The sequence below is a fragment of the Gordonia effusa NBRC 100432 genome, assembly GCF_000241305.1.
Classification (GTDB): Bacteria; Actinomycetota; Actinomycetes; order Mycobacteriales; family Mycobacteriaceae; genus Gordonia; species Gordonia effusa.
In genome coordinates this window covers 1-57,671 of sequence record NZ_BAEH01000018.1, presented here as the reverse complement: position 1 = coordinate 57,671, position 57,671 = coordinate 1, and the positions used below count along the sequence as shown (strand labels likewise).

46 protein-coding genes and 1 pseudogene (1 of these 47 running past the window's edge) are annotated in these 57,671 nt (G+C 62.9%); 24 read left to right on the top strand and 23 right to left on the bottom strand.

The annotated features are described in order from the left end of the window. Positions 1-648, bottom strand: partial view of a hypothetical protein gene (locus GOEFS_RS22725; protein WP_007316353.1) — the 5' portion only. Its footprint begins 111 nt before the window's first position; only the first 648 of its 759 coding nucleotides appear in the window; it begins with the start codon at positions 646-648; its stop codon lies beyond the left edge, outside the window. Between the two features lie 155 nt (positions 649-803). Here GOEFS_RS22725 and GOEFS_RS02765 point away from each other — a divergent pair, with 155 nt between their 5' ends. Then, positions 804-1,331 (top strand): DUF6636 domain-containing protein, encoded by a 528-nt coding sequence (locus GOEFS_RS02765; protein ID WP_040524352.1) that lies wholly within the window; start codon positions 804-806, stop codon positions 1,329-1,331. Between the two features lie 90 nt (positions 1,332-1,421). On the opposite strand, the gene GOEFS_RS02760 is transcribed toward GOEFS_RS02765, so the two are convergent. The 6 genes from GOEFS_RS02760 to GOEFS_RS22290 all read right to left on the bottom strand — a co-directional run bounded on the left by GOEFS_RS02760 (position 1,422) and on the right by GOEFS_RS22290 (position 9,568). Beyond that, a complete protein-coding gene (locus tag GOEFS_RS02760; RefSeq protein WP_007316350.1) occupies positions 1,422-3,980 on the bottom strand; it encodes an ABC transporter permease in 2,559 nt (852 codons plus the stop codon). Continuing rightward, positions 3,973-4,845, bottom strand: coding sequence for an ABC transporter ATP-binding protein (locus GOEFS_RS02755; protein ID WP_007316349.1), 873 nt, complete (start codon positions 4,843-4,845; stop codon positions 3,973-3,975). The genes GOEFS_RS02760 and GOEFS_RS02755 overlap by 8 nt, the downstream gene beginning before the upstream one ends. A 148-nt stretch (positions 4,846-4,993) precedes the next feature. Next, on the bottom strand, positions 4,994-6,820 hold the full coding sequence (locus tag GOEFS_RS02750; protein WP_007316348.1) for a phosphoenolpyruvate carboxykinase (GTP): 1,827 nt from the start codon (positions 6,818-6,820) through the stop codon (positions 4,994-4,996). A 157-nt stretch (positions 6,821-6,977) separates the two neighbouring features. Beyond that, on the bottom strand, positions 6,978-7,304 hold the full coding sequence (locus GOEFS_RS02745; protein ID WP_007316347.1) for a DUF6802 family protein: 327 nt from the start codon (positions 7,302-7,304) through the stop codon (positions 6,978-6,980). A gap of 12 nt (positions 7,305-7,316) precedes the next feature. Beyond that, positions 7,317-8,780, bottom strand: a complete 1,464-nt coding sequence (locus GOEFS_RS02740) for a hypothetical protein (protein ID WP_007316346.1) — start codon at positions 8,778-8,780, stop codon at positions 7,317-7,319. Then, positions 8,777-9,568, bottom strand: a complete 792-nt coding sequence (locus GOEFS_RS22290) for a hypothetical protein (RefSeq protein WP_007316345.1) — start codon at positions 9,566-9,568, stop codon at positions 8,777-8,779. The genes GOEFS_RS02740 and GOEFS_RS22290 overlap by 4 nt, the downstream gene beginning before the upstream one ends. Positions 9,569-9,599: 31 nt before the next feature. Between GOEFS_RS22290 and trmB the strand changes: the two genes are divergently transcribed. From trmB to GOEFS_RS02720, 3 genes are all read left to right on the top strand, one after another. Next, positions 9,600-10,388: a tRNA (guanosine(46)-N7)-methyltransferase TrmB gene (gene trmB / locus GOEFS_RS02730; protein ID WP_007316344.1), complete on the top strand. Its 789-nt coding sequence runs from the start codon at positions 9,600-9,602 to the stop codon at positions 10,386-10,388. Then, positions 10,385-11,038 carry an NYN domain-containing protein gene (locus GOEFS_RS02725; protein ID WP_007316343.1) on the top strand — a complete coding sequence of 218 codons (654 nt, stop codon included), beginning with the start codon at positions 10,385-10,387 and terminating at the stop codon, positions 11,036-11,038. Before trmB ends, GOEFS_RS02725 begins: the two co-directional genes overlap by 4 nt. A 152-nt stretch (positions 11,039-11,190) precedes the next feature. Then, positions 11,191-14,268 (top strand): MMPL family transporter, encoded by a 3,078-nt coding sequence (locus GOEFS_RS02720; protein WP_007316342.1) that lies wholly within the window; start codon positions 11,191-11,193, stop codon positions 14,266-14,268. 86 nt (positions 14,269-14,354) lie between these two features. Here GOEFS_RS02720 and GOEFS_RS02715 read toward each other — a convergent pair whose 3' ends face one another. The 4 genes from GOEFS_RS02715 to GOEFS_RS02700 all read right to left on the bottom strand — a co-directional run bounded on the left by GOEFS_RS02715 (position 14,355) and on the right by GOEFS_RS02700 (position 19,564). Then, on the bottom strand, positions 14,355-16,319 hold the full coding sequence (locus tag GOEFS_RS02715) for a DUF2339 domain-containing protein (RefSeq protein ID WP_007316341.1): 1,965 nt from the start codon (positions 16,317-16,319) through the stop codon (positions 14,355-14,357). 88 nt (positions 16,320-16,407) lie between these two features. Next, entirely contained in the window at positions 16,408-17,040 is a 633-nt protein-coding gene (locus GOEFS_RS02710) for a response regulator (RefSeq protein WP_083837215.1), read from the bottom strand. 32 nt (positions 17,041-17,072) lie between these two features. Beyond that, positions 17,073-18,281, bottom strand: coding sequence for a MacS family sensor histidine kinase (macS, locus tag GOEFS_RS02705; protein WP_007316339.1), 1,209 nt, complete (start codon positions 18,279-18,281; stop codon positions 17,073-17,075). Further along, positions 18,278-19,564: an AI-2E family transporter gene (locus tag GOEFS_RS02700; protein ID WP_245549753.1), complete on the bottom strand. Its 1,287-nt coding sequence runs from the start codon at positions 19,562-19,564 to the stop codon at positions 18,278-18,280. The genes macS and GOEFS_RS02700 overlap by 4 nt, the downstream gene beginning before the upstream one ends. A 107-nt stretch (positions 19,565-19,671) precedes the next feature. Here GOEFS_RS02700 and GOEFS_RS02695 point away from each other — a divergent pair, with 107 nt between their 5' ends. Together GOEFS_RS02695 and GOEFS_RS02690 are read left to right on the top strand one after the other, a co-directional pair. After that, positions 19,672-20,796 (top strand): lysylphosphatidylglycerol synthase transmembrane domain-containing protein, encoded by a 1,125-nt coding sequence (locus GOEFS_RS02695; RefSeq protein WP_245549752.1) that lies wholly within the window; start codon positions 19,672-19,674, stop codon positions 20,794-20,796. Between the two features lie 188 nt (positions 20,797-20,984). Beyond that, entirely contained in the window at positions 20,985-21,437 is a 453-nt protein-coding gene (locus GOEFS_RS02690) for a DUF3054 domain-containing protein (protein WP_007316336.1), read from the top strand. Here the strand turns inward: GOEFS_RS02690 and GOEFS_RS02685 are convergent. Then, positions 21,430-23,058 (bottom strand): NTF2-like N-terminal transpeptidase domain-containing protein, encoded by a 1,629-nt coding sequence (locus tag GOEFS_RS02685; RefSeq protein ID WP_040524370.1) that lies wholly within the window; start codon positions 23,056-23,058, stop codon positions 21,430-21,432. The genes GOEFS_RS02690 and GOEFS_RS02685 overlap by 8 nt on opposite strands. Positions 23,059-23,250: 192 nt before the next feature. On the opposite strand from GOEFS_RS02685, the gene GOEFS_RS02680 reads away from it, so the two are divergent. The 4 genes from GOEFS_RS02680 to GOEFS_RS02665 all read left to right on the top strand — a co-directional run bounded on the left by GOEFS_RS02680 (position 23,251) and on the right by GOEFS_RS02665 (position 27,630). Next, positions 23,251-23,991: a pirin family protein gene (locus tag GOEFS_RS02680; protein WP_007316334.1), complete on the top strand. Its 741-nt coding sequence runs from the start codon at positions 23,251-23,253 to the stop codon at positions 23,989-23,991. Positions 23,992-24,046: 55 nt separating this feature from the next. Continuing rightward, positions 24,047-26,044, top strand: a complete 1,998-nt coding sequence (locus tag GOEFS_RS02675; protein WP_007316333.1) for a M13 family metallopeptidase — start codon at positions 24,047-24,049, stop codon at positions 26,042-26,044. Beyond that, positions 26,041-26,568, top strand: a complete 528-nt coding sequence (locus GOEFS_RS02670) for a potassium channel family protein (protein ID WP_007316332.1) — start codon at positions 26,041-26,043, stop codon at positions 26,566-26,568. Before GOEFS_RS02675 ends, GOEFS_RS02670 begins: the two co-directional genes overlap by 4 nt. A 96-nt stretch (positions 26,569-26,664) precedes the next feature. Next, complete coding sequence (locus tag GOEFS_RS02665; protein ID WP_007316331.1) at positions 26,665-27,630, top strand: R2-like ligand-binding oxidase; 966 nt, start codon at positions 26,665-26,667, stop codon at positions 27,628-27,630. On the opposite strand, the gene GOEFS_RS02660 is transcribed toward GOEFS_RS02665, so the two are convergent. After that, positions 27,631-28,128, bottom strand: a complete 498-nt coding sequence (locus GOEFS_RS02660; protein ID WP_007316330.1) for a YfbM family protein — start codon at positions 28,126-28,128, stop codon at positions 27,631-27,633. Between the two features lie 106 nt (positions 28,129-28,234). Between GOEFS_RS02660 and GOEFS_RS02655 the strand changes: the two genes are divergently transcribed. The 3 genes from GOEFS_RS02655 to car all read left to right on the top strand — a co-directional run bounded on the left by GOEFS_RS02655 (position 28,235) and on the right by car (position 33,288). Beyond that, entirely contained in the window at positions 28,235-29,092 is an 858-nt protein-coding gene (locus GOEFS_RS02655) for an alpha/beta fold hydrolase (RefSeq protein WP_007316329.1), read from the top strand. A gap of 66 nt (positions 29,093-29,158) precedes the next feature. Further along, the gene (locus GOEFS_RS02650) at positions 29,159-29,704 is read left to right on the top strand and encodes a hypothetical protein (RefSeq protein ID WP_138917856.1); all 546 of its coding nucleotides are present in this window, start codon (positions 29,159-29,161) and stop codon (positions 29,702-29,704) included. Between the two features lie 197 nt (positions 29,705-29,901). Next, positions 29,902-33,288 carry a carboxylic acid reductase gene (gene car / locus GOEFS_RS02645; protein ID WP_007316327.1) on the top strand — a complete coding sequence of 1,129 codons (3,387 nt, stop codon included), beginning with the start codon at positions 29,902-29,904 and terminating at the stop codon, positions 33,286-33,288. 7 nt (positions 33,289-33,295) lie between these two features. Here the strand turns inward: car and GOEFS_RS02640 are convergent, their stop codons facing one another. The 4 genes from GOEFS_RS02640 to GOEFS_RS02625 are packed head-to-tail and all read right to left on the bottom strand — an operon-like array spanning position 33,296 to position 37,389. Next, entirely contained in the window at positions 33,296-34,516 is a 1,221-nt protein-coding gene (locus tag GOEFS_RS02640; protein WP_007316326.1) for an NADH:flavin oxidoreductase/NADH oxidase family protein, read from the bottom strand. A 1-nt stretch (position 34,517) separates the two neighbouring features. Then, the gene (locus GOEFS_RS02635) at positions 34,518-35,270 is read right to left on the bottom strand and encodes an acetoacetate decarboxylase family protein (protein WP_007316325.1); all 753 of its coding nucleotides are present in this window, start codon (positions 35,268-35,270) and stop codon (positions 34,518-34,520) included. Then, positions 35,267-36,067, bottom strand: coding sequence for an SDR family NAD(P)-dependent oxidoreductase (locus tag GOEFS_RS02630; protein ID WP_007316324.1), 801 nt, complete (start codon positions 36,065-36,067; stop codon positions 35,267-35,269). Before GOEFS_RS02630 ends, GOEFS_RS02635 begins: the two co-directional genes overlap by 4 nt. After that, a complete protein-coding gene (locus GOEFS_RS02625) occupies positions 36,064-37,389 on the bottom strand; it encodes a flavin-containing monooxygenase (RefSeq protein WP_040524347.1) in 1,326 nt (441 codons plus the stop codon). The genes GOEFS_RS02630 and GOEFS_RS02625 overlap by 4 nt, the downstream gene beginning before the upstream one ends. Before the next feature lie 93 nt (positions 37,390-37,482). Between GOEFS_RS02625 and GOEFS_RS02620 the strand changes: the two genes are divergently transcribed. After that, a complete protein-coding gene (locus GOEFS_RS02620) occupies positions 37,483-38,133 on the top strand; it encodes a TetR/AcrR family transcriptional regulator (protein WP_211600638.1) in 651 nt (216 codons plus the stop codon). Positions 38,134-38,309: 176 nt separating this feature from the next. Here GOEFS_RS02620 and GOEFS_RS02615 read toward each other — a convergent pair whose 3' ends face one another. The 3 genes from GOEFS_RS02615 to GOEFS_RS02605 form a co-directional block, all read right to left on the bottom strand. After that, positions 38,310-40,481 carry a glutamine synthetase III family protein gene (locus tag GOEFS_RS02615; protein WP_007316321.1) on the bottom strand — a complete coding sequence of 724 codons (2,172 nt, stop codon included), beginning with the start codon at positions 40,479-40,481 and terminating at the stop codon, positions 38,310-38,312. Between the two features lie 255 nt (positions 40,482-40,736). Next, positions 40,737-42,929, bottom strand: a complete 2,193-nt coding sequence (locus tag GOEFS_RS02610; protein WP_007316320.1) for a 3-hydroxyacyl-CoA dehydrogenase NAD-binding domain-containing protein — start codon at positions 42,927-42,929, stop codon at positions 40,737-40,739. Between the two features lie 30 nt (positions 42,930-42,959). Beyond that, positions 42,960-44,171 carry an acetyl-CoA C-acetyltransferase gene (locus GOEFS_RS02605; RefSeq protein ID WP_007316319.1) on the bottom strand — a complete coding sequence of 404 codons (1,212 nt, stop codon included), beginning with the start codon at positions 44,169-44,171 and terminating at the stop codon, positions 42,960-42,962. A 108-nt stretch (positions 44,172-44,279) separates the two neighbouring features. Between GOEFS_RS02605 and GOEFS_RS02600 the strand changes: the two genes are divergently transcribed. The 6 genes from GOEFS_RS02600 to GOEFS_RS02575 all read left to right on the top strand — a co-directional run bounded on the left by GOEFS_RS02600 (position 44,280) and on the right by GOEFS_RS02575 (position 50,134). Further along, on the top strand, positions 44,280-45,473 hold the full coding sequence (locus tag GOEFS_RS02600) for a TetR/AcrR family transcriptional regulator (RefSeq protein WP_007316318.1): 1,194 nt from the start codon (positions 44,280-44,282) through the stop codon (positions 45,471-45,473). A 66-nt stretch (positions 45,474-45,539) separates the two neighbouring features. Further along, positions 45,540-46,022: a cation:proton antiporter regulatory subunit gene (locus tag GOEFS_RS02595; RefSeq protein ID WP_040524346.1), complete on the top strand. Its 483-nt coding sequence runs from the start codon at positions 45,540-45,542 to the stop codon at positions 46,020-46,022. 4 nt (positions 46,023-46,026) lie between these two features. Beyond that, positions 46,027-47,196, top strand: coding sequence for a cation:proton antiporter (locus GOEFS_RS02590; RefSeq protein WP_007316316.1), 1,170 nt, complete (start codon positions 46,027-46,029; stop codon positions 47,194-47,196). A gap of 39 nt (positions 47,197-47,235) precedes the next feature. Next, complete coding sequence (locus GOEFS_RS02585) at positions 47,236-48,174, top strand: adenylate/guanylate cyclase domain-containing protein (RefSeq protein WP_007316315.1); 939 nt, start codon at positions 47,236-47,238, stop codon at positions 48,172-48,174. A gap of 83 nt (positions 48,175-48,257) precedes the next feature. Next, a complete protein-coding gene (locus GOEFS_RS02580) occupies positions 48,258-49,301 on the top strand; it encodes an ATP-binding cassette domain-containing protein (RefSeq protein ID WP_007316314.1) in 1,044 nt (347 codons plus the stop codon). Then, positions 49,298-50,134, top strand: coding sequence for an ABC transporter permease (locus GOEFS_RS02575; protein WP_007316313.1), 837 nt, complete (start codon positions 49,298-49,300; stop codon positions 50,132-50,134). Before GOEFS_RS02580 ends, GOEFS_RS02575 begins: the two co-directional genes overlap by 4 nt. Positions 50,135-50,239: 105 nt before the next feature. Here GOEFS_RS02575 and GOEFS_RS02570 read toward each other — a convergent pair whose 3' ends face one another. Then, positions 50,240-51,601, bottom strand: coding sequence for an ROK family protein (locus tag GOEFS_RS02570; RefSeq protein WP_007316312.1), 1,362 nt, complete (start codon positions 51,599-51,601; stop codon positions 50,240-50,242). Between the two features lie 470 nt (positions 51,602-52,071). On the opposite strand from GOEFS_RS02570, the gene GOEFS_RS02565 reads away from it, so the two are divergent. The 3 genes from GOEFS_RS02565 (at position 52,072) to GOEFS_RS02555 (ending at position 55,859) form a co-directional block, all read left to right on the top strand. After that, positions 52,072-53,268, top strand: a complete 1,197-nt coding sequence (locus GOEFS_RS02565; RefSeq protein ID WP_007316311.1) for an LLM class flavin-dependent oxidoreductase — start codon at positions 52,072-52,074, stop codon at positions 53,266-53,268. An 80-nt stretch (positions 53,269-53,348) separates the two neighbouring features. Then, positions 53,349-54,755, top strand: coding sequence for an L-serine ammonia-lyase (locus GOEFS_RS02560; RefSeq protein ID WP_007316310.1), 1,407 nt, complete (start codon positions 53,349-53,351; stop codon positions 54,753-54,755). A gap of 75 nt (positions 54,756-54,830) precedes the next feature. Continuing rightward, a complete protein-coding gene (locus GOEFS_RS02555) occupies positions 54,831-55,859 on the top strand; it encodes a sigma-70 family RNA polymerase sigma factor (protein WP_040524345.1) in 1,029 nt (342 codons plus the stop codon). Between the two features lie 242 nt (positions 55,860-56,101). On the opposite strand, the gene GOEFS_RS02550 is transcribed toward GOEFS_RS02555, so the two are convergent. Beyond that, positions 56,102-56,515, bottom strand: coding sequence for a VOC family protein (locus tag GOEFS_RS02550; RefSeq protein WP_007316308.1), 414 nt, complete (start codon positions 56,513-56,515; stop codon positions 56,102-56,104). A 60-nt stretch (positions 56,516-56,575) separates the two neighbouring features. On the opposite strand from GOEFS_RS02550, the gene GOEFS_RS02545 reads away from it, so the two are divergent. After that, positions 56,576-57,259, top strand: coding sequence for a histidine phosphatase family protein (locus GOEFS_RS02545; protein ID WP_007316307.1), 684 nt, complete (start codon positions 56,576-56,578; stop codon positions 57,257-57,259). Positions 57,260-57,330: 71 nt separating this feature from the next. Here the strand turns inward: GOEFS_RS02545 and GOEFS_RS02540 are convergent. Then, a pseudogene (locus GOEFS_RS02540) lies at positions 57,331-57,671 on the bottom strand (phosphotransferase family protein); the annotation flags it as partial.

The following is a 57,671-nucleotide window of genomic DNA, read 5'->3' as shown; positions in this document are numbered from 1 at the left end:
CACGACGGCGTTCAATTCGGCGCGCCCCTTGGCGACGTTCGTGGTCTGCTGCCACGGCACGCCGACACCTGCGACAAGCTGGTTGCGATCCCCGGAACGGTAACTCAATCCAATAAGATCGCCGTCCCCGGTGATCTGATAGGTGACCTGCCCGGCTGGGATCGGATCGGTAGAGGTGGGCGCCTCCGACGTCGACTCGGTGGTCGACTCCGTTGTGGATTCTGTCGTTTCCGACGGTGTCTGACTCGTCGCGGTCGACGATGACGGGATAGCGGCGGTATCTGCTGAGTCGCCGGTGCCTTCGACAATGCGATACCCGACGAATCCGATGACGATAAGCGCCAGCACGATGGCCAGCGATAGGCCGATCGTCCGGCCGGTGTTCTTCTTCTGTGGCGGCTGGGCCGGTGGCTGCCCCTCGGCATACGACTGACCCTGCGTATACGGCTGACCCTGGGTATACGGTTGGTCGTAATAGTGGCCCTGTGTCGGCGGCTGCTGATACTGCGTCGCCGCTGGCTGCTCGTATGGCTGCGCGGGGTCGGAGTACGCGTGTGTCGGCGATTGGTCGTGCGCACCCGCTCCGTCGAGCGGGTCCAGGCGACGAGTCGGTTCGTGGTCGTCAGGCCCCTGCGGTGGTCGCGTCATTACGTCATCCTCTCATCTTGGACTTAGAGGACGGTGTGACCCCGATATGCCAGCGGTGCCCGTTCAGTCAGACGATCATCGTTCAACTGACCGACATTTGTCCCTACCTGCGCTAATCCGGTAACTACTCGCCGGACCGCGGCGACTTCACCAGTATGAAACATAAAGTGATCGCAGTCATAGTTATGGCCTTCGCAATTCTGGCCGGCGGTGCGCTATCCCCGCCGGGGCAAGCCAACGCGGCGGGTTTCGGACCGGACTCCAACGGCGCGTATTTCTTCCACTCACCGTCGGGCAGATACTCCTGCGGGATCTTTCCCGCTGGCAACCGGTGGCTGTCGGGTTACCAAGCCGGATGTCAGGGCCGGACGAGTACGCAATCGCCGGCCGAGACCCAATGCCTGCGCAAGTGGGGTCCAGGCGGTATGGCGATGGTGCTCAAACGCGATGGGGCGCGTCCGGCCTCAGGGCGCTTCGAATGCCAAAGCCAAGGACTGTTCGTCGGCGGCACGACGGCAAACGGTTCCGGAACCGGACGCGTCGTAAAACCGGTTCTGCCCTACGGCCGCTCGTTGACGGCCGGTGGCGTGACCTGCACGATGCGCACCTCGGGAATCACCTGCCGGAACAACAGAACAGGCCACGGCTTCTTCATATCGTTGCAGTCGCACCGCGGCTTCTGACCGCTAACAACCGACCGGTCCCCGTGGCCCGGACAGATGCTCATCGGCGATCTGCTCCAGCCACGGGGACCTTCTAGTTGTTCGCGTGGGTTAGACGTCCGCGATCGCCTCCAGCGGCTTGGTCTGTGCCGCCCGCACCGCCGGCCACAGCGCGGCAATCACTCCGACAACCGCCGCACCAATCAGAGTCGTCACGATCAGACTCCACGGCAGTACCGGATCACCAGCGCCCCACTCGCGCAACGTCTTTGCCAGCGTCCAACCGATACCGCAGCCCAACAGCACGCCGAGAACCGCTCCATAGATCGCGATAAGTACCGACTCGACATAGATCGTCCGGCGCACTTGCCCGCGCACCATGCCGATCGCCCGCAGCATGCCGATCTCACGTTTGCGCTCGACGACCGACAGCGCCAGCGTATTGATGATGCCGAGCACCGCGATCACCAAAGCCAATCCCAGCATCAAATACAAGATGGTGAGCATCTGGTCGATCGTCGACGAGATCGAGCTCTTGAACTCTTCTTTCGTCTGGATCTGTGCGGTCAGGTACCCCGACGTCGCCCGCTCGAGATTGGTGCGCAAGGTATCGAGATTGGTGCCGGGTTTCGCGGTCAGGAACACGCCGACGATCGTCCGGCCAGCCTCGGGCATGACCTTCTCATACGCGCCTTGACCCAGTACCCAGCCCCCGACGGTCTCGTTATCGTCGTAAACAGCGGCGACTTTCACCGGGACCTGCTTGCCATCGAAGGTGGTGAACGTGACGGTGGTACCGGGGTTCCATCCCTTCTTCTGCGCGGTCGACTGACTGACAATCATCTCGTTCGATGGAACCGTGGACGAGGCGCCGTCACGCATGTTCAGCTTCACCACATCGGCCATCTGATCGCCGATGGTGCCGGCGCCGTTGACTGTCTCATCCCCGACCTTGGCCACCACCACACCCGACGCCGTCGCCTTGTTCACGCCGTCCACCTTGCGTACGGCAGTCAGCACCGACGGCGACAGCGTCGCGTTATTCGCTCCGGTGACGATGTAGTCCGCGGTTACCGTGCTATCCACCGCGTCATCGACTGTGCCCTTGAACGTGGAGCCGAGCGTGCCGATGATCGCGACCAGCATCAGTCCTAACGTCAAAGCGAAAGCCGTTGCGGCAGTACGCCTTGGATTGCGAATGGCATTGATCCGCGCCAGCTTGCCGACCTTGCCGAACGGCGCCGCGAGCACCCGGCCCAGCCCGCCGACCACCGGCCGCGCCAACGCCGGCGCGCCAAGGACCACCGCCACGATCAATACCGCCGCACCGCCACCAACCAGCAGCACCGGCCCGACCCCCTGTCCGGTTGCTCCGGCGGTAATGGCCGCGATACCCGCAACCGCCAAGACGGCACCAATAATCGTGCGGACCCGCAGCGATGCCGAACCCTCGGTCTGCGTCGCCCGCATCGCCTCAACGGGAGGCACGCACGACGCACGCGCGGCCGGTACCCAGGCGCTTACCATCGTCACCACAATGCCCACGAACAGCGCCGCCAGAATCGCGGCCGGCGTCACTTTCAGACCGCCCGATGGCAGACCGGATGTCGATCCGGCGACCAGTTGTAATAGCGCGGCTAGTCCAATACCGATGCCAAGCCCGACGACACCGCCGATCACGCCAACGACGAATGCTTCCAGCAGTACCGATCGCGATACCTGTTTCCGCGAAGCGCCAACGGCCCGTAGCAACGCCAACTCCCGATTGCGTTGCGCCACAATCATCGAGAAGGTGTTGTAAATGATGAAGGTGCCGACGATTAGCCCAATGGCGGCGAACGCCAGCAGAATGTAGTTGAAGATATCGAGGAACTGGTTGACCTGATCCTTCTGTTCCTGCCGAACCTGATCACCGGTCTGTATCTTGAGCTGGTCGTTGCCGACCGCGGCGGTTACTCGTTTGGCCAGCTCATCGGACGATACCCCGGCCACCGCGGACATACTCGCCGCACTCACATGCTCGCCGTCGGAGAACAGGCCGCCGGCCGTCTCCTTGTCGAACTGGATGTTCACATACCCGCCGGTCCCATCGGTCGGCAGATCGAGCAATCCGACCACGGTCACCTCCATCGGAGATGAATCACCCTGTCCGATAACGACTTTCGTCTTACTTCCGACCTTGAGATTGCCCTTCTCGGCGGCCGACGAGTTGATCGCCACCTCGGTGGCATTCTCCGGACCACGCCCGCCGGGCATGATCTTGGAGTCATCCGGGCTGATCGCCTCCGACGCCGGCACATACGCCGACCCGACACTCGGCGCACCGCCGGTCTGCAAAGCCTTCCCCGACGCGTCGGCGATGGTCACCAACCCGGTATACGACGTGACGATCCGATCGATGCCGAGTTGCTGCTTTTCCTTCGTCAGCTTGTCGACGACGGCGTTGGGCACCCCGGACGATTGCATATTCTTCGGCGAAACCTGTACTGCCACACCAAGAGCAGTACGGTCGAAGATGCTGCTGAAGGCCCCCGAGATCGAGGACGTGAACACTATCGAGCCGGCGACGAATGAGGTACCGAGCACCACCGAGAACACCGTGAGGAACAGTCGAACCTTGTGCGCGGCCAGGTTTCGCAGCGAAACCCGGCGCATTACCGATTTAGACATTCTTCTGTCCGACCTCGTTCGACGGCGCGACGGACGGCTGCGTACTTGGCACGACGGCCGGCGCGGCGGACTTTTGCATACTCGGCGCAGCAGTTGGCACCGACGCGGCCGGTGCGTCGTCGAGATGTTTCATCACTTCGAAAACGTCGTCGGCCGAGGGCTTGAATAGCTCGCGGACAATCTGGCCATCGGCGAGGAATACCACCCGATCGGCGTATGACGCCGCACGCGGGTCGTGGGTCACGATGACCACGGTTTGTTTGAATTCGTCGGTCGCCGCGCGCAGGATCGAGAGCACCTCACCCGAGGATCGCGAGTCGAGGTTACCGGTCGGCTCGTCGCCGAAGATAATGTCGGGTTTGCCGACCAGGGCACGGGCACAGGCGACACGCTGCTGCTGGCCACCGGAGAGCTCGTTGGGCCGGTGGGTGAGCCGATCGGTCAGTCCGAGTCGGCCGATGACGGCGTCGAACCACTGCTTGTCTACCTCGCGGCCGGCGATGTCGAGCGGCAGGGTGATGTTTTCCGCCGCGGTGAGAGTCGGTACGAGGTTGAACGCCTGAAAGACAAAGCCGATCCGGTCGCGGCGCAGCTTGGTCATCTCCTTGTCGGAGAGACCGACCAGGTCGACGTCGCCGATCCGGACCCGGCCCGACGACGCGACGTCGAGGCCGGCCAAGCAGTGCATCAACGTCGATTTACCCGACCCCGAGGGTCCCATGATGGCGGTGAACTCCCCCGCACCGAATTCGACGCTGACCCCCGCGAGCGCCACAACGGCGGTGTCCCCGGATCCGTAAACCTTTCGTAGATCGTCGGATGATGCGGCAACGGACTGGGCACTCGCAGAGTGTCGTGGATTCATGCCTTCCAGAAAACCAAACCTAGGCGAAATTCGCCATCCGGGTTTTCCCCCGAATCACCCTGGCGGGAAACGAAAATCCCCCGGAACTCTGCGAAGCTGCCGCCGCGACGGCAGGTTTTACGAGTTCCGGGGGATTCGGGTTCGAGTATCAGCCCAGGCGCTGGGTGAGTCCGTCCAATTCATCCCGCAGGCTCGACGGCAACTTATCGCCGACGAAGGAGAACCACTCCTCGATCGACGGCAGTTCCTCGCGCCATTCGTCCTTGTTCACGGCCAGCGCTTCGGCGACGTCGGCGATCGGGGTATCCAAGCCGTCGAGGTCGAGGGCTTCGGGCGTGGGCACGATACCGACCGGTGTCTCGACACCTTCGGCATCACCCTCGATACGCTCGATAATCCACTTCAGAACGCGACTGTTCTCGCCGAATCCTGGCCACAGGAAGCGCTTGTCCGCACCGCGGCGGAACCAGTTGACGTAGAACACCTTTGGAAGCTTGGACTCGTCGGCATTCTTGCCGAGGTTGATCCAGTGATCGAAGTAGTCGCCGACGTGATAGCCGAGGAACGGCAGCATCGCCATCGGGTCGCGGCGCACGGTACCGACCTTGCCCTCGGCTGCCGCGGTCTGCTCGGATCCGACGGTGGCGCCCATGAAAACGCCGTGCTGCCAGTCGCGAGCCTCGGTGACCAGGGGCACCGTGGTCTTGCGGCGACCGCCGAACAGGATCGCCGAGATCGGCACACCGGCCGGATCATCCCACTCGGGAGCGACCGATGGGCACTGCGACAACGGCGTGCAGTAGCGCGAATTCGGATGTGCGGCAAGGGTTTCGGTCTCCCGCAGGAACCAGTCGTTACCCTTCCAGTCGATCAGGTGGTCGGGTTCGCCCTCTAGGCCTTCCCACCAGACATCGCCGTCGTCGGTCAGGGCGACGTTGGTGTAGATAGTGTTGCCGGCCTCGATGGTCTTCATCGCGTTCGGGTTGGAGCTGTGATTGGTACCTGGTGCGACACCGAAGAACCCGAACTCGGGATTCACCGCATAGAGCCGGCCGTCCTCGCCGAATCGCATCCACGCGATGTCATCGCCGATGGTCTCCGCACGCCAGCCGGGGATGGTCGGCTGAATCATCGCGAGATTCGTCTTACCGCAGGCACTCGGGAACGCGGCGGCGACGTAGTACGCCTTGTCCTCGGGGCTGATCAGCTTGAGGATCAACATGTGCTCAGCGAGCCAGCCCTCGTCGTGGGCCATCGCCGATGCGATACGCAGCGAGTAGCACTTCTTGCCGAGCAGCGCGTTTCCGCCGTAACCCGAACCGTAAGACCAGATCTCGCGGTCTTCGGGGAAGTGGGTGATGTACTTCTCGGAGTTGCACGGCCATGGGACGTCGGCCTGACCGGGCTCCAACGGAGCACCGACCGAATGCAGCGCCTTGACGAAGAAACCGTCGTCGCCCAAAGCGTCGAGTACGGCGGGCCCGACGCGAGTCATGACGCGCATCGAGAGCACGACGTACTCCGAGTCGGTGATTTCTACCCCGAGTTTGGGATCGTCGCTGCCCAGCGGACCCATGCAGAACGGGATGACGAACATCGTGCGACCGCGCATGCTGCCCTCGAACAAGGGCGTCAGGGTGGCCTTCATCTCGGCCGGATCGACCCAGTTGTTGGTGGGGCCGGCCTCTTCTTCGGTCTTAGAACAGATATAGGTTCGTGACTCGACGCGAGCGACGTCAGCGGGGTCCGACTTGGCCAAGAAGGAGTTGGGCTTCTTGTCCTCGTTGAGTTTGACGATGGTTCCGGCCTCGACGAGCTGTGCGGTCAGACGGTCCCATTCCTCGTCGCTGCCGTCCGACCAGACGACTCGGTCGGGCTGGGTGAGTTCTGCTACCTCTGCGACCCAGGCCAACAATCCTGGGTGGGACGTCGGGGCACTACTCGGATCAAGACCGGGGATGGTCGCTGAGGTCATGTGATAACTCCTCGAATTTCTTGCCGGTAACTCACATCGGCCGCTGGTGTACCTGAAGGATACGTGGACCGAGCGCACGCTAGGTAGTCGGGTGCGTAGGGCGCGAGGGACACACCGTCGGCGAGCATCGGCACGTTCCCGGCACTCGGCGAGATACCTACCCGAGGCGGCCGCTGTCGGTCGCGCGCCAGGGCCCACCTGCGGTGTCGCGCGTCACAGACTCATAGGTGCCGTCAGCCGCGATCGACGTGACCTTGTCGACCTCGCCGTCGTGGTCACAGTCGGTAAATATCACCAAACCGTCACTGCCCGCCCTGGTCAAGGTGTCGGCAATGCCATCGTCGTCGGTATCGACCGCCGCGGGTCCCAGATCCCACACCCGCCCGGCGTCGTGCAGCAGGAGGTGTTCGGACAGCGGACCACCGGAATCGGTTGGCCCACCTGGGGTGTCATCGGTCAGATCTAAACTGTCGAAGTCAATCATCGGCGGTCACAGTTATTTGGACGCAGCGGCTAGCGATTCGGTTCCACCAATCGACGAACTTTTTCGGCTCAGATTATTCCGGCTCGACTCGGAGTTCAGCCGGCGCGCGATCTCCCGGCCAAGCGCGGCAGCTTCCGACGCCGCCTGTGAGCGGCCGCGCAACTTCCGCAATCGCGTATCGATATCGGCCACGGCCTGCGCCGCCCGTCGCCCGTCACGTTCGTAATGCCGTGCGATTGCCGCGACAACCAGCGGCTCGACGTCGTTGACCACGGCGAATATCGTTTGCTCGATACGCGTGCGAGCATCGGCACAGGTGTCGGTCACCCACTGACGCATCGCGGTACGCAAAGCCGCCTGTCGTCGGGCGCGCACTACCCACAACGCCATCGCCAGCCCAACTAGGACGGTCGCGGCCATACTCGACCAGCCCGCCAGCCCCGCGTCGACGAGTTGGGTCGCGACCAACCGCCCGATACCGAGGCCGGTAGAGGCACCGAACACCATGACCAACGCGTCGTCGGCGCTACGTCTACGTCGCCCGTTCGGCAGCGCCCGCTGGGACGCGGGCGACCGGGATAACGGCAGATCACGCCGCGGTCCGGCGTCGATCCCGAGTAGCGCGACCGCCTCGATCCGCGCGGCACGAGCCCACAGTTCGGCGATTTCCGATCGCTCGCACTCCGCTATCGCATCGGTTAGCCAATCGCCGACCGCGCGCGCCGCCTGCTGGGTGGATATCGTCTCGACCCGCGCCAGTCCCTCCACCGACACCATGCGCAGCCGTGAGTGCACCTGGCCAACCGATGATCCGCGAGCCGCGGTCAGCCCGATGCGCAGTCCGGCCAATCGATCGGACCGGCCTCGATCACGCTCAGCGACCAACTCGGCCCGACGGTGACGGAGTGCGGTTAGCTGACCGTCGTCGGGGGTGATCGCCCAGAGCGCGGCGGCCATCGCGGTCAGTTGGGATCGAGCATCGATTGCGTCACCCAATTCAGCGCGTAACCACTCGACTAGCGCGCCGATCCCCGAGGCCGGGTCGTCGCTGACTTCGCTCGCCACCGCGAATAGCGGGCATAGTCGCCACGGGTCGACCTGTTCGCGGAAGTCCGCCAGCCGCGCGGGCCAGTTCCAGAACACGTCAATCTCATTGCATACCAAGGCAACTCGACCAACTGTCCGCAACTGTCGAGCTATCAACGGTCCCATCGCGGAACTGTTGTCGCAGCCGGTGTCGACGACAAAGACGACCACCCTCACCCCGTCGACGTCGTCGGCACTGCCCACGACGATGTCAAACGCAGCGTCGAGCCGGCCGCACGCGGCGGCCACTTTCGCGGCGGCGCTCCCGTCGCCTCCGTCGTCGATGACAATCCGCGATCCCGTCGCGGCGGTCGGTGCGGGTTGATCGCCCAGTACCTCTGCGGCCCTGCGCAAAATGTCATCGACCGGGTGATCAGCGACCTCAGTCATCGAAGTCCCCCTATCAACGCGTGATCGACCACTACATGTTCGATGGCATCGCGCAGTTGCCCCGACGCCGTTGACGCGAGTGCCGACAACTCCGACGCCGCGCGCGTTTCGCGAAAGAGCCGTATCGGCTCGGCCAACTGTCCGAAGGTCGTAGTCAGGCATCCTATGCCGCTGCGCCGACGCAGTAGCGGATCGATGTCACCCGGGCTTCCCGCGATCCGGCCCGAGCGGATCTCTTGGACGCAGTCGGTGACCCCCCGCCAGCCAATCCTGCCCAGCAGAGCAGCGTGTCGTGGGTCGTCGGCAGCGAACTGGGCGGCAAACCGAGGCAGCGGGACCCGATCCGCCGCCAACTCACGTAACAACGTGGCGTCGTCGGACGTGACGGTCACCGCCCCCCACAGTCCGGTCACCGGCAGCACATCGGTCGCCAGGAGCGATCCGCACCGATGGGCGGCATCGTTAGCGGCGTCGGGCGACCCGCAGGTGTCGGCTTTGTTCAACAATACGATTCGGCGGTCCCGGGGAAGGCTGGAGATCGTCTCGACGTCTCCCGCGCGCACGCGCCCCACCAGGAGATATAGCGCGATATCGGCAGACACCGCGCTATCTGGCGAATCAACCACCACCGCCGAAACCGACAGCGAATTATGCAAGGCGCGAACCAGTGTGCCGCGGCCCGACCAGGGCGGACCGATCACCGCGACGTCGAGCGGCCGGATCAATTTTCGATAGATCGGAGCGGCCGCCGGCCACCGCCGCGCGAGGTCCTCAACTGCGTCGATCACCTGCGTTCACCCCCGATAATGCGATCATGTCTTGGTGAGTAATCCCGAACCTTCGTCGTCGCAGGCCGAACCCGCGGACCAGGCGCGCCTGTATCCCCGGGTCACCAGCTTTCGATTCCGGCGCGGCACGCTGACCGCCGGACAGCAGCGCAACTGGGCGACGCTGTGGCCGGATATTGGCCGTGACCTGCGGGTCGACGGCGGCGACGAACCACCCCTGGACGCGACGGCCTGGTTCGGCCGGGACGCACCGACGATCCTGGAGATCGGCAGCGGCACCGGGATTTCGACCGCCGCGATGGCCGAGGCCGAACCCGAGCACAACGTGGTCGCCGTCGAGGTCTACAAACCCGGTTTGGCTCAGTTGCTTGGCCTGGTCGATCGCGGGAACCTCGCAAATGTCCGGATGATCCGGGGCGACGCGATGATCGTGCTGACCGAGTTGATCGAGCCGGCCAGCCTCACCGGCATCCGCGTGTTCTTTCCCGACCCCTGGCCAAAGGCCCGGCATCATAAGCGGCGTCTGCTTCAGCAAGGCACCATTGAATTGATGGCCGACCGTCTCAAGCCGGGAGGTGTATTGCATATCGCCACCGATCACGCCGATTACGCCGAATGGATTACCGAAGTCCTCGACAATCAAGACGCAGCGAAGACGCATCTGGTTCCACTCGACGACAAATCCATCGCACCAATTTCGCTGGAACGTCCCACGACGAAGTTCGAGGGGCGGGCACAGCGCGAGGGCCGCGACGTTACCGAATACGTCTTTACCAGGGCAGAAGCCGCTGCGGTCACCGCTGAACGGAGTTCGCAATGACCGTCGGAGAGATTATTTCCGGACATAGCACCGCACGCCGCGTGCTACTCGTCTGGGACGCGCCCAATATGGATATGGGCCTGGGTGCCATCCTGGGTGGCCGTCCGACCGCCGCACATCGACCGCGGTTCGACGCGCTCGGGCGGTGGTTACTCGACCGCACCGAAGCGGTGTCAGGACAGCTAGCCGACGACGTTGTCGTCGAACCTGAAGCCACCGTGTTCACCAATATCGTCCCCGGCAGCGCCGACGTCGTGCGACCGTGGGTTGATGCGTTGCGCAACGTCGGGTACGCGGTATTCGCCAAGCCGAAGCTCGCCGACGACACCGACGTCGACGACGACATGCTCGATCACATCGAATTACGTCGGCATTCCGTTGGGTTGGCTGGCCTGATCGTCGCATCGGCTGATGGCCAGGCGTTTCGTGAGCCGCTGCTTGAGATCGCGGCAGACGGCATTCCCGTCACCGTCATCGGATTCCACGAACACGCCAGCTGGGCGCTGACCTGCGAGGAGCTGGAATTTGTTGACCTGGAGGAGATCCCAGCGGTCTTCCGCGAGCCGCTGCCACGAATCGGGCTCGACTCCCTACCCGACGACGGCGCGTGGCTCGCCCCGTTCCGACCGTTGGCGGCGTTGTTGCGGTGATCACTACCTGGGCGTTCACTAAGCTGACGCTCAGGACCGCCTGTAAGACTGAGCCGTCTGCCCTCTACTCGCGGGAGCCCGCCGGAGAATCGGTTACGAGATTCACCCGGATACGCGGCGCGGCCAGAGGTTTATGAAAGGAAATCTCTCCAGTGTTCAGAGCCATCGGCACATTCGTGTACCGGATGCGATTCGCTGTTATCGCGGTACTTATCGCCCTCATGGCGGGCCTGGGTCTTTACGGCCTGGACCTCAACAAACACCTGAGCCAAAGTGGGTGGTTCGACCCGACCTCGGAGTCGGTCAAGGGCGCGAAACTCGCCGATCAGTCGCTCGGCCGCGACCACAAGTCCGACGTCATCCTGCTGATCACCCCGCCGAAGGGCACACTGGTCGACGACCAGGAGTTCGGCGCGAAGGTCGAGAACTTTCTCGACGACCTCGTAACGACGCATCCCGGTTCGGTCGACCGCAACGACCCCGGCATCGTCGATCCGTTCGATCTGGGCGATCAGTCCCCCGCGACCAAGGCGGCCCTCGACCAGAAACGTGCTCGCCTCTTTACCCCCGATCGTCAGCACGCGTTCGTCAGTATTGGCATCAAAGGCGACGATGACACCGCCGTCCTAGCCAACTTCAAGGCGGTCGAGCCCGCCTTCGACGACATCGCCGGCCGATTCGACATGCCGGGTACCACCTTCGAACTCGCCGGACTGCAACCGGTCGCCGGCGCGATGGCCAACGGCATGGACGAAGATATCCACCGCGCCGAAGTCATCGCCTTGCCGATCGTCGCGCTGATGTTGTTCTTCGTATTCGGCGGGGTGATCGCTGCCTGTCTCCCGGTGCTGATCGGTGGCCTGACCATCGCCGGCTCGCTGGGGATCATGAAATTCCTGGCGCAGACGACCGAGCTGAACATTTTCGCCCAATCCGTGGTGACCCTGATCGGTCTGGGTATCGCCATCGACTACGGCCTATTCGTCGTGAGCCGGTTCCGGGAGGAACTCGCGGAAGGGTATTCGACGAAAGCAGCGGTCCGAAGAACCGTGATGACGTCGGGGCAGACGGTCGCCTTCTCCGCGACGATTATCGTCGCGGCCCTGGCCTGCCTATTGATGTTCCCCCAGGGCTTCTTGAAGTCGGTCGCCTATGGCGCGATCGCCTCGGTGAGCCTGGCAGCCATTCTGTCGATCACGGTGTTGCCGGCGATTCTCTCGATCCTCGGCCCGCGCATCGACATGTTGAGCCTTCCGTTCCTGCGGCGCACGCGCACCAAGAAGGAGATCGAGGAAGGCTTCTGGGGCAAACTCTCCGGCTGGGTGATGCGTCATCCAGTGAAGACCGCTGCCCCGACCATCCTGCTGCTGCTCGCCCTGATCATTCCGTTCAGCAATATCGCATTCGGCGGCATCTCCGAGGCCTACCTGCCGCCGGATAACCCGAACCGCCAGGCGCAGGAACACTTCGACAAATTGTTCCCGTCGGAGCGGACCGAAGGCATCAAGCTTGTCGTCGCGTTCGATCCGAATAGCGACGAGCAGAGTGCGGCATTGCAACAAATCGCCGACGACGCCAATAAAATCCCCGGTTTCACCAAGAAGTTCAGCACGTCGACCGACGGTGGCGCAGAATCTGGCGAATACGGCAACTTCGGCGTGCTGCAAATGTCCGCTGGCCTGAGCAACCGAGACACCGCCGGCGAGGTCATCAAGAAACTCCGGGAGATCGACACCCACGGCACCACCATGTTCGTGACCGGAACACCGGCGCTGACGCAGGATTCGATCGACGCCCTGTTGAGCCGACTACCGGTAATGATCGTGCTGCTGGTGCTGGTCACCGGTCTGCTGATGTTCCTGGCCTTCGGCTCGGTCATCCTGCCGATTAAGGCCGGGCTGATGTCGGCCCTCGGCCTCGGCGCGACCCTGGGCATCTTGACCTGGATCTTCGTCGAAGGCCACGGTGCCTCGATCGCCAACTTCACACCGGGGCCGCTATTCGCGGCGATGCTCGTGCTGATTATCGCGATCGTGTTCGGCCTATCCACCGACTACGAGATCTTCCTGCTCGCCCGCATGGTCGAGGCCAGACAGAAGGGCGCGAGTACCACCGAGGCGATCCGGACCGGCACCGCCCACACCGGTCGCCTGATTACCGCGGCCGCGGCGATCCTGGTGGTCGTGACCGGCGCGTTCGGCCTGTCCGACATCGTCATGATGAAGTACATCGCCTACGGCATGATCGCCGCGCTGATCCTCGATGCGACGATCATCCGCATGCTTCTGGTGCCGTCGGTGATGAAGTTGCTCGGCGACGATTGCTGGTGGGCGCCGCGCTGGATGCAGAAGTTACAGCAGAAGATCGGCCTCGGTGAGGCGGTACTCGACGACGAGCCAGACGATCTGCGCGACGGCGCGCGTGCGCACCGTCCGATGTCGGCGGGCACCATGATCGCCGAAGCTCCCACCCGTTCCTTCTCGGCTCGCGGTGCTGGCGGGCAAGCTCGTTCGACGACTCCGGTCACCGACCGACCCACGTCGGCGGCTGCCCAGCGACGTCGGCCGGCGCCGCAGACAGGCAGCGGACCGCAGCCGGTCGCACCGCACAGTGGCCCGCAAGAGACCCCGGCGACGCAGTCGCCACGTCCGCCGGGGCCAGCCGGTCCCGCGCCCACTCCCGGTCAGCGACCGCCCGCGCCAGCGCCGGTGATCTCGCGCCGTGACAAGCGTCGCGAGTCGCGGCCCGACACCGGACGGTGGCGTCTGGGCCAAGGCGGCATCGCGCTGGAAAGCTCGAAACCTGCTGCGCCACAGTCTCAACCGCCGTCGGGGCCGCAACGACCAACACCGGCACCGTCGAATCAAGCTGCGCCGCAACCCAATCGACCGGCCAACCCGCCGCAGAGCGGGACTCCACGCCCGCCCGCGCCGGGGCAGGGCTGGTCCGACGCGACCTCCGGCACAGCTCCGACGTCGGGTAATTCGCCACTGCGACGTCGACCGACTCTGGAAGAGACCGGTCGACGACCGCTGGCCGCATCGGTCAACCCGGAGGACAATCGCCCAGCGGGCCAAACGCCATCGGGATCGCCGATGAACCGCGGAGCCTCCGACGAAGTACGTGAACCACAGGAGGACGACGGCAGCGGCAAGCGTGCCGCGCGTGATGACAACGAGCAGATCAGCGTCCAGGATCTGTTGCGGCGCAGTCGAAACCAGCAGGAGTAGGACGGGTACCGTCGCCGGCGAATTTCGTCCGAATAGTTACTCACCGAGGGCATACTGCCCTCGGTGAGCACTTATTCGGACGATTTTCACGGCGTGGCGGCTTTGTTGTCGAGTAGCCGGGCGTAGCCGGCGCCGAGTGCCAGTAGCACCAGACCGACGACAATGAATGCGGCTACTCGGAACAGACCGTTGAGCGTGGCCAGGTCGAACAGGAACAGTTTGCCCACGGCACCCGCGGTTAGTGCGAGCCCGGCGCTCACCAATAGGGTTCGGTTGACGCCACGCACTCGCGTCGCATAGCCGAGGATCCCGGCGGCCACCGCAATCCAGCCGATCGTGGCTGCCATATGTCCGCCGAGGAATCCACCGTCGGGGCCCGCGATCAGAACCCCGGTCACCACTGCGACCTGAGTGAATTCGTAGACGGCGATGACGCCGGCAATCGTCCACCGCACCCGATCGTTGTCGCCGATTGTCCGGCCGTCGGCCCGCTGATACGACGCCGCTAGCGCAACCACCGCACCGGCCGCGAGCAGACTCGCGACGATTCCCGAGATACCTTCCCCCGCAGTCAGATTCGGCGCCGACGCTAGGTTCCACGGTGGGCAGAGCACCAGCAAGGCCATACCGCCGAGGACGGCTAGGCAGGTCGCGATAATGCGCATCATCGCGGCGAAGGCAGCGTCGATGCCGGCACGTGTGGTCGTCGACGCTGCCGCCAGACCAAGGGCAACTGCCAGTAGTACCGGCACTACGACCGTTTGATCGAAGGTCATCGGCAGAGCGATCGTCGCTGCCAGCGCGGCGGTCGAGAACCATGCGATTCGTACGCCTACTGTCACACCGGCGATACGACGACCGCCAGCACCAAGCGCCACTAAGATCACCGCGTAAGCCGCGATCACCGCGGCACAGATTCGCGGGTCGACGACGGCGGCTGCCACAGCGAGTGGAATCGCGCCGGTACCGCTGATCGCAACGAGAACAACACGATGAGTGGTGGGACGCAACACAATCAGCGCCGAACCCACCGCGAGCAAAGCGTTGACCACCGTGCAACCGATCAACAGAGCCGCATCATCGCCGGCAAGCTGACCAGACGCCGCAAGACAGCCAACGGTGAGAGGCACCGTCGATGCGGCGGTACGTGCCGCGTAATACCCGATCCAATCCTTACCGATCGGCACCCACAATGCGGCGGCCGACAGAACCAGCATGAACGCGATCAACGTGAAGTCGAATCCGCGAGTGATGACCGGGCCCAGAAACACCAGCGGCACGATCACCAACACACCGATCCATTCACTATCCCACCACCGCGAAAGCGCAAGTCCCGCAACGGCTATCAGTCCGGCAACGATCAGCGCAGCCGCCGACGGCAGCCAGTGGTAGATGGTGCTGGTCGCCATCGCATCGAGATACGCGGCGCCGATACCCGTTGCGGCCAAGGCGATTCCACCGACGCGCCCATCGGGGCGGCGGAACACAAACAGCCCCGCGGCCAATAGAGCCACCGCGAGCAGCGCACCACCGGCAACCCGGAGCTCCGGCCGCAACAGACCGGCCTGAGCAGCGAGCACAAGTAGCAGTACCACGCCGATGAGCGTGATCCCGACGCCGACCGCGGCAAGCACTCGGCCGATGATCTGCGACGTAGGCCGCCGGGGCGGACGCGCCGGACTCGGTGGAGCCTTCGGATACGGCGCAACGGATGGATACGGTGCCACCAATGGATTCGGGGGAGATGTTGGATACATGGGCGGGAACGGCTGGCGGGCGCCTCGCGGATCGACGCCGTAGGGCGGGCCACCGGGCACTGGCTGCGCGTTACCGGCCGGGGCGTAACCCGGTGGAATCTGCGCTGGCGCTGGCGTTTCCGCCGGCACAGTAGGTGCGCCTACGGCAGCGGATGGCTCCGACAGCCATCGCCGGACCTGCGCGAGGTCATTGGATATCGCGGAGGCCCGGCGGGAGAGGTCGGCGCAATCGGCGGTCAGCCGAGCAAGGGTCACCAGCGTCGGTGGCAACTGTGCGGGATCTGGGGCATTCATTGCTCCACGGTCGCATGACCGGATTCGTCCGCGAGTGCGTAACTCTACCTATATCCGCTGGGTAATTACCGAAATGACCTGCGGAAACTCATTCCTCGTCGAGGCCGTGTTCGATCGCGTAGCGAGTCAACTCCACGCGGTTGCCGAGTTGCAGCTTCCGCAGCGTCGCCTGCACGTGATTCTCCACGGTGCGATGACTGAGGGTGAGTTTGGTCGCGATCTGTTTGGAGCTGAGCCCCTTGGCGACGTACCGTAGGACCTCGGTTTCGCGTGCGGTCAACGCGGGAACATGTGGACCGGCATCCGGCGCCGCGGCGATCCGCCGATACTCACCGAGGATCAACCCGGCCAGCCCCGGAGTGAACACCGCCTGCCCAGCGGCGGTGGCCCGAACCGCATCGACCAACTCCGCCCTCGACGACGACTTCACCAGATAGCCGATCGCACCGGCTTTCACCGCCTCCAGTACATCGTCGCGTTCATCGGACGCCGATAGCACCAGGATGCGCGAATTCGGTGATACCGCAATAACTTCCGCAGTTGCCTGCGCCCCGGTCCCATCGGGAAGCTGCATATCCATCAGCACCACGTCCGGAGTGACCGCGCGTGCTCGGCGTGCCGCCGCTGCAACGCCGTCGGCGGTGGCGACCACCTCGAAGCCCTCGTCAGCGAGGTCTCGCGCCACGCCTTCCCGCCACATCGGATGGTCGTCGACGACCATGATCCGCAAAGTCGATCCTGCGTCTTCGCTCACTACATTCTCCTATCTACCTGCAGTGGGACGGTGAGCTCCCATTCGGTCCCGATTCCCGGTCCAGAGTCGAGAACGGCAGTGCCACCAAGACTTTCGATACGTTTCACAATGGATTGCGCGACGCCCAGTCGGCCCTGACGTTGCGCTTGCGCTAACCGTCCCTCGGGAATGCCGACGCCGTCGTCGCGGATGCTGACGACCACTTGCTCACCTAGGTTCTCCACAAGTACAAAAGCACGAGCCTGCTCGCCCGCGTGTTTGACCACATTGTCGAGCACATTCGTCACGGCCGCATCGATTTCGGCCGCGACCGTCGCGTCGACGATGACCGAGTCGGGCGGTGCACTAACCGAAACCCGTTCGGCCGCATGGGCTCTGATGAGCGCACCCAGGTCGGCCCGATCCGCCGCGACGACCTCGGCCGGCAAGTCGATCTCGGTCGCCGCCAACAGCTGCCGCAGCGTCCGTTCCTGTTCGCTGGCCAACGTGGCCAATTCGGCTGTGCTGCCGCCTATTTCACGTCCTCGCTTGGCGATCAGCGCCAGCACCTGCAAAACACTGTCGTGGACTTCACGAGAAAGTCGCTCGCGTTCTTCGGTCGCGGCAGTCAGTCTCATCGCGACCACCAGCGCGCGATGCGATCGACGAGCGCTGACCGCGGCGAGCCCGACAACTACGCCGACCGCCAGCAAAACGATCAGTGTCGCATTGCGACCGAAGTTGAAGCTCACCGTGCCCTTGACGAAAAGGCTTGTGCCGCCGCTAATCACGGCAAACACCCCACCGGCAACCGGACCCGCCAGGATCGCGGCCGAAATGACCACATTCGTCGCCCACAAGGTCGTGGGCCATGTCTGATTGTTGGTAACCCACTCGTCGCTGGCCACTAGCCAGGTAGACATCAACAGGGCACAGGTGACTACGAGCTCAGTGACAATCCAGTACCAGTTGCGACCGAACCCCACCAGGTAGGCCACGGCGAACAGAACCGACGACGAGACCAGGCCACCGAAGAGTGCCCAGGTAGTCGCCGGGTGCAGCAGGTCGCCGTTGATCGCGATCTGGAATCCAAGCGCGTAGAGCACCGATAGCAGTCGGAACACCTGCGCCGCATTCCACAGCGGGCCAACCGGGTCCGACTCGTCGTCCGCGATACGCCGTCGTCGAGTTTCGACGGCGGACTCGCGCGTTCCGAAAGCCGCATTCACGTTGCCGTGCCGGGATTCTCGCCGAACTCGTCCCACTGCGGTTCGTCGGGCTCGGCGACGTACATACGCTTATCCGACAAAGACTTACCGGTTACCTCGTTCGACTTCTTCTCCGACTTCTCGCCGCTTGATCCAGCTGGGTCGGCATCGGGGTCTTTACCATCCGACCCGCCGTCCGAACGTGAATCGGCATAGAGACTACGGATCGCCGTGTTGAGGAAGGCGATTATCGGAACGGCCAACAGGCCACCAACAATTCCGGCCGAAACCAGGCCGGCCGCGATGGCCAGAACCACGGCCACCGGATGGAGTCGCACCGAGCGACCGAGGAGAAATGGTTGTAGCACATGACTTTCCAGCTGCATCACACCGACGACGATGGCTGCCGAAATGACCGCCGCGATCCATCCCTTGGTGACCAGCGCGACCAGCACCGCCAATGAGCCGGTCACCAATGCCCCGACAATCGGCACGAAAGCGCCGAGGAAGACCAGTGAGGCAAGCGGAAGGGCAAGGGGCACATTAAGAATCGCCAGTCCGGTACCGATGCCGACGGCGTCGACCAGGGCGACAGCTACCGTCGCGCGAACGTAGCCGACGAGCGTCCCGAATCCCGCGACACCGGCCACCCGTACCTTTGTCCTGCTGCCGACGGGGACGGCGCGCGTCATGAACTCCCACATCTGGCCGCCGCCATACAAGAAGAAGATGACGAGAAACAGGGTCAAGAGCGCGCCAGTCACGATCTCCGACGCGGTGGTCGCGGTGGCCAAGGCTCCGCTGGTCACCTTGTCTTGGTTGTTATGCAGGAACTGGGTGAAGTCGTTGCCGACGTTGCCCACCTGCTTGTCCTCGAGCCCCAGCGGACCGTCGATGAGCCATCTCCTGACGTCGTTGACCGTCGAGGTGACCTGATCAACCAGCGCCGGAACACCTTTGATGAACTCTTCCACCACGAAGGTCATCACGGCGGCGAGCGCTCCAATAGCGCCGACAAGAGCCAGCAAGACTGCCAGCGAGCGCGGCAAACCGGCGCGATCCAGGGCATCGACGATCGGCACGAGCATCGCACTGCCCAGAATCGCGAGCGCGACCGGGACAATGACCGTCTCGAAGCGATCGAAGAACATGACCAATACCGCACCGGCCGCGGCGATGACCAGCAGTCGCCAACTCCACTCCGCGGTCGCCCTGACCAGGGGATGAACCTTCGCGCGGTCGATTTCACGCAGACCAGCCAACCCATGTGGCGGTTGCGAAGGCCCAAGTCCGGTGTCTGACACAAAGCCAAGCGTAGCGGTGCGTTCATCGATAAGAATGCCGCGACGCAGTGCGTGTACACCTACTGTGGGGTAATGTTCACGCCCGACCAAACGCTATGGTGAGCACCATGTCTGATTCACCGAGCGCCGCGCGGCGACACCGGCTTTGGTGGCTTCGGTGGATCTTGATCGCCTTGGTCGTGGCCGTTCTCTCAGTCGAGGCCGTCCTCATCTGGCCGAAACTGGAAGACGCGTGGGCGCGTATCGGCGAATTGCAGTGGGGCTGGATCGCCGCCTGCATCGTCGCTTCCCTGCTGTCGATGGACAGTTTCGCGCAGGTACAGCGTGCGCTGCTGCGCTCGGCGGGTGTGGTGGTCAAGCAGTGGAAATCACTCGCGGTGATCCTCGCCGCCAACTCGGTCAGCCAGACTATGCCTGGCGGCCAAGTACTTTCGCCCGCATTCACCTATCGGGAGACCCGAAAGTGGGGCGCTTCACCGGTGGTTGCCTCCTGGCAGGTCGTGATGTCGGGTTTGCTCGCCGGCGTCGGGCTCGCGGTGCTCGGGCTCGGCGGCGCGATCATGGCCGGCGCCAAGACCAGCCCATTCTCGATCATCTTCTCGATCGTCGGCTTCGTCGCGGTGGCGGTGATCATGCAGTACCTCGCCACTCACCCGGAGTCAGTCCAGTCCGGCGGCACGCGGGCGCTCGGATGGGTCAACCAGATTCGGAACAAGCCAGCCGACCACGGCGTCGACAAGTTGCACGAGACCCTTGAGCAGTTGCGCGCGGTGAAACTCAACAAACGCGATGCGTCGATCTCGTTCGGATGGAGTCTGTTCAACTGGGTCGCCGACGTCGCGTGTCTGGCGTTCGCTTGCTGGTCGATCGGTGCACACCCGAGTATTTCGGGCCTGATGGTCGCCTACGCCGCGGGAAAGGCGGTCGGTTCGGCGATTCCGCTTCTGCCCGGCGGTATCGGCGTGGTCGACGCGGTATTGGTGCCCGCGTTGACATCGTCGGGTATGCCCGCGGCTGATGCCATCACCGCAGTGCTCATTTACCGCATGATCAGTTACGTATTCATCGCGGTCATCGGCTGGATCGTCATCCTGATCATGTTCCGCCGAACCATAAAACCCGACACAGCGAGTGACGACCTTGAGGCTGTCGAGAGGGCAATCGACGTCGAATTGGCAGCGGACGATGCACCCCGGCGCAACGGCGACGAGCCACCACCGGCGACAGCCTAGATTTCCGGCCCCCTCACGGGTGTCGGGGGGCATATTGCCCTTCGGCCACACCCACGGGGACGATATTTTTCATTTCTCCATCGCCGTCGCCGAATAGTTGCGCGACCTCTTGTCGACGTCCTCGATATGCCTGTCCCGGCGGACCGGCTGCCCACTCACCACACAAAAGACGCTATTCTGGCGCAACCATGTCCAAAGTCGGAAACGCACCCTCCGCCAACGGGGAGTCGACGCTCCCACTGTTGGCTGCTGCGTTCGCTGACTTAATCGCGGTAACCGTCTTCATGGCAATCGGCCGGGTGAACCATCATCACGGATTCGACCCGCTGAGTTTTCTGCAGTCGTGGTGGCCATTCGCCGTCGGCGCGGCCGCGGGATGGTCAATCTGCTACCTGTACTCGCATGTGCGATCGAGCGAGATGCTCCGTAGCGATTTCCATCCGGAGCGGATGCCCACCGGGATCGTCGTGTGGATTGTGACGGTCGCGGTCGGGATGATGTTGCGCTGGATCCTGCACCAGGGCACCGAGGTCAGCTTCATCATCGTCGCGACCTGCGCCTTGGGCCTGTTCCTGCTCGGCTGGCGGATCGGCCTTCGGCTGGTGCGAGTTCGACAGCGCGGAGCGCTCCCGACTATTTGATGGTGAAGTACTTCTGCGCGACCTGCAGTGCGGCCGTTCCCGACTGCGCACCCTCGGTGTAGATCACGATCACCTTGCGGTCCTGGATTCCGACAAACCACCCCGGCCCCTGCGGACCGTTGGTACCCACCAGCGCCTTAAGGCCCTGCGCTCGCCGCAGGTCGCTCGCATCGCCCGACTTCGCCGTGGTCGCCATCGCTGCCAGAATCTGCTTGCTCAGCACCGGGTCGAGCGCACCGAGTTGTCCGTCTGACACCTTCGTCGGAGTTCCGGAGATCACGTACGGAGCGACCGATGACGGCGAGTTATTCGCACTGCGTGCCATCGCGACGCCGAGAGCGCCCATGTTGAGCATCGAAGCGTTGAAGTCCGACGGCTTGAAATCGATTGTGCCGATGCCGTTGGTTTTCGCCGGTGTGGCGGCTCCCGGAACGGTGAATTTCACTCCGAGTCCGAGTCGGTCGAGCAGCGTTTCGTCGGTGGTCTGTGCCGACGCGATGCGCTGGACAGCGGCGAAGACCTGATTGAGCGTGGTCCCCACCGGGTAGGTTTGATCGAGGTTGATGCCTCGTGCGGCTGCGGCGTCGTTCTGTGCCATGCCGAGGATGCCGCCGGTGTTGGCGTCGAGGGCGAGGATCGTCGCGGGCTGCGCGACTTCGACGGCCGCATCCCCGAGGCTGAGCTGCACCTGCTGGTTGATCGACGTCGGCACGCTCTTGCCCGCCGGTCCCTGTTCACCGGCGAGTTTGGTCGGACGCTGACCGGGCTGCACGAGCTGAACCTGCCAGCCCGACGTCGCGTCCCGAATTGCCTGCCAATAGTTGGTGAGTCCTACTTCCAGCGGCGAGTTGAGACGACGGTCGGCCATCACCAGCATGTCGGTGCGGTTCACCGAGACGCCATTGACCTTCGCCGGATTGCCGGCCAGAACTTCCATATCCGAGTTCCGCAGGGTAACCGCGGTGATCGGCTGCCCCGGATTTTTCGCGACCATGCCGTCGATGACATCGGCGGTGATCAGCGGTGCGATCGGCTTGATCGTACGAACCAGCCCGGCAACCGACGCTTTGAGATTCGTAGTCTTCGACGGGTCCAGGACAATTTGGTTGACCGGCTGCAGAACCATGAAGCTCTTGCCCGAGGCACTGCGCACCGACGGCGCGGGTGTCGCATCGGTCCGGACTTCCCGCAGTTGCGCATCCCTGGTCAACCCGGTGTACAGCAGCGCCGGGTCCCATTGAATCTTCCAGCCCGACGACAATTTGCGCAGGGTACCGGCAGTCTTTGTCTCGAAGGTGCGATCTTTCGCCCACGTGTACCGAGTCGTCAGCGAGAACGACGCCGTACCGTCGCTGTATTCGACCGGCTTGTGTACCGAGATATCGATGCGCTGCGCGTGCATCGCGTTCAATGTGCCGGTCAACAGCTCCGATGCCTGGCCCGGTGCGGTGGTGCTGGCGGCGGCCGCAGAAGCATCCTGGCGCGACAGCGCACCGGCAAAATTATTGACCACACCGGTCACACTCGTAGGCGATTCCTGGGCTCCACATGACGTTATCGCCAGACCACACGCCACCGCCGCGGTCAACGCCAATGGCGCGCGCGTCACCCAGATCTTCATAATCACAATCTTCACTCGTGTCACATCATCTTGTCGACCGAGAACACTCTCGATCTGCTACCAACGTAGTCACAATAGGGTCACATTGCGGTTAGTGAAGTGAGAATTGTGACCTGCGATACCGAAGTGGCCCAAGTGTCGCGGGCCTCGACGGCATTGGATATTCACCGCCCACGCTGGGACAATGCATAGGTGACCTACGCAGTTCAGTACTCCGGTGACCGCGCCACCACGGCGACCAAATGGTTGCGGTCGCGGCACAGTTTTTCCTTCGGCGATCACTACGATCCCGACAACACACACCTCGGCATCCTGCTCGCGGTGAACGAGGAAACCGTGGCGCCCGGACAAGGTTTTGACACCCACCCGCATCGCGAAACCGAAATTCTCACCTGGGTGCTCGACGGTTCACTCGTGCATCAAGATTCGGTCGGACATTCCGGCGTCATCTACCCCGGGCTCGCCCAGCGGATGAGTGCGGGGACCGGCGTCGAACACTCAGAACGCAACGACACCTGGTCGTCGCGACCGGAATCGGGACAGACACCGGTCCGGTTCGTCCAGATGTGGGTCATGCCCGACGATTACGGTCGCGCACCGTCCTACGCACAGTCTGATGTCACCGGAGACCTCACTGACGGTGAACTCATCGCTATCGCCTCGGGGTCGCCCGCGATCGACTCGGCCATCCGCATCGCCAACAAGAACGCGACGATGTACGCCGCACGCCCAACCGAGAAGCAACGGATCATCGTCCCGTCGACCCGGTTCACGATGGCGATGGTTACGCGCGGAAGCGTGAGCTTCGACGGCGCTCGACTGGAAGGCGGCGACGCGATTCGCGGCACCGACCTCGGCGGCGAACCGATCGAGGCGACATCGGACGCCGAGATTCTCATTTGGTCGATGGACCGCGCCCTCGGCGAGTCGTAACTTCGGCGTTCACTACCGGCAAACGAGGCTGACGGATCTCGCCAAGGGTGGAAGGATGGTCGCCGTGACTGCTACTGAATCCGTCTCCGACCACACCCCCGTCTCCGGCATCGACCTCTCATTTGTCGATGACTCCATCCGCATCCAGGACGATCTGTTCAGCCATGTCAACGGCAGATGGCTGGTCAGTCACGTTATCCCCGACGACCGTTCCGTCGACGGCGCTTTTTATGTGCTGCGCGACCGCGCCGAAGAGAACGTCCGCGACATCATCGTCGCCGCTTCACAAGCCAAGGCGGAGAGCGGGACTGACGAATGCAAGATCGGCGACCTGTACGCCTCGTTCATGGACACCTCGCATATTGATGCCCTCGGCATCGGCCCGATCACCGGCGAATTGGAAAAGATCGCCGCGATCGACTCGACGTCAGCGCTTGCCACCCGAATCGGCCGGCTCCAGCGACACGGCGTCGGTGGCCTGCTCGGATTCTATGTCGACACCGACGCCCGTAACTCCGATCGTTACCTGGTCCACGTGACGCAGTCGGGTCTCGGGCTTCCGGACGAGTCCTATTACCGCGAAGAGAAGCACGCGCACACCCTGGAGGCGTACCGGGAGCATGTCGCCGCGGTCTTCACCCTGGCCGGGATCGACGATGCCGCCGATGCCGCGGCGACCGTCATCGATCTGGAGACGGCGATTGCCGCCAGTCATTGGGACGTGGTTCGGCGCCGCGATGCCGAGCTCAGCTACAACCTGATGGACTTCGCCGAATTTAGCACTGCCGCAACCGGATTCGACGTTGACGCGTGGATCGGCGGGCTGGGTACCGCGTCCGAGCCGACATTCGCCGAAGTCGTTGTCGGCCAACCCTCTTTCGTCACCGGTGTCGCCGAACTCATTACCGCGCGCCCGCTGGAAGAGTGGAAGACCTGGTTGACATGGCGACTGCTTCGATCGGCAGCACCCTATTTGTCACAGCCATTCGTGGACGCCAACTTCGCGTTCTACGGCCGCACGCTGACCGGCGCGGAGACGATTCGGGACCGATGGAAACGCGGCGTCGGATTCGTCGAAGACGCGATGGGCTTCGCGGTCGGGAAACTGTATGTCGCACAACATTTTCCGCCGGCCGCGAAGAAGCGTATGGATGAGCTGATCGCGAATCTCATCGAGGCATATCGGCGCAATATCACCGACCTCGAGTGGATGACACCGGCTACCCGCACCAAGGCGCTGGCCAAGCTGGACAAGTTCACCCCAAAGATCGGCTATCCCGCGCACTGGCGTGATTACGACGCGCTGATCGTCGACCGTGGCGATCTGATCGGCAATGTCGCTCGCGCGTCGTCGGTCGAGCAGGATCGCGAGTTGGCGAAGATCGGTCAGCCGGTCGATCACGACGAGTGGTTTATGACGCCGCAGACCGTCAATGCCTACTACAACCCCGGCATGAACGAAATCGTCTTTCCGGCAGCCATTTTGCAGCCGCCGTTCTTCGATCCGGACGCCGACGACGCCGCGAATTACGGTGGAATCGGTGCCGTGATCGGACATGAGATCGGCCATGGATTCGACGATCAGGGCGCTAAGTACGACGGTGACGGCAACCTGGTCGACTGGTGGACCGATGACGACCGCACCGAATTCGGAAAACGCACCCGCGCCCTGATCGAGCAGTACAACACCTTCACGCCGACCGGCCTCGATGACGAGCATAAAGTCAACGGAGAGTTCACCATTGGCGAGAATATCGGCGACCTCGGTGGACTATCCATCGCACTGGTCGCCTATCAATTGGCCGACAACAATCCCCCGGTGATCGACGACCTCACTGGAGTCCAACGGGTATTCTTCAGTTGGGCGCAGATCTGGCGGTCGAAATCCCGCGACGCCGAATCGATTCGGCGCCTATCCATCGATCCGCATTCGCCACCCGAGTTCCGCTGCAATGGTGTGGTGAGCAATGTCGACGCGTTCTACGACGCCTTCGATGTGAGCGATGGCGACAAGCTCTATCTGGCACCGGACCAGCGCGTCCGGATCTGGTGAGCACGTCCCTCCCCTTTTCGCCCGACGGCCCGGCGTCTGGCCGGGCCGTCGCGCTCGCTCTGCTCCGTCCCCTCTTCGGCGGGGCTCTCCTGATCGCGGCGTATTTCGTGTTTCCGCTCGGCCGAACCGAGTCGGGAACCAAATTCTGGCTCAGCGTCGGCATTGTCGGATTAATAGCCATGTGCGCGTGGGAGATTCGTCGCTTTCGCAACTCGTCACATCCGGTAGCCACCGCGGTGGAAATGTTGGTCGGTGTCGGCACCTTCTACGTTGTCGTGTTCTCGACCACCTACTTCCTGATGTCGGAATACGGGCAGCAGACATTCAACGAACGCCTCACCCGTCTGGACGCGCTCTACTTCAGCCTGACTGTGTTCACCACGACCGGTTTCGGCGACGTCGCGCCGGATTCGCAAGCGGCTCGCGCAGTCGTATCGATCCAGATGATCAGCACATTCGTTCTGCTCGGGCTCGGTCTGCGCCTACTCAATGTGATGGTCCGCCGGCGCACCGGGCACGACTAGCAACGACGTCGCGCATTCGCCCACATCCGTCGGCGTCGAGGGTTAGCGTCAAGAGGACAGCCGCAAACACACTATCGGTAACAAGTGGTGAGCCCCATGACCGTAATAGCCCCTAAACCCGTTGGCCGCGAAGGGTTTTCCTCGCTCCGCTCTGGAGGACTGCACTGGGAGTCGTTTCCCCTGCGCCTCTTCACCAAGGGCAATGGGAAGTTCTGGAACCCGTCCGACATCGATTTCAGCCAGGACGCCGTCGACTGGCCGACGCTGAATCCCGAAGAACAGCGGTCCTCGACCTACCTCGTCGCGCAGTTCATCGCCGGCGAAGAGGCGGTTACCGAGGATATTCAACCGTTTATGAAGGCGATGGCCGCCGAAGGACGATTCGGCGACGAGATGTACCTGTCGCAATTCTGCTTCGAAGAGGCCAAGCACACCCAGGTTTTCCGGCTCTGGATGGATGCCGTCGGCTTAGCCGATGACCTGCACCCGTATGTCGCCGACAACCCGTATTACCGCCAGCTGTTCTACGACGAACTGCCTACATCACTCGGCCTACTGGAGTCAGATCCCTCTCCGCTCAACCAGATTCGAGCCAGCGTCACCTATAACCACGTCATCGAGGGCAGCCTCGCGCTAACCGGTTACTACGCGTGGCAGCGGGTGTGTACCAAGCGCGGCATCTTCCCGGGGATGCAAGAGTTGATCAAACGAATCGGCGACGACGAACGCCGTCACATGGCGTGGGGGACGTTCACGTGCCGACGTCACGTCGCCGCCGACGACTCCCTGTGGGCCGCGGTCACCGACCGGATGACCGAGTTGATGCCGATGGCCCTCGGCATGATCGAGTGGGTCAACGATCAGTTCGAGGAGCCGCCGTTCGGCATCGACAACTCCGAGTTCCTGTCCTATGCGGCCGACCGCGCGCAACGTCGACTCGGTGCGATCGAGTCCGCGCGGGGCCGTCCGGTCGCCGAGATCGACATCGACTACTCGCCGGAAACGCTGGAGAACAAATTCGGCGAGGAGGATGTCGCCGCGTTGGCGGGCGGACAGTCGTGATCAGTAAATGCTGACCACTACCGCCTGCCCGGCATCGTGCGCGGCACGGTAGAACCCCTGCAAGCGATGCAGTTCGGTGGTCAGCGTGGTGATTAACTCAGCGGCGTCGTCGGACCAGATATTGGGGTAGACCTTCTTCCGCATGGCCTTGGCGTCGAAGCCCTGCGCGACTTTCTCGTCAGGCGCCGCGTCGAGCGCAACGCGGATCCGACCAACTTGGTCCGCCGGGATGTAGGTGATGAAGTCGGCGTCCTCGTCGTCGTCGAAGAACGCGATCCCGACGATCGCTTCGCTCAACGGGTCACCGTCGACTGGTTCGGAGCCGGGCTTACCGGTAAGGACGAAATGCAGTCCGTCCCAAAACTTGTCGATATCCTCGACGCCGCCACCCTCTTCGGCCAATTCCTCGATGCGTTCGAAGACGTCGGCTCGATCGCCGGCAAGCAACTCGTCGAGTTGCGCGTCCTCCAGCCGCTGGTACTGCGCGATCTGCCCCATCGATCTGCCCCCATCCCATCACTGACTCCTCGTCGACTTACGTTCGACGACAGGCTATCGGACCCCACCACTACCCAATAACTAGAACACGTTCTACTGTGTAGAGGTGGATGTCTCATACGACGCGACCAAACGTGAACTCGTCACCGACCAGGGCGTAATCCGGTACCACGAGGCCGGCTCACCCGACAGTCCGCCGCTGATCCTGCTCCACGGCTCGGGCCCCGGGGTCACCGGCTGGCGTAACTACCGCGGCAACCTCGAATTCTTCGCCCAGACTCATCACTGCTACGCGATCGAGTTCCCCGGTTTCGGCGTAAGCGACGCCGTCGAAGGCCATCCGGTCCTGACCGCCGGAGCGTCGGTCATCCGGTTCATGGATGCGTTGACGATCGACTCGGCCGCGATGGTCGGCAACTCGATGGGCGGCGTCGTCGGCATCAATCTGGCGATCAAACATCCCGACCGCGTCACGAAACTCGTGACGATCGGCGGCGTCGGGCCAAACCTGTACAGCCCCAGCCCATCCGAAGGATTGCGCCTGCTCCAGGAGTTCACCGACGCACCCGACCGGGACAAGTTGATCCGCTGGCTCAACTCGATGGTCTTCGATCGCAAGCTGGTCACCGACGAGTTGATCGAAGAACGATGGGCCGCCGCGATCAATCCCGACGCACAGAAGACCGCCCAAATGATGTATGGCTCAGCGGCTTTCGCGATGCAGCAGAAGTTCCTAGCGAACTCCGACAACCCGCCGTACTGGTCGATGATGCACAAGGTGACATGTCCAACCCTGCTCACCTGGGGACTGGACGATCGGGTGAGCCCGCCGGATATGTCGCTGGCTCCGCTGCGCTTGATTCGCAACGCCGAGCTTCACGTGTTCCCCAACTGCGGACACTGGGTGATGATCGAGGCGAAGGATGCCTTCGAGTCGACGGTTGGGGCGTTTTTGAGTCGCTGACGGGGAACCACGCGACGCGACTTCTGCCTGCGCATCCACTCCCCTGGGCGCAACTACGCTGGCTGGATGGACCCACTGCCGCCACCTGGCGCACCCACCCCAAGACAGTGGCTCGGACCGCTCATCTTCGTAGTGTTTTGCGCTCTACCGCTGATGGCAATGTTGGTCGTCGCGTCCGCAACGGCCGACTCCACCGCCAACCTTCATCCGTTCATCGCACTACCCGTATTCCTCCCGCTGCTCGCCGTGTGGATAGCAGGCTCGGCAGCGGCCTGGTGCTGGGGCGCCCGTCGCCTACAACTAGTCAGTATCGCAATGATTGTTCTGGCCGCGACTCTCATGGTTGTCCCGAGTACCCGCGACTTCCGAACATCGATATCGGCGTCCGCATTCGATGCGGCGGCTCGGGAATGCCGGGAAACGACCTCCGCGCATTTCGTTGGCGTCGTGTGGGTGATCTCAGTGCGACGTGACGACGCTGGGTGTCTGTTCACCACCGGCGGGATGATCGACGCCGTCGGAGTGGCCCATTTCGACTCACGGCCCAGCGACGGCTTTCGATTCACTTACCGGCACGCGACCGGCGATCTGTATTGGTTTCACGAGGAGTGATTCTCGGCCATATTGGCCCTCCCTCAATTCCGTTGCCGCCGCACATATTTCACCCGCTTCGCCCGCTTAGCACCATCTGCTCACAACCGCACGTACTAGTGAGATCTTTCACCCCCGTCTTCCGATAGCGCATGCGAGGAGTACGTTACAACTACATATTTAGCAACACGAACTATGCATGTTGAGGGAGATGACCCATGTCTGACCAGCCCAACGCGCTTCCGTCTGCCATCGAGCCGCTGAACCCCGATCCTCAAGCGACAGAGCAGATCTCGCACTGTGCGACGATTGCCGAACTTGTCCGGGTTCTCGCCGAGAGCTACGGTGATCGCCCCGCGCTGGGTTGGCGAAACAATAGTGATCCCTCGTCCTGGCATTCGATGACTTACCGAGATCTCGCTGAGCGGGCGGATTCCATGGCGCGACTTCTCCATTCGACACTTGGCGTCGCCGAGAACGACCGGGTGGCGACGGTGGGCTTCACTAGCGCGGAGTACACCATCGCCTCGCTTGCCGTCGGCACGCTCGGCGCGATGGAGGTACCACTGCAAAACGCCGGGTCCGTCGACGTCTGGGCCGCAATCCTCACCGAAACCGACTGTGTGAGCGCGGTTGTCGCGGCCGATCAACTGCCTTCGATCGCTCGGCTGGCCGAATCGGGCACCTACACCGGCCTGCGACATGTGCTGGTCTTCGACATCGGCTCGCGCGACGGAACCACGCTCGATGACGCGGCACGACGACTGGTCGCTGCGGGCACCCAGGTGCATCTCCGCCAGCCCGGCGCCGAGCCGACGACACCGCCGGCTCCACTGCCCCAGATCACGGCCAACCCCGACCGCGTCGCCCTCCTCATCTACACCTCCGGTAGCACCGGAGCCCCCAAAGGCGCCATGTACACCGAAACCGCGGTGACCCGGTTATTCCAATCGGGACTCAGCGGCTTGGGGCGCGCCACCGACGGTCACGGCTGGATCACCCTGAACTTCATGCCGATGAGCCACGTGATGGGACGCAGCACTCTGTGGCAAACCCTGGGAAATGGTGGCACCGCGTACTTCACCCCGCGCGCCGACCTCGCCGAGTTGCTCACCGACCTCGCAGCGGTCCAGCCGACCGACCTGCAATTCGTACCGCGCATCTGGGACATGCTGTACCAGGAGTACGTCCGCCTCACCGATCAGGACGTCAGTGAACAAGACGCCCTCACCCGTATGCGCGAACACTATTTCGGTACCCGGACTGCCACCGCCATCACCGGTTCCGCACCGATCTCCGATGAGGTTCGGCGTTTCGTCGAAGCGATGCTGCCGGTTCCACTCATCGAAGGCTATGGAAGTACCGAGGCCGCCGGCGTCTCCATCGACGGCCGCATCCAGCGACCGCCGGTGGTGGATTACAAGCTTCTCGACGTTCCTGAACTCGGCTACCTGAGCACCGATCGGCCGCACCCGCGCGGCGAACTGCTCGTCAAGACCGACCATATCTTCGCGGGGTACTACAACCGTCCCGACCTCACCTCATCGGTCTTCGACGACCAGGGCTACTACCGGACGGGCGACATCGTCGCCGAGACCGGCCCAGACCAAATCGAGTATGTCGACCGCCGGAACAACGTGATGAAGCTTTCGCAGGGTGAGTTCGTCGCGATCGCCCACATCGAGGCGGTACTGACCACCCCGCCGATCCAGCAACTGTACGTCTACGGCAACAGCGCGCGGCCCTATCTGCTCGCGGTCGTCGTGCCCACCCCCGAGTTACGCGAACGACACGCCGACGACAACGAGCTGCGACGAGAAGTACTGACGGCACTGCGCTCTCATGGCGAACGTAATGGCCTTGCGGCCGTAGAGATTCCGCGCGATGTGATTGTCGAACGCACGCCGTTCAGCCTGGAGAACGGTCTTCTTACCGGCATCCGAAAACTCGCGCGCCCACAACTCAAAGAGCGCTACGGCGCTCGGCTGGAGGCCCTCTACGCCGAGCTGGCCGATAGCCGTATCACCAGGCTGCGCGACGTCAAAGCCGTTGCCGCACAACGCTCAACGGTGACAACGGTCATCGACGTGGTCACAGCGATACTCGACCTCGCCGACGGGGAGGTCACGGCCGCGGCACATTTCACCGACCTCGGCGGAGATTCCCTCACCGCCGTCACGGTCGGGAACGAACTCCGCGACATCTTCGACGCCGAAGTACCGGTCGGCGTCTTGACCAGCCCGTCATCGACGCTGGCCGACATAGCCGAACATATCGACGGGCGACACAGCGAGGCCCGGCCAACCGCGGAATCGGTCCACGGCACCGGAACCACCCTTCGGGCAGCGGACCTCACTCTCGACAAATTCCTCGACGAGGAGACCTTGCGCGCTGCGTCCGACGTGACGTCGGCTGCGACCGACGTACGGACCGTATTCATCACCGGCGCAACCGGATTCCTCGGTCGCTATCTGACACTCGACTGGTTGCGTCGGATGGCAAAAGTCGGCGGCACGGTGATCTGCCTCGTTCGAGGTGCGGACGATGATGCCGCCCGGGCGCGCCTAGACGCGGCATTCGACTCCAGCGATCTATGGTCGGAGTACCAGCGACTGGCCAAAGACCACCTTCGGGTTCTCGCCGGCGACAAGGACTCGGATCACCTCGCGCTCACCCCAGACGTATGGGATGAATTGGCAAAGTCCGTCGACCTCATCATCGATCCCGCGGCGCTGGTCAACCATGTGTTGCCATATCGAGAACTATTCGGACCCAACGTATCTGGCACTGCTGAGCTGATCAGACTCGCGGTGACGACCACCCGTAAGCCATACGTGTATATCTCAACGGTCGGTGTAGGCGACCAGGTCGCGCCGGGATCTTTCACCGAGGACCCCGACATCCGCGAGATGAGCTCGGTACGCGAGATTAACGACACTTACGCCAACGGATATGGCAACAGCAAATGGGCCGGCGAAGTATTGCTCGCGCAGGCGCACGAACGATTTGAGTTACCGGTCAGCGTCTTTCGCTGCGACATGATCGTCGCCGATGATCACACCATCGGGCAGCTGAACCTACCTGACATGTTCACGCGGCTACTGATGAGCGTGCTCGCCACCGGCTTGGCACCTCGCTCTTTCTATCAACTCGCCACCGACGGATCGGCACAGGAGGCCCACTTCGATGCTCTGCCGGTCGATTTCCTCGCCGAAGCGATCAACACCCTGTGGGTTAAGGACGGAGCCCGCACCTTCAACGCGATGAACCCGCACGCCGACGGCATCGGATTCGATCAGTACATTCGCTGGCTGATCGACAGCGGCGAGCAGATCAGCCTTGTAGACAACTATGACGATTGGTATCGGCGATTCGGTGCGGCCCTCGCCGATCTGCCGGAAAAGCAGCGACGCGGATCGTTGATTCCGTTGCTGCACAACTATGTTCACCCGATGACGCCGCACAATCGCGGTATGGCGTCGGCGGACCGATTCCACGACGCGGTCCGAACCGCTGGCGTCGGGCAGTCGTCCGACATCCCGCATATCACGCCACAGATCATCGAGAACTACGCCCGCAGCCTCCGCGGTCTCGGGGTGATCTGAGGTGACGTCACCGCGGAATAGTCACCTGTTTCGCCGCTGCCACTGATACTCGGCCGATAGCCCGGCTGATAGTGCGGAGGCCGGGCTTTCGCTGCGGCGTCTTGCCGGCTGCGATTCGGTGCAGTTGATCGTTATGCCAAGCCAATTCGAGGTAGCCGTCGGCCGGGCGATAGCCCATGCGGGGCGCACCCTTCGGTAGATCAGGAATGTGACCTGAAATGATGGCGCGCGGATAGGTCGGAGCGAAGGTCAGCGGGCGGCCGATCCCGACGACATCGACCGTGCCACTGCCGATGAGAGACTCCATCGTCCGCGGCGATCGCAATCCACCGGTGAGCATCAGCGGAATACCGGATACGTCCCGAATCCGCCGGGCGAAGTCGGCGAAATAGCCTTCGCCAGTATCAGATTGACCGGTGGCGACGCCAGTCATCGCGGGCTGTTCGTAGCCTCCGCCACTGATCTCAAGGAGGTCGACTCCCGCGTCATCGAGCGCCAGTGCGACATTGCGGGCCTGCTCGTCGCTGAACCCACCATGGACGAAGTCATTCGAATTCAGTTTGACGGACACTGGAATTCTTGGCCCGACGGTGTCTCGAACGGCGGCAACAATATCGAGAAGGAGTTTCCTGCGACCGGCTTCGGTTCCGCCCCATTCGTCGGCACGGGAATTGGCGAGCGGTGAAAGGAACTGGGACAGCAAATAGCCATGTGCCGCATGGATTTGCACGCCATCGAAGCCGCCGGCGACCGCGAGTTGTGCCGTTCGGGCAAACTTGGCGACCAGCAGTTCGATGTCGGCATGACTGAGTTCCCGCGGCTTGCGAATGTTGTAGCCGGGAACTGAACTTCGTCGCGCCGACGGCGCCACCGGTCGGCGGTTGAAGGGCGAAACGGCAACCTTGCCAGGATGATTGATCTGGGCCCAGATCAAAGTATCAGTCTCATGGGCCGCACCGGTCCAGGCGCGTATCGAATCCAGATCGCGTGCGTCGTCAAGGATCACATTGCCCGGTTCGGTCAATGCGTCGCGGTCGACCATGATGTTGCCCGACAGGAGTAGACCCGCTCCACTTCGAGCCCACACCGCGTAGAGCCTGCGCAATTCGTCGGTAGCGGTGCCGTCGCGGTTGGCGAGTTGCTCACTCATCGCCGCCTTCGCGATGCGGTTCGGGAGAATCTGCCCACAAGACAGCGTAAATGGTTGAGCAAGAACGGATTCGGTCATCTCAAAGCACTCTCGGTCGCAGGCGGGTAAGGGAGAACAATGGCGTCAACGGACGGATTGGTACGGGCGGAATTCCCGCCGACAAGTCGACGCGGTGCAGGCGCGCTTCAACGACGTCGCGCAGCCCCATCAGATGGATGGGGTCTCGCTCCGATCCGCCGATCCTGAACTCATCGAGGTCGACTCGTCGTGTCTCGATCGGATGCTCGCCCGGCGTGAAGCCGATAATTCTCGGTAAGGCGAGGCCCAGGGTGCCGATGACATTCCGATGCGGCCTGCCAAGGATGGGCGGTGCATCCGAAATCGTCTCGCCGAGAACACCTTTCATCGAAATCAGCTGTTCACCGCGGCGAGTCGCAGAAGCCGCGATCGCTGAACCATCCAAGTCCCAGTCGATCCGCCCCAGCTTCTTCGGGTAACCGAGTAGTTCTCGGCCGAGGATCAGTGGCACGTCATCGTCCAGGATCATCCACGGGCAATGAATTCCAGTGCCGCGAATTGTCTTGATATGAACAAAGATTCCAGCTTCGTGATACACCGATCCATAGGTGCACTCGGGAAACCACGCAGTAAACACCTCGGCGCGACCAGGCGTGGCCGGACGAATACCCGGCGGCAGCCAGCGACGCATCGCCGCGACGTCGACGTCGACGGTGGCGCTGAAATAGTGGGCGTCGCGGTAGAGCAGGCCGCGTGGGGGTGCCAGGCGCAGCGCCTGTCGGATGCTGCCCCGAAGGCCATAGTCATCGGTCATCGCATGTCTCCGTATACTTTTCGAAGAATTGGGCTGAGGATCGAACGCGGGGTGAGCTTTCCGCCGACGTCTTGAATCTTGGCGACAGTCCCGGGAACTACTCGACGCCGCCCGGCCATGATTCCCCTAATCGCCTGTTCGGCAACATGGTCGGCGGTGACCCACGCGAAGCCAGGCAGATGGGCTTCGATCGCGCCGAGCTCGGCGACCGCCCCGAATTCGGTGCGCACCGGACCTGGTGCCAAGAGGGTGCAGGTTACCCCGGAGCCGGCGAGCTCAGCGTGCAACGACTCCGACAGGGTATTGGCGAAGGCCTTCGCCGCCGCATAAGTCGCGTTGTTCGGACCGGGCTGATTGCCGGCCGTCGACCCGGTGATGAGGATCGCTCCTGACCCCCGCGTGATCAGGCGCGGCAGTAACGCGAGGACAAAATCATGTACCGCAACGACATTCAGTTCAACTTGTTCTCTTTCCCGTGCCGCGCTCAGCTGGTTGATACGACCGTATGTCGCGAACCCCGCGTTCAGGCAGATGACACTTATGTCGGTCGACACGAGACGTTTGAGAAGCTCGTCCCGCGCTACCGGATCGGCAAGGTCACATGCGAGCACATCGACCTCCACGAGATATTGGGTCCGCAGTCGATCCGCCAGCGTCACCAATCGGTCTTCACGTCGTGCGACGACAATCAGGCAGTAGCCGCGCTTGGCGAACGATTCGGCAAGGGCCGCACCGATTCCGCTTGATGCTCCGGTGATCAGAACACGTGATTGGGGGGTGGAGGGTGGCAGGTTCATATCGATGCTGACTCCTGTGTGGTGGATATGGAAACCGATCGAGGTTTAACGATGGTTCGCGCGATGAGAATCCGCAGCGCCCGTCTGAGGATCTTGATGCGGCCGAGAATTTCCGCCGATCCCGCGAGCATCGACGATCTGGCCTTGACCCAACGGGCTACGACATCTGATAGCGGCTCGTCGAAGTAGCCTTGGGCTGCAACGGCTTCGGCGAGGAATGCCGATCCCTCGGAGATGATTCGGCCCGCACCTGATCGCGGCGCGACCAATCCCCAGAGATAGATATTGGCGTAGCGCGGTACCAGAACATGCTCCACCAGCAATGGATTGTCGTTGTCCCACACGAACATTGACTCGTCCAGCATGGGAAAGCGGGTTCGAAATCCGGTCGCCCAGACCACGGTGTCGTAGTCATCCGACGAGCCATCGGTGAAGTGCACGCGGGTGCCGTCGAACCGATTGATCTCGGGTCGCGGCCGCACCTTCCCATGCTGGAGCGCGTACATCAGTGAACTGTTGACCGTGACATCGCGCGTGAACAGTTTGTGGTCTGGGCGCTGCAAACCGTATTTGCGGTAGTCTCCGTAGCTCAGCCGGAGAAGTTGTTTGAAGACCATCCGCTGCAGCGGCAGTGGGCACCACACGCGGTCATACTCCGACGATGGGATGCCGAATATGGTCTTGGGGATGAACCAGTATCCCCGACGCATCGAGATATCCGCCGCGCCATAGGTTGCCGATGCTTCCACGGCGATATCGCTTGCCGAGTTACCGGCTCCGACGACGAGCACCCGGTCGCCCGAACCGAAGTCTTCCGGACGCTTGTAATCCTTGGAATGCAGTTGCCGGCCGGTGAATTCGCCCGGGTAGTCCGGGATATTGCGCTGCCAATAGTGACCGTTGGCGATTGCCACGGCTCGGTAGCAACGTGTCTCACCGGAGGAAAGCTCCACCAGCCATCCGGCTGAGCCATTGTCGTCGACCGGCGAGACACGGGCGACTTCGGTGCCGAACTCGATACTGTCGCCCAGGCCGAAATGCTCGACGTAGGACTCGAGGTAAGAAAGCATCTGCGCCCGGCTGGGGAAGGTCGGATAGTGCTCCGGCATCGGATATTCGGTGTACTGCGTCGATCGCTTGGAGCTGATCAGGTGGGTCGAGTCGTATACGCCGTGCGCCCAGTTGCCGCCGATTCGATCGGTGGCCTCCAGTTGGTCGTAGACGATGCCGGCCCGCTTGAGGGCGTAGGCCAAGCCGTTGCCCGTGTAGCCCGCGCCGATCAGACAGACGCGATCGCTCCGGTCGTCGAATTTCACGGCCATCTCCTCGTACGTCAATAGCTACACTCACTGTAGCTACAGTGGGTGTACTATTTCCCATGAGTGATCACGCTGTCAATACGGAACGGACGAGATGTGACGACAAGCACGTCGGAGGCGAAGCGGCGACCCTACGCCCCGCGAATGGCTCCGGAACAGCGCCGGGAACACCTGCTCGACGCGACCCTGCGGGTTATCGCCAGCCGCGGAGTTGGGAAGGTGTCGATCGACTCGGTCGCCAAAGAAGCCGACGTCACGCGGCCGGTGGTCTACAAGCATTTCGACGATACGAACGCACTGCTGCGTGCTTCCCTAGCGCGCGAAGAACGTCGCGCGAATGAACAGTTTCTCGCGGCCCTTCCACCCGAGCCGTCGAGTATGCCCATCGAAGACCTGATCGGGCGGCTGACCGGAAATCTGCTCCGAACTTTCGAAGATTCACCCGAGCTGTGGCGTGCCGCCCTGGTGTTGGCCGACAGCACCACACCGGAGTTTCGCAAGCGCCTCGAGTACGGGCGCCAGGTCGCCGCCGATCAGCTAACCGCACTACTCACCGATCGTGTCGGCCACGGAGAATTGTCATCAGATGCCGACGTCGAAGTCCTCGCGCATTTTCTACTGTCGATGATCGTCGAGTCGGGTCGACTTCTGCTGTCCTCGCCTGAAAAGTTCACTCGCGCGCGACTCGCCGGATCCGCGAGCCGCGCCATCGGCACCATGTTGGGCGCGGTTGACGCGAGCCTGTAGTTGCTCCGAAGGGGTAGGTGGATCAAATAGAGCACGCCCGCCAGCTCTCTAATTGATCTGATCCCGACTCTGGATCAATTGGAGATGACTTAGCGGCCGCGCACTCCTGGAACTGTCCCCCTGAGCGACGCAGACGCTATATCGCCGCCTGCTCCGCCCACGGGGACAGTTCCAGTTCAGAGAATCGTCAACATCTCGTTGTAGGTCGGCAGCGGCCACAGATCGTCGGCAACGATCGCCTCCAATTTGTCGGCGATATTCCGTACCTCGGCCATCGCGGGCACGAGCACATCGAGCGCGTATTTGGATTCCTCGTATACGTCCTCGCCATGCAGGCCAGCGATTCCGGCGTCGAGTTTGCCCATCGCGGAATACATTTCAGTGATGAGTCCGGTGATCTCGAGAAGCACCGGCGTCTCGACAACGATGTCAGCTGCCTTCAAAGATGCTGCGGTAGAAGCCAGTTCACCTTGATAGCGGAGAGCGGCGGGCAGGATCATCGTCTTGGCGATCTCCGCGGTCTCCTTCGCCTCCACGAGGAGGGTCAGCGCGTAGTACTCGAAGATGACGTCCTCTCGGGCCTTGAGTTCCCGCTCGGACAGCACCGCGTAGCGCCCGAAGATCTCGACGACCTCGGGCGAGGTGAGTTCAGTGACCGCATCGACCGTCGTGCGCAGATTCTTCAGACCGCGCGCGGCCGCTTCGTCTTGCCATTCGGCGGAGTAGCCATTGCCGTTAAAGATAACCGCGCCATGATCATTGATGATGCCCATCAGAACCTGCTGCACGGCGTCGGCGAGTTCGACGCCGTCGGCTAGCTGTTTGTCGAGCGCATCGGAAATGAACTCGAGCGAGTCGGCGAGGATGGTGTTGATGGCCACCATTGGATCGGAGATCGACTGGTTGGAACCCGGTGCGCGATACTCAAACCTGTTGCCGGTGAAGGCAAACGGGCTTGTTCGGTTACGGTCGCCGGGATCGGCCTTCAGCGGCGGCAGCGTGTCGACTCCCAGTTCGATGACACCCGCGGCCTTCGAGCCGGTCGCGCCACCCTTAGCGATCTGATCGAAAACATCCATCAGCTGATCGCCGAGGAAGATCGAAATGATCGCTGGCGGAGCCTCATTCGCGCCGAGACGGTGATCATTCGACGCCGACGCCACGGCGGCGCGCAACAACCCGCCATAGAGATGCACGGCGCGAATGATCGCACCACAGAAGGTCAGGAACTGCATATTCTCGTGCGGGGTATCGCCCGGATTGAGCAGGTTGCCCTGGTTGTTGTTGCCCAACGAGAAGTTGACGTGTTTGCCCGATCCGTTGACGCCCGCGAAAGGCTTCTCGTGCAGCAGACACTTCATGCCGTATTTCTCGGCAACCTTCTTCATGGTCGTCATCATCAGCTGCTGGTGGTCATGCGCGAGTACCGAACGCTCGAATACCGGCGCGAGTTCGAACTGCCCGGGAGCCACCTCATTATGGCGGGTCTTTGACGGTATCCCCTGCTTGAACAGTTCACGGTCGAGTTCAATCATGAACGACAGCACTCGATCTGGGATGGCACCAAAGTAGTGGTCGTCGAATTCCTGCCCCTTCGACGGCGGCGCGCCGAATAGTGTGCGGCTCGACGTCATCAGGTCCGGACGCGCGTAGAAGAAGTGTTCGTCGATCAGGAAGTACTCCTGCTCCGCGCCGGCGTAGGACACCACAGTGTCGACGTCGGTGTGGCCGAACAACTTCAGCAAGCGCATCGCCTGCTTGCTCATCGCCTGTTGGCTACGCAGCAATGGCGTCTTCTTATCCAGCGCCTCACCGGTCCAGGAGATGAAAACCGTTGGGATGCACAGGGTATTGCCGTTGGGATTCTCCATGATGTACGCCGGGCTGGTGACATCCCATCCGGTATAGCCACGTGCTTCAAAGGTGCCACGAAGGCCACCATTGGGGAAACTCGACGCGTCCGGTTCGCCCTGCAACAGAGTCTTTCCGGCGAACTCGGCGAGCGAGGCACCGCTGGAGTCCGGCTCCAGGAAGGAGTCGTGCTTCTCGGCGGTCAGCCCGGTGAGCGGATAGAAGACGTGTGCGTAATGCGTCGCCCCCATCTCCAGCGCCCAATCCTTCATCGCGACCGCGACATAGTCGGCGAGTGCCGCATCCATCTGCGCGCCGGTGTCGATTGTGGCGGCAACCGCCTTGAAGACGTGTTTGGGCAGCCGCTTCTTCATCACCGACAGACTGAAAACATTGCGGCCGAAGGTATCTGCCAAAGGTTCGGGGAATCCGTCGGTCTCGACCCGGTAGGTCGTGACTGCCTCGATAGCCTGACGTCGGGACATACTGCCGCTCATAGGTGCTCCTGAAGACGAGTGTTGCGATCGTCTGAAGACACTATGAGCATCGTGTATGCGGGCCATTTCGCATATGTGACATACAGAAGAACTGATCAAGCCGCTGAAAACCGCACCTCACGGCCCCGTTGAGGGCAACCTGCCCCCGATGGCTCGGCTGGGTGCGGTTTTCAGGAGCGTACCTACCGGTGAGAATGATCAAAGCCCCGGTGCGGGATTCTCATCCGCACCGGGGCTTTGGCTTAGGTCAGGAAGTTACTTCCCGATGGTTTCGTTGGTGAGCTTTCCGCCCTTGGCGGCAAGGTCGACCAACGACTGCGGCGGCTCGAAATGCGAGCCGTACTTCGACGCCAGGTCACGAGCACGGTCGACGAAGCCCTGCAGCCCGCCTTCATACTGGTTCACGTACTGAGCGACACCGCCGGTCCAGGCGGGGAAGCCGATACCGAAGATCGAACCGATGTTGGCATCTTCGATCGAGGTCAGAACGCCCTCGTCGAAGCATTTCACCGTCTCCAGCGCCTCGGCGAAGAGCATGCGCTCCTTCATGTCTTCCAGCGGAATCTCCACCGAACCGGACTTGAAGTGCTCACGCAGACCCGGCCAGAGCAGACCCCGCTTGCCGCTCTCGTCATAGTCGTAGAAGCCCTTGCCGTCCTTCTTGGCAGTACGGCCTTCTTCGACCAGCCAGTCGATCACGGCGTACGAACCGTGCTGCGGCGGCTCTTGGCCGGCGGCACGAATCGCTGCCTCGGTCTCCTTGCGGATCTTCTGCGGAAGCGTCAGGGTCAGCTCGTCCATCAGCTGCAGCGGCGCGGCTGGGTAACCGGCCTGGGTGCCCGCATGCTCGATGAAGGCCGGCTCGATCCCCTCGCCGACAGCCGCGACGGCCTCGTTGACGAAGGTGCCGATGACGCGGCTGGTGAAGAACCCGCGGCTGTCGTTGACGACGATCGGAGTCTTGCGGATCGCCAGGGTGTAGTCGATGACCTTGGCCAGCACGGCGTCAGATGTCTTGGCGCCCTTGATGATCTCTACCAGCGGCATCTTGTCGACCGGCGAGAAGAAGTGGATGCCGATGAAATCTTCGGCACGCTTTACGTTCTCGGCCAGGATGGTGATCGGCAACGTCGAGGTGTTGGAGCCGAGCACGGCGTCGGGCTCGACGATGTCTTCGATCTCCTGGAAGACCTTGGCCTTCACCTCAACCGACTCGAAAGCTGCCTCGATCACGAAGTCAACGCCCTTGAAGTCGGCGGCGTCGACGGTCGGGGTGATCCGAGCGAGCAGCGCGTCCGACTTCTCCTGCGTGGTCTTGCCGCGCGAGAGAGCCTTCTCCTCCAACTTGACCGAGTAGTCCTTGCCACGGTTGGCGGCATCGATGTCGATGTCCTTGAGGACGACCTCAATACCGGCCTTGGCCGAGACGTACGCGATAGCCGCACCCATCATGCCGGCGCCGATGACACCGACCTTCTTGGCGGTGTACTTGTCGTAGCCCTCGGGACGCGAACCGCCACCGTTGATGTGCTGCAGGTCGAAGAAGAACGCCTTGATCATGTTCTGCGCGACCTGGCCGGTGACCAGCGAGACGAAGTAGCGGGTCTCGATGATGTCGGCGGTGTCGACATCGACGTACGCGCCTTCGATGGCCGCGGCGAGGATCGCACGCGGAGCAGGCATATTCGCGCCCTTGATTTGCTTACGCAGCAGGGCGGGGAACGCCGGCAGGTTGGCGGCAACGGCCGGGCTGGTCGGAGCGCCACCGGGCAGCTTGTAGCCCTTGACATCCCACGGCTGCTGAGCCTCGGGGTTCTCCTTGATCCATGCCTTGGCAGCCGGGATCAGTTCCTCGACGGTGCCGACGACCTCGTTGACGAGGCCGATTTCCTTGGCCTTGGCCGGCTTGAGGCGCGGGCCCTGCAGCAGGACGCCCATGAGAGCGTTCTGGAAACCGAGCAGACGGACGGTACGAACCACGCCACCGCCGCCGGGGAGCAGACCGAGGGTGACCTCGGGCAGGCCGACAACGTTGCCCTTCACATCAGCCGCGACACGGTAGTGCGTGTGCAGCGCGATCTCCAGACCGCCGCCGAGTGCCGCGCCGTTGATGGCCGCGACGACCGGCTTGCCCAGCGTCTCCAGGCGACGCAGTACGGCCTTCATGCCGTTGGTGCGCTTGGTGATCTCGGTGGCGATCTCTTCTTTGGTCTGGGTCCGCTCGGCGGTCATGTCCTTGAGGTCGCCGCCGGCGAAGAAGGTCTTCTTCGCCGAGGTGAGTACGACACCGGTGATGTCGTCCTTCTCCGCTTCCAGGCGGTCGACGGTCGCCGCCATCGACGACTGGTAGAGGTCGTTCATCGTGTTGGCGCCCTGGTTGGGGTCGTCCATAGTGAGGATTACGACGCCGTCCGCGTCCTTCTCCCACGAAATCATGTTGTCACTCATGTCTTTTCAAAGTTCCTTTGGTGTGGTGGCTCAGAGGCGTTCGATGACGGTCGCGACGCCCATGCCGCCGCCGATACAGAGGGTGACCAGGCCGTAGCGGCCGCCGGTGCGCTCGAGCTCGTCGAGGCAGGTGCCCAGGATCATCGCACCGGTCGCGCCGAGCGGGTGTCCCATAGCGATTGCGCCACCGTTGACGTTGACCTTCTCGTGCGGGATGTGCAGGTCCTTCATCCACTTCATAACGACCGACGCGAATGCCTCGTTGAGCTCGAAGACGTCGATATCGTCGACAGTGAGTCCGGCCTTCTTCAGGGCCAACTCGGTGGCCGGAGTCGGGCCGGTGAGCATGATGGACGGCTCGGAGCCGACCTCGGCGAACGACACGATGCGGCCGCGCGCGGTCAGACCGTTACGCTTGCCTGCCTCTTCGCTACCGATGAGGACCACGGCGGAGCCATCGACGATGCCCGAGCTGTTACCGCCGGTGTGGACGTGGTTGACCTTCTCCACCGAGGGGTACTTCTGCATGATGACGTCGTCGAAGCCGGCCATGTCGGCCAACGCCTGGAAGGCTGGCTTGAGCTTGCCGAGCTGCTCGACCGAAGTTCCCGGACGACGGTGCTCGTCGACCTCGAGGATGGTCACGCCGTTGATATCTTTCACCGGCACGACGGACTTGGCGAAATAGCCTGCGGTCCAAGCCTTTTCCGCGCGATTCTGCGACTCGACGGCGTAGCCGTCGACGTCTTCGCGGGAGAAGCCCTCGATGGTGGCGATGGTGTCGGCGCCGATGCCCTGCGGGGTGATGTAGTTGTCATACGCGGTGGCGGGGTCCATGAAGAGCGCGCCGCCGTCGGAGCCCATCGGCACGCGCGACATCGACTCGACGCCGCCGGCGATGACCAGGTCGTCGAAGCCGGAGGCGACCTTGGCCGCCGCCAGGTTGGTGGCTTCTAGGCCCGAGGCGCAGAAGCGGTTGATCTGGGTGCCGGGGACGCTCTGGCCGAGGCCCGAGACGAGGGCGGCGGTACGTGCGATAACCGCACCCTGCTCGCCGACCGGCGACACGACGCCGAGTATGACGTCGTTGACGTCGGCGGGATCGAGTTCGCCATGGCGGGCCAGGACCTCGTTGATCAGACCGGAAACGAGATCGACTGGCTTGACACTGTGCAGCGAACCACCGCGCTGCTTGCCACGAGGCGTACGGATCGCCTCGTAGATGAATGCTTGATCAGGCACGGAAGTGTTCCTTTCACATGAACCAGGGAATGGTTTCCCACATAGGCTAACGCTTCATAACTTATTTGGCTATACCCGGTGGTCAAATACTTCTGCGATTGGCGAACGATGCGCTATGGTCTGTTCACAATGACGTCCTCGAAGCAGACCGGGACCCGACGTCCGGCCAACCGCAAACGGCAGCTGATCGATCTTTCGGCTCAGCTGTTCCTTCGCCGTGGCTACCCACAAGTGTCGATGGCCGACATCGCCCGTGCGGCCGGTGTCACCGCCCCGTCGCTTTATCGTCATTTCGACGACAAGCAGACGTTGCTCTACCAGGCGGTGCTGGCCGGTGTGGGGGATCTACAGATCTGCACCGAAGCAGCGGTCACCTCGGCCGACGGCGACCCACACGAATTCCTCACCGCGCTCTGCGGCGCGGTCGCGCGACGTCGCGACGTCGCGTCGCTGTGGCGCTGGACGGGCACCTACTTGACCGGCGAACAGAATCGCGAAGTAGCGCTGCGGACCCGAGAAGTGTTGCGGCAGTGGGCGGCACTGTTGTTTGCCAACCGCCGGCTGGCCGATTGGGAACAACGTCAGTTGGTCTGGTCACTGCTGTCGGTCGCCGGCAGCCTCTCGTCCCATCGCACCAAATTGTCCGCTCCCCAGGCCGTGCGGGAACTGATCGTGGCAGCCGATCGCCTTGTCGCACTTACTCCGTCGGATGCCAAACCACTGCGCGTGCCACCGCACGTCGCACTACCCGACGACGATCGTCGTACCGAAATCCTCGACGCCGCAGCACAATTGTTCGCCGCACGCGGCTTCGGCCCGGTCGGTGTCGACGAGATCGGTGCCGCCGTGGGGATTACCGGACCGAGCTTGTACCGACATTTCCCGTCCAAGGCCGCCATCCTCATCGCCATCGGACATCGCAGCGCGGCGCGGTTGGAAGCCGGTGTGGTTGCGGCATATGCCGCCGGTGGCGAATCAGCGAATATCCTTGGCCTGCTTGTCGATTCGTACGTCACCACACTCACCTCCAGCCCGGATCTGTCGGTGTCGTTCAACAACGGTCCCGCACTGGCCGACAATCCCGCGGCCCGTGAACTCGTCGATATTCAGCGCCGGTATGTCGCCCGCTGGATCAACCTGTTCACCTCCGCGCACTCCGACGTCGACGACGCGGCCGCCGGGATCGCGGTGCACGCGGCACTGTCCATCGTCAATGACGCGGTGCGGCTGCAGCGTGGAATCGAACGGAGCGAATTTCCGTCGCAGATGGCCTATCTGATGAAGGGTGTTTTGGGGGTGTAGCGGTTCGCTCTCCCAAGTTCACAACCACGCCCCATTACCGTCCCCGCGGGACTATCCTTGGCGGCTGTGAATGTCGAGGTAACCCCGCTGCCCGGTATCGGAGTCCGCAAGGACTTCGAGGTGTCTTCAGGCCGCCGCATCGGGGTCATCACCCGCCGCGACGGGATGATCGACCTCATCGTGTCCGAAGAAGGCGATCCCGACGCCTGCCGCGACCAGGTCCTGTTGTCGCATGAAGAGTCCGCTGTCCTGGGCAACCTGCTCGGTGCACCGCAGTTGGTAGCCCAATTGCAGGACGAGCATCGCGACATTCCGGGCGTGAACACCAAGCAAATGCCAATTCTGCCCGGTTCGCCCTACGACGGCCGCACCCTGGGTTCCACCGCCATGCGAACCCGAACCAAGACCTCGATCGTCGCGGTTATGCGCGCCGGTCAAGTCCAAGCGTCACCCGGACCGAACTTCACCTTCACCGCCGGCGATGTGCTGATCGTCGTCGGAACCGCGGAAGGGCTCGACGCCGCGGCCAAGATCCTCACCAACGGCTGAGGAAGTGACTGACACCGCCCTCGCCCTGATCGAACTGGGCGCGGTCTTCTTTGTGCTGGGCGTCCTGGGCCGCGTCGCGGCTAAGTTCAGTTTCTCCCCGATCCCCCTCTACCTGGTCGGCGGGCTCGCCTTCGGTTCCGGCGGCTATATCGGTTTGGGCGAGGTCTCCGAATTCGGCCATATGGCAGGCGAAATCGGGGTCATCCTGCTGCTACTTCTGCTCGGACTGGAGTACACCGCGTCGGATCTGGTGTCTGGCCTTCGACGGTCATGGCCGGCCGGTCTACTCGACGTCGTGCTGAACGCCACGCCGGGCGCGGTGGTCGCACTGATACTCGGCTGGGGGCCGGTCGGCGCACTGGCGATGGCTGGCATCACTTACATCTCGTCGTCGGGAATCGCGGCGAAGCTACTCACCGACCTCGGTCGGCTCGGAAACCGCGAAACGCCGGTAGTGCTTTCGATCCTGGTCTTCGAAGACCTCACGATGGCGGCCTATCTGCCGATTCTCACCGCATTGCTCGCCGGCGTCGGCTTTTGGGGTGGCGTGCAGGCGCTTGTGATCGCCATCGCGGTCATCGCGCTGGTGCTGTGGGTCGCGCTGCGGCACGGGCGGCTGGTCTCGGCGGTAGTGCACAGTTCCGATCGCGAGGTATTTCTGCTGACACTTCTCGGCTCGGCGTTGCTGGTCGCCGGGTTCGCGGCGGCTTTGCAGGTATCCGCCGCGGTCGGGGCGTTCATGCTCGGCATCGCGATCTCCGGCTCCACGGCCGATAATGCCACGAAAATCCTTGAGCCCCTTCGTGATCTGTTCGCCGCAATGTTCTTCGTCGTCTTCGGTCTAAACACCGATCCGTCGAGTATTCCGCCGGTCCTTGGCTGGGCAGCCGTGCTGGCGGTGGCGACCACGGTAACCAAGATCGCGACCGGATGGTGGGCCGCACAACGTAATGGGGTCCGAACGATGGGCGGGGCCCGTGCCGGTGCCGCGCTGGTCGCGCGCGGTGAATTCTCCATCGTGATCGCCGGACTGACGGTGTCGTCAATAGCTTCGGGATCCGAATTAGCAGCCCTGGCAACGACTTACGTGTTACTGATGGCCGTCATCGGGCCACTCGCGGCGCGCTTCGTCGAACCGACGGTGCGATTATTTCAACGGTCGGGTTCGCGATGACACCGCGCGAGTACCGCGGACAGCGATACCGTAGAGGCCATGAGCGACCCCACGCCGAAGCGCAATGAGCCTTGTTATACCCGCGATGAGCTCATCGCGGAGATCGGCGTCGACGTCGACTTCGCCGAAAAGGTATGGAACGCTTTCGGTTTCGCTCACCAAACAACGGATGAGAAGATTTTCACGCAAGCCGATGTCGATGCGTTCCGGCTATTCGCCGCGGGTGCCCAACAACTCCCCGCCGGCGGGCAGATCGCCGCGGCACGCAGTATCGGACAGGCGATGTCCCGGCTCGCGGACTGGCAGGCCGACCAACTCCTCGACTTCGATCGAGATCCCAACGTGCCGTGGTCGATCGAAGATATGTCCAAGGCCATCAGCCAAATTCAGCGTCTGGTGTGGCGCCGACATCTATTGCTGGCCTTACAACGCAACGTGGCTTACAGCCCCGACGTCCTCGATTGGGAGGTCGTCGTGGGATTCGCGGATCTGGTCGGCTTCACCAGTTTGTCCCGGCGCATCGGCGTCACCGAATTAGAGGAGCTGCTAACCGCGTTCGAAGCGCGTGTCTCCGAAGAGGTTTCGGCCTACCGGGGACAAGTGGTCAAGACTCTCGGCGACGGCGTGCTGTTCGTCAACACCGATCCGACCCAGGCTGCCCTCACCGCGTTGGCCATCGCCGAGTTGAGCAATCAGCCGCCGATCCCCGAGCTCCGTATTGGACTTGCCCAGGGTCGCGTTCTGCCACGGCTGGGCGATGTATTCGGCGAACCGGTGAACATCGCGTCCCGGCTCTGCGGGTCGGCCCGTCCCGGCAAGATCCTCATCGACGAGAACCTTGCGGAACTGATCTCCGACGATGATCGCTTCCGCATCCGATCCATTCCTACCTTGAGCGTGCGCGGCTACCGCAGACTGCGGGCCAGCGCATTGTCGCCCAGTCGGCGCGGTCACGGTGACTCCGACGACGACCGATGAGTTTTCCGCCCCTCCTCGGTCTATCTCTCGCGGACGAAAAACCGTTCGCCCGATGTCGGACATGACCGTTACTGTGAGGACCTATGAGCTCACCAACCCCGATCACCAAGGAGGCCGGCCTCGCCGGCAGTTCCCCCGATATCGCCATCGAGGCGATTGATCTCGTCAAACGTTTTGGCGACTTCACCGCCGTCGATGGCGTCAGTTTCACCGTTCCTCAGGGCAGTGTGCTCGGCCTACTCGGACCGAACGGCGCCGGCAAGACCACCACAGTGCGGATGATGACCACGTTGTCCCCACCGACCAGCGGTACGGCTCGTATCGCCGGTCACGATGTCACCGAACAGCCCGACTTGGTTCGCCGCAGTATGGGACTCACCGGCCAGGCCGCGACAGTCGACGAGATCCTGACCGGCCGCGAGAACATCAAGATGATCGGTGGACTGTACGGGATCAATCGAAAAGCCTTGGCACGCCGCGGCGAAGAACTTCTCGAACAGTTCTCGCTGACCGAGGCCGGCGACAAACAGGTCAAATCCTATTCCGGTGGTATGCGCCGCCGACTCGACCTCGCGGTCAGCCTGCTCGCGTCGCCTCCGGTTCTGTTTCTCGACGAGCCGACCACCGGTCTCGACCCGCGCAGTCGCTCAGAACTATGGGATGTCTTGCGGAGCTTGGTATCTGACGGCACCACCCTGTTGCTGACCACGCAGTACCTCGAAGAGGCTGACCAATTGGCCGACAATATCGTCGTCATCGACAAGGGCAAGATCATCGCCCAGGGCACCCCGCTACAGCTCAAGGAACAGGCCGGTGCGGCCAGCCTGGTGTTGACCGTGTCCGCCGCCGACGATATCCCCGCCGCCGCCGCATTACTCGCCAAGACCGGCGGTGAGGTATTCATCGACCGGGGTGCGCGCAAACTCACCGCACCGGCCGACGGCCTGTCCGACCTCACTCGCGTTATCGGCTGGTTCGACGAAAGCGGCATCGCCATCGACGATTTGGGCCTTGCCCGTCCAAGCCTCGACGATGTCTTCCTCTCCCTGACCGGGCATCGCGCCGAAGACGCGGAGAACCCCGCGGCGCCGACCGCCGAATCCACCTCGAAGGAGTCTGCCAAATGACCACCGTGGCACCGTCTTCGGAGAAGGTAGCGACCCATCAGACCAATCTGTGGCAACAGTCATGGATTATGGTGTGGCGCAACCTGATCCATACCAAACGCATGCCGGAGATGCTGTCCGACGTCACCATTCAGCCGGTGATGTTCGTGTTGCTGTTCGCCTATGTCTTCGGCGCATCGATCCAGGTCGCCGGCGGAGCAAGTTACAAAGAGTTCCTGCTCCCGGGCATCATGGGTCAGACGATCGTCTTCACCGCGTTCATCGTGTCCACCGGCATCACCGGCGATTTGGAGAAGGGCATCATCGACCGGTTCCGGTCGCTGCCCATCAGCAGATCATCAGTGCTGATCGGTCGTGCGATCGCGAGTCTGCTGCACTCGTCCATCGGCATCGTCGTGATGGCGTTGACCGGTCTGGCGATCGGTTGGCGCATTCGCAACGGCTTCGGTGAGGCGGTTCTCGCCTTCGCCCTGGTTCTGCTCTTCGGTTTCGCCATGATCTGGTTCGGCATTCTGGTCGGCTCATGGCTGCAGTCCGTCGAGGCGGTCAACGGATTCATGTTCACCACCCTGTTTCCGCTGACCTTCCTGTCCAACGCATTCGTTCCCACCGACCCGATGCCGACCTGGTTGCGCACCATCGCCGAGTGGAATCCGATTTCGTCACTCGTGCAGGCGATGCGCGTGCTGTGGGGGAACGGACCCGATGCACCGGCGAGCGCGGCGTTGCCGCTGCAACATCCGGAGTTGACGACGCTGATTTGGTCGATTGGGTTGACGCTGATCTTCGCCCCGTTCGCGTTGCGGGCGTACGCGAAGCGGACCGCCGACTGACCCCTTTCGCAAACCCAACACAAAGCGACATCCCCGACCCGGAATCGTGGGTCGGGGATGTCGCTTTGTGTTGGGTTTGCGAAAGGGTGCGGTGCGCGACCGAACTTACGCGGTCAGCGCGATTGCTTCCAGTGGATCGGAGTAGATCGCGTCGAGCGAGACCGCGCCAGCCGCCTGCTGTTGCACGGTGACACCCGAATGCGACACGCGCACATCACGTTTCGCCGCCACCGTAGTCTCCCGAACCGCCTTGGCAACGGTCGGCAGCGTTAGCGGCGCATCGGTGAAAGCCTGCCCACCCAGAATGATGTGATCGGGGTTGAAGATATCGGCAATCAGCGCGACCGCTCGACCGAGCACCAGGGCGCGTTCATCGAGGATCTTGCGTGCGATGTCGTCGCCGTTGCGAGCCAACTCGTGTACCGCGTCGATTCCTTCGACGGTAAGCCCCGCGGCACGAGCTGCGTTGACCACGCCGGTATCACTCGCCGTCGGCTCCAACTGGCCCGTCCGATTAGGGTCGAGCAGTTCTGTTGCACCAGTGGGGAAATGGCCGATTACCGGCGGTCCCGACGACGGGGTGTGCACCGACCCGTCGACACTGAACGCGACACCGACCATCTCGCGTGCGTAAAAGTAGAGGAAGCTGGCCGAGCTGTTGTCTGGATTGACCAGCAGCTCCGCCGCAGCCATTGCCTCGACGTGCGATGCCACCGACACCGGCAGTCCGACACTCTCGGCGATGATCCGACCGACGGGCGCCTTCTCCCAACCCAACCGTGGGTGGTCGACGAATCCGCCGTCACGCACCCGACCACCGATCGCGACACCGGTCCACAACGCACGCTTTCCGGTCCACCGCGACGCGAACCGTCGAGCGGATACGCCGATGGCCGCCAAGACTTCTTCCGGATCACCCTCCGGCGTCGGAATCTGGATGGCTCCGACGACGCGATGGAGCAAATCGTGGGTGGTGATCGAGGTGACCTTGAAGCCGATGTGGATGCCGACCGTCAGATAGTCGGCGACATTGAGTTCGAAAGGTAGACGCGGACGGCCGATCGCGCCGGCTGGCGCAAGGTCGGCCCGTTCACGAATGAGTCCGGCCCGAAGCAATGCACCAACCTGGCGATTGACCGTCGAAATCGACAGGTCGGTCTGTTCGGCAGCAGCGTCACGGAAGATCGGTCCCGAGAGGCGGGCGGTACGCAGGACCACTGCCGCCGGCTTCGACGACAGTTCTAGTTGCGGCGTCGCGATATGAATTCTGGGCTTTCCTTGCTGGATCCCCGGTCGGGCGGCCCCGAGCCCGGTGGCCAGCCGCGGGTCGACAGCCAACGGACGTGAACCGTAGGCGAGCGGGCGGGAGGTCCGGGCACTGCGCGGCGGTGCGGGCCGAGTGACCACGGCGCCGGCGTTGGAACGGGCGGGCCGAATGTCACTGCGATGGTCGAGTGTGGTGGTCATGGTGTTGTCCTCAAGAAGGTGTGAATGCCCGCCCAGCATCGGAAGGTCGAGTGAAACCTCGTAGTTTCAGACCCGATGAAGCGAGAAAACGAAAGAAGCCTAAATAGGCAGATCAGGGTCGTTTCAGCGCATTCGACAACAACAGAGAACACGAGCCAGCGGCAGACGGCATCCCAAAGCGGTGGTCATATAGGTGACCTCCGGGATGTGGTGCTGGTGACTCGACATAGTCGCAAAGCTAGCAGCGTGTCGATAATGGACGCAACATCCGGCGACTGTGGGACAGCACACAGTCGCCATCTGGCCCCCTGCGGCCCGGTCCGCGGCCCGCATAGGTGCACGTACCGGCGAATATAGATCGCCGCCGCACCACTTCCCACCTTTCGCCCACGGAGATTTCAACACCGGGGTTTCCAACCGAAGTGGCGTTGACTCGAGGAGATCCCTGCTGCCATTTGAAAGGACTTCGTGTGTCCGCGCACTTCCATTGGTTCCTGCCCACCTATGGCGATTCCCGCAATCTGATCGCCGGCGGTCATGGCAGTTCGATGTCGGGCGACCGGCCAGCCGATCTGAAGTATCTGAATCAACTCGCCGGCGCGGCCGAGGTCAATGGATTCGAGGCGGTACTCACCCCGACCGGCCTCTGGTGCGAGGACGCCTGGCTGACCACCGCGATGCTGGTCGAAACGACTGAAACGCTGAAATTCCTCGTTGCCTTGCGACCGGGGTTGATGAGTCCGCTGCTGGCCGCGCAAATGGCCGCGACCTTTCAATGGCAGTCGAAGGGCCGGCTGTTGCTCAACGTCGTCACCGGGGGTGAGTCGCGCGAGCAACGCGCGTTCGGGGACTTCCTCACCAAGGACGGCCGCTACGAGCGGTGCGGCGAATTCCTCGACATTCTTCGTCAACTGTGGGCCGACAACGGTCCGGTCACCTACACCGGAAAACATCTGCGGGTCGAAGGTGCGCAGGCTGCTCGCATCCCCGATCCCACACCACCTATCTTCTTCGGCGGCAGCTCGCCCGCGGCAGGGACGGTGGCGGCAGAGTTCGCCGACACCTATCTCACCTGGGGTGAGCCACCCGTGCAGGTCGCCGAAAAGCTCAACTGGATACGGGGGCTGTCGAAGGCCGCCGGCCGCGAACTCGACTACGGCATCCGACTCCACGTGATCTCGCGGGACACCTCCGAGCAGGCGTGGGCCGAAGCCGACCGGCTGCTCGGCAATCTCGACCCGAAGGTCGTCGAGGCCGCGCAAGCCAACCTCGCACAGTCCGAGTCCGAGGGCCAGCAACGTATGCGCGCCCTCCACGAAGGCGGCGCGAGCTTCGGAAGTAGCTCGGACGCAAGGTCTTTGGAGATTTTCCCGAACCTCTGGACCGGCGTCGGCCTGGTTCGTGGCGGTGCGGGCACCGCACTCGTCGGATCGCATGACGAAGTCGCCGACCGAATCGCCGAATATGCGGCGCTGGGCCTTGACCACTTCATTTTGTCCGGCTACCCGCATGTCGAAGAGGCCTACCATTTCGGCGAAGGGGTCCGGCCTCGTCTCGCCGAACGCGGCATCCTCGACGACGACTTCGCGAGCGTCGAGCCGGTGCGAAACGCGTTCTTGCCGTCGGTCGAGACCTTCGGTACGGCTGGCAAAGTCAGCGCTTCCTAGCTCGGCTTCCTAGCCCCACGACGCGCCGTCTAATGGGCGGTAAATGTGCGCTCGATCAAATTTCGGCGCACGCTTGATAGATGACTATCAGCGTATTCGACCTGTTCTCGGTGGGCATTGGGCCGTCGAGTTCGCATACGGTCGGCCCGATGCGTGCCGCGAGTCGGTTCGTCGCCGAACTGGTCGCTACTGATGTACTAGGTTCCGTCGTCGACATTCGCGTGGATCTCTACGGGTCGCTGGCCGCGACGGGAGCCGGACACGGCACCCCGACGGCGATCCTGCTCGGCCTCGAAGGCTATGCCCCCGAAGAGACTACGTCCGACGTTCTCGATAAGCGCGTCGCGATGATGACGTCTACCGGACGTGTCGCGGTGGCAGCCCAGCTAGCGCCGACGTCATCCCCCACGGTCGTCCTCGCCGTCGACGATCTGGTGATGCACCCGGCGACAATTCTGCCGTTTCATCCGAATGCGTTGACTATCAAAGCTTCTGATCGGACCGGCGTCGAACTACTCACGCGGACCTACTATTCGGTCGGCGGTGGATTCGTGGTCACCGAAGAACAGGCGCAAGCACGGGGAGAGCAGACCACAGAGTCGAATCGAGGCGAGTTCTCCTGCGCCGCAGAACTTCTCGACCTCTGCCACCGCGACAACTGCAGCATGAGTGATGTTATGGGCCGCATCGAAGGCCAGACCCACACACGCGAGGAAGTTCGTGAGCGCTTACTTCATATCCGCGATGTCATGGTCGCCTGCGAGCAACGCGGCATCTCTCGATCGGGAACGCTACCGGGCACACTCGGTGTCCGACGTCGCGCCCGAAGTTGGTACGAGCGTCTGGACGCTGAAGACCCCGACCGTCGACCGGAATTCGCCGAAGACTGGGTGAACCTGGTCGCGTTGGCGATCAACGAAGAGAATGCCTCCGGCGGCCGAGTAGTGACCGCGCCGACCAATGGCGCGGCGGGCATCGTGCCAGCGGTCTTGCACTATGCCGTGCACTACACCGCGGCCGGGCGCGCCGATCCCGACGACACCGCGATCCGTTTCCTGTTGGCCGCTGGCGCGATCGGTTCGCTATACAAGGAGCGCGCATCGATCTCCGGCGCGGAGGTTGGATGCCAGGGCGAAGTCGGCTCAGCGGCGTCGATGGCAGCCGCGGGCTTGGCGGAAATCCTCGGCGGCACGCCAGAACAAGTCGAGAACGCCGCGGAGATCGCAATGGAGCACAGCCTCGGACTCACCTGCGATCCGATCGGCGGACTAGTCCAGATTCCCTGTATCGAGCGGAACGCGATCTCGGCAGGTAAGGCGATAAATGCCGCGCGGATGGCCCTTCGCGGCGATGGCGCGCACCGCGTAAGCCTCGACCAGGTCATCGAAACCATGCGCATTACCGGCGCCGATATGAGCACCAAATACAAAGAGACATCGACGGGCGGGCTCGCCGTCAGCGTGCCGGTGAATTACGTGGAGTGTTGAGGGCGGACCGGCCCGGGCGTCATCTCTAATGTTCACACTGTACACATGTCGGTGGTTTCGGGTAATCTACCTCACATGACAGCCCCGAGCACCACCACTGGTCCCGACGTCGACTTTCACGAGGCCACCGAGCCGTATCGACGCGAGATCATCGCGCATTGCTATCGGATGATGGGCTCACACGCCGATGCGGAGGACCTCACCCAGGACACCTACCTGCGCGCATGGCGGGCGTTCGACAAATTCGACGGTCGAGCGTCGGTGCGCACTTGGCTGCACAAGATCGCTACCAACACGTGCCTCACCGCGCTGCAATCCACGCAACGGCGTCCGCTGCCGTCCGGGCTGGGCGGCGACGCCTTCGATCCCACCGACACTCTGCTGCAAGACCACGAGGTGCCCTGGCTGGAGCCCTACGCGAGCGATGTCGACGACATTGCACCCAGCCCCGACGCCGATCCCGCATACGTCGTCGGCGCGCGCGAGTCGATCCGGCTCGCGTTTATCGCCGCGTTGCAACACCTACCCGAGCGGCAGCGTGCGGTGCTGATCCTGCGCGATGTGATGGGCTGGAAGGCCGCGGAAGTCGCGGACGCCGTCGACGTTTCGGTCGCGACTGTGAATAGTTTGCTGCAGCGCGCTCGCACACAGTTGAGTTCGGTTGCACCGCAAAGAGATTCGGTCCAGCCCGATCCGGCCGAACTTGATGCGGGGAAGAAGGCACTCCTCAGCAGGTACGTCGCGGCCTTCGAACGCTACGACGTCAACGCCATCACCGAGATGTTCACCGACGACGCCATTTGGGAAATGCCGCCGTTCACCGGCTGGTACCAGGGGCCCGCGTCGATCGGCACGCTCATCAGAGAGAATTGCCCGGCCGAGAAAGCCGGCGACCAGATTCTGGTCCCGGCCGTGGCCAACGGACAGGTAGCGTTCGGGCTCTACATGATCGGCCCCGACGGTGTACACCGGCCGTTCCAGTTGCAGGTGCTGGAATTCGCCGACGACGGCAAGGTCGGGCACGTGGTCGCCTTCTTCGACGACGATCCGACGGCGCTATTCGCCCGCTTCGGCCTGCCGGAGACGCCGCCGGCAACCGTCTAGATGGTCGAGTCCGCACTCCGCCCCCCTCACTGCTCGAGTGCGCCCACCAAGCAAAGCGAGACCCCCCACCGCCGGTCGAGTACGCACGCCGAGCAAAGCGAGACCACCCCACCGCCGGTCGAGTACGCACGCCGAGCAAAGCGAGACCACCCCCCACCGCCGGTCGAGTACGCACGCCGAGCGAAGCGAGACGCGCGTGTATCGAGACCACCGCCGCCCGAAAACCCAACCCAACCCCGCCCCTACTCGTCCGTCCCCGCCAATTGCGCCGGATCCATCCACACCACGTCCCATCCGTGACCGTCGAGATCACGGAAACTTCTGGAGTACATGAAGCCGGGATCTTCGACGGTGCGAATGGGTCGTGCGCCCAATTCGACGGCGCGCACCACGATGTCGTCGACGTCGTGGCGTCGATCCACTGCCACGGCCAACATCGCCGTGGCAGCCATACGCGAGTCCTTACCAGTCGGCGTCGCCGAATATCCGGCGAATCGTTCGCATCTGAGCAGGACGACCCGGCTCGCGCCGACCTCGACGACGAGCGTCCCGTCGTCGGAGAACGCGGTGTCGAGGGTGAATCCGATTCGGCCGAAGAACTCGCGAGCGCGAGCGACATCCGCCGTCGGAAGATTCACGAGCAGAGTCGGTGCCATATCGAGATAGACCGGGCGTCCGCTGAAAAGTCATCGCTCACCGACCAATAGGGTGAAGTAATGGGCACCATCTATCTCGTCCGACATGGCCAGGCGCAGGCCAACGCGTACGGAATCGACACTGCTGCGGCCTCCGACGGCCCGATCGGCAGTCTTACCGAGGCTGGCGCCGCGCAAGCCGCGCTGACCGGCAAATTACTCGCCGACCAGATCCCCAACTTCACCGGAGCGATCAGCGGGGACCTTCCCCGACAGACTCAAACCCTCGCCGGAGTATTGGGAGCATTCGACGCCGCTCCCACACCTCAGGTGGATCCCGGCTGGAATGAATACGAGCTATCGAGCCTGATGGGGACGGCGACGGCCGAGGAATACCTCGACGGGCGCAGCTTCCAACAGCACCTCGACATCGCACTGTCCCGCTGGGTCGACGGCGCGACGCCCACCACCGGGGGCGAGAGCTATACCGACTTCGCGCAACGCGTCGCGGCGTCAGCCAAGGCCGCCATCGCTCAAGCCGGCTCGGGCGAGACGCTGCTCGTGGTGTCGTCGGCCGGGGTCATCACGCAATGGATCGCGCAACTATTCTCGATTCCCGGACAGTCGTGGCCCGCGCTGTCACGAGCGATGGTGAACGCGTCGGTAAGCAAACTGATCGTCGGGCGCACCGGGGTGAACCTGGTGTCCTTCAACGAGCACCTGCACCTGTCCGACCGCGACGGCGGAATCGCCACCTTCCGCTAGTCGCGACTCAAAGCTGCGCTCTGGACTCTCCCGAGAGAAAATCCCCCTCGCCGGAAGCCAACGCGCGGTTTTCAGCCGGCCAACTGCCGCAGTCCCTCGGCAATGAATTCACCGGTCACCTCGGCCGCCTTTGCGTTCTCGCTATCTCCCGCTCCGGCGAGCGCGCGATGTGCGATGCCTTCGGCGATGACGCCGAGTTTCAAGTTGGCGAGTGCCAGGTAGAACGGCCAGTCGCCCAGATCAACGCCGGCCGCGTCGGCGTACCGTGACGCCAGCTCGTCGGCACTGGGATACCGATCGCTCGTCCACGCGGCCGAAAAGCCCAGCACTCGATCGAACACCGGCCGTCGATAGACACACATCAGCGCAACGTCGGTCAGGGTGTCACCGAGCGTGGACATTTCCCAATCCA

What these genes read in the sequence shown, in the direction of transcription:
- GOEFS_RS02610 (WP_007316320.1), bottom strand. Translation starts at nt 42,929, where the DNA reads ATGAGTGACAACATGATTTCGTGGGAGAAGGACGCGGACGGCGTCGTA.
- GOEFS_RS02755 (WP_007316349.1), bottom strand. Translation starts at nt 4,845, where the DNA reads ATGAATCCACGACACTCTGCGAGTGCCCAGTCCGTTGCCGCATCATCC.
- GOEFS_RS02650 (WP_138917856.1), top strand. Translation starts at nt 29,159, where the DNA reads ATGGACCCACTGCCGCCACCTGGCGCACCCACCCCAAGACAGTGGCTC.
- GOEFS_RS02740 (WP_007316346.1), bottom strand. Translation starts at nt 8,780, where the DNA reads ATGACTGAGGTCGCTGATCACCCGGTCGATGACATTTTGCGCAGGGCC.
- GOEFS_RS02665 (WP_007316331.1), top strand. Translation starts at nt 26,665, where the DNA reads ATGACCGTAATAGCCCCTAAACCCGTTGGCCGCGAAGGGTTTTCCTCG.
- GOEFS_RS02560 (WP_007316310.1), top strand. Translation starts at nt 53,349, where the DNA reads ATGACTATCAGCGTATTCGACCTGTTCTCGGTGGGCATTGGGCCGTCG.
- GOEFS_RS02765 (WP_040524352.1), top strand. Translation starts at nt 804, where the DNA reads ATGAAACATAAAGTGATCGCAGTCATAGTTATGGCCTTCGCAATTCTG.
- GOEFS_RS02580 (WP_007316314.1), top strand. Translation starts at nt 48,258, where the DNA reads ATGAGCTCACCAACCCCGATCACCAAGGAGGCCGGCCTCGCCGGCAGT.
- GOEFS_RS02545 (WP_007316307.1), top strand. Translation starts at nt 56,576, where the DNA reads ATGGGCACCATCTATCTCGTCCGACATGGCCAGGCGCAGGCCAACGCG.
- GOEFS_RS02675 (WP_007316333.1), top strand. Translation starts at nt 24,047, where the DNA reads ATGGTCGCCGTGACTGCTACTGAATCCGTCTCCGACCACACCCCCGTC.
- GOEFS_RS02570 (WP_007316312.1), bottom strand. Translation starts at nt 51,601, where the DNA reads ATGACCACCACACTCGACCATCGCAGTGACATTCGGCCCGCCCGTTCC.
- GOEFS_RS02685 (WP_040524370.1), bottom strand. Translation starts at nt 23,058, where the DNA reads ATGAAGATCTGGGTGACGCGCGCGCCATTGGCGTTGACCGCGGCGGTG.
- GOEFS_RS02630 (WP_007316324.1), bottom strand. Translation starts at nt 36,067, where the DNA reads ATGAACCTGCCACCCTCCACCCCCCAATCACGTGTTCTGATCACCGGA.
- GOEFS_RS02695 (WP_245549752.1), top strand. Translation starts at nt 19,672, where the DNA reads ATGTCTGATTCACCGAGCGCCGCGCGGCGACACCGGCTTTGGTGGCTT.
- GOEFS_RS02575 (WP_007316313.1), top strand. Translation starts at nt 49,298, where the DNA reads ATGACCACCGTGGCACCGTCTTCGGAGAAGGTAGCGACCCATCAGACC.
- GOEFS_RS02750 (WP_007316348.1), bottom strand. Translation starts at nt 6,820, where the DNA reads ATGACCTCAGCGACCATCCCCGGTCTTGATCCGAGTAGTGCCCCGACG.
- GOEFS_RS02615 (WP_007316321.1), bottom strand. Translation starts at nt 40,481, where the DNA reads ATGAGCGGCAGTATGTCCCGACGTCAGGCTATCGAGGCAGTCACGACC.
- GOEFS_RS02725 (WP_007316343.1), top strand. Translation starts at nt 10,385, where the DNA reads ATGACCGTCGGAGAGATTATTTCCGGACATAGCACCGCACGCCGCGTG.
- GOEFS_RS02760 (WP_007316350.1), bottom strand. Translation starts at nt 3,980, where the DNA reads ATGTCTAAATCGGTAATGCGCCGGGTTTCGCTGCGAAACCTGGCCGCG.
- GOEFS_RS02555 (WP_040524345.1), top strand. Translation starts at nt 54,831, where the DNA reads ATGACAGCCCCGAGCACCACCACTGGTCCCGACGTCGACTTTCACGAG.
- GOEFS_RS02715 (WP_007316341.1), bottom strand. Translation starts at nt 16,319, where the DNA reads ATGAATGCCCCAGATCCCGCACAGTTGCCACCGACGCTGGTGACCCTT.
- GOEFS_RS02660 (WP_007316330.1), bottom strand. Translation starts at nt 28,128, where the DNA reads ATGGGGCAGATCGCGCAGTACCAGCGGCTGGAGGACGCGCAACTCGAC.
- GOEFS_RS02710 (WP_083837215.1), bottom strand. Translation starts at nt 17,040, where the DNA reads ATGGTCGTCGACGACCATCCGATGTGGCGGGAAGGCGTGGCGCGAGAC.
- GOEFS_RS02640 (WP_007316326.1), bottom strand. Translation starts at nt 34,516, where the DNA reads ATGACCGAATCCGTTCTTGCTCAACCATTTACGCTGTCTTGTGGGCAG.
- GOEFS_RS02635 (WP_007316325.1), bottom strand. Translation starts at nt 35,270, where the DNA reads ATGACCGATGACTATGGCCTTCGGGGCAGCATCCGACAGGCGCTGCGC.
- GOEFS_RS02585 (WP_007316315.1), top strand. Translation starts at nt 47,236, where the DNA reads ATGAGCGACCCCACGCCGAAGCGCAATGAGCCTTGTTATACCCGCGAT.
- car (WP_007316327.1), top strand. Translation starts at nt 29,902, where the DNA reads ATGTCTGACCAGCCCAACGCGCTTCCGTCTGCCATCGAGCCGCTGAAC.
- GOEFS_RS02690 (WP_007316336.1), top strand. Translation starts at nt 20,985, where the DNA reads ATGTCCAAAGTCGGAAACGCACCCTCCGCCAACGGGGAGTCGACGCTC.
- GOEFS_RS02745 (WP_007316347.1), bottom strand. Translation starts at nt 7,304, where the DNA reads ATGATTGACTTCGACAGTTTAGATCTGACCGATGACACCCCAGGTGGG.
- GOEFS_RS02625 (WP_040524347.1), bottom strand. Translation starts at nt 37,389, where the DNA reads ATGGCCGTGAAATTCGACGACCGGAGCGATCGCGTCTGTCTGATCGGC.
- GOEFS_RS02600 (WP_007316318.1), top strand. Translation starts at nt 44,280, where the DNA reads ATGCGCTATGGTCTGTTCACAATGACGTCCTCGAAGCAGACCGGGACC.
- GOEFS_RS02550 (WP_007316308.1), bottom strand. Translation starts at nt 56,515, where the DNA reads ATGGCACCGACTCTGCTCGTGAATCTTCCGACGGCGGATGTCGCTCGC.